Annotated in this window: 48 protein-coding genes; 11 read left to right on the plus strand and 37 right to left on the minus strand. The window is 70.8% G+C overall.

From position 1 onward, the window contains the following. On the minus strand, positions 1-277 hold a 277-nt coding region (locus tag ABTU92_RS10390), incomplete at its 3' end, for an alpha/beta hydrolase (protein ID WP_408090269.1). A 95-nt stretch (positions 278-372) separates the two neighbouring features. Then, a complete protein-coding gene (locus ABTU92_RS10395) occupies positions 373-1,311 on the minus strand; it encodes a ring-cleaving dioxygenase (RefSeq protein ID WP_408090271.1) in 939 nt (312 codons plus the stop codon). A 174-nt stretch (positions 1,312-1,485) separates the two neighbouring features. On the opposite strand from ABTU92_RS10395, the gene ABTU92_RS10400 reads away from it, so the two are divergent. Beyond that, positions 1,486-2,412 carry a LysR family transcriptional regulator gene (locus ABTU92_RS10400; protein WP_408090273.1) on the plus strand — a complete coding sequence of 309 codons (927 nt, stop codon included), beginning with the start codon at positions 1,486-1,488 and terminating at the stop codon, positions 2,410-2,412. Positions 2,413-2,434: 22 nt separating this feature from the next. Here the strand turns inward: ABTU92_RS10400 and ABTU92_RS10405 are convergent, their stop codons facing one another. The 10 genes from ABTU92_RS10405 to ABTU92_RS10450 form a co-directional block, all read right to left on the minus strand. After that, positions 2,435-3,070: a YceI family protein gene (locus ABTU92_RS10405; protein WP_408090275.1), complete on the minus strand. Its 636-nt coding sequence runs from the start codon at positions 3,068-3,070 to the stop codon at positions 2,435-2,437. A 125-nt stretch (positions 3,071-3,195) separates the two neighbouring features. After that, entirely contained in the window at positions 3,196-4,296 is a 1,101-nt protein-coding gene (locus ABTU92_RS10410; protein ID WP_408090277.1) for a ring-opening amidohydrolase, read from the minus strand. Positions 4,297-4,327: 31 nt separating this feature from the next. Further along, positions 4,328-5,776 (minus strand): amidohydrolase family protein, encoded by a 1,449-nt coding sequence (locus tag ABTU92_RS10415; protein ID WP_408090279.1) that lies wholly within the window; start codon positions 5,774-5,776, stop codon positions 4,328-4,330. 31 nt (positions 5,777-5,807) lie between these two features. Continuing rightward, positions 5,808-6,581: an ABC transporter permease gene (locus ABTU92_RS10420; protein ID WP_408090281.1), complete on the minus strand. Its 774-nt coding sequence runs from the start codon at positions 6,579-6,581 to the stop codon at positions 5,808-5,810. A gap of 276 nt (positions 6,582-6,857) precedes the next feature. Continuing rightward, positions 6,858-7,754 carry an ABC transporter ATP-binding protein gene (locus ABTU92_RS10425; RefSeq protein ID WP_408090283.1) on the minus strand — a complete coding sequence of 299 codons (897 nt, stop codon included), beginning with the start codon at positions 7,752-7,754 and terminating at the stop codon, positions 6,858-6,860. Further along, a complete protein-coding gene (gene allB / locus ABTU92_RS10430; protein WP_408090285.1) occupies positions 7,751-9,205 on the minus strand; it encodes an allantoinase AllB in 1,455 nt (484 codons plus the stop codon). Before allB ends, ABTU92_RS10425 begins: the two co-directional genes overlap by 4 nt. Before the next feature lie 187 nt (positions 9,206-9,392). Continuing rightward, on the minus strand, positions 9,393-10,184 hold the full coding sequence (locus tag ABTU92_RS10435; RefSeq protein WP_408090287.1) for an SDR family NAD(P)-dependent oxidoreductase: 792 nt from the start codon (positions 10,182-10,184) through the stop codon (positions 9,393-9,395). A 153-nt stretch (positions 10,185-10,337) separates the two neighbouring features. Continuing rightward, positions 10,338-11,369 carry an ABC transporter substrate-binding protein gene (locus ABTU92_RS10440; protein WP_408090289.1) on the minus strand — a complete coding sequence of 344 codons (1,032 nt, stop codon included), beginning with the start codon at positions 11,367-11,369 and terminating at the stop codon, positions 10,338-10,340. Further along, positions 11,366-12,181, minus strand: a complete 816-nt coding sequence (locus tag ABTU92_RS10445; protein ID WP_408090291.1) for an isochorismatase family cysteine hydrolase — start codon at positions 12,179-12,181, stop codon at positions 11,366-11,368. Before ABTU92_RS10445 ends, ABTU92_RS10440 begins: the two co-directional genes overlap by 4 nt. Positions 12,182-12,298: 117 nt before the next feature. Next, complete coding sequence (locus ABTU92_RS10450) at positions 12,299-12,478, minus strand: hypothetical protein (protein ID WP_408090293.1); 180 nt, start codon at positions 12,476-12,478, stop codon at positions 12,299-12,301. A 77-nt stretch (positions 12,479-12,555) separates the two neighbouring features. Between ABTU92_RS10450 and ABTU92_RS10455 the strand changes: the two genes are divergently transcribed. From ABTU92_RS10455 to mdoH, 3 genes are all read left to right on the plus strand, one after another. Next, positions 12,556-13,476 carry a LysR family transcriptional regulator gene (locus ABTU92_RS10455; protein ID WP_408090295.1) on the plus strand — a complete coding sequence of 307 codons (921 nt, stop codon included), beginning with the start codon at positions 12,556-12,558 and terminating at the stop codon, positions 13,474-13,476. Positions 13,477-13,887: 411 nt separating this feature from the next. Further along, positions 13,888-15,387 carry a glucan biosynthesis protein gene (locus ABTU92_RS10460; RefSeq protein ID WP_408090432.1) on the plus strand — a complete coding sequence of 500 codons (1,500 nt, stop codon included), beginning with the start codon at positions 13,888-13,890 and terminating at the stop codon, positions 15,385-15,387. A 2-nt stretch (positions 15,388-15,389) separates the two neighbouring features. Continuing rightward, positions 15,390-17,525: a glucans biosynthesis glucosyltransferase MdoH gene (gene mdoH / locus ABTU92_RS10465; protein ID WP_408090434.1), complete on the plus strand. Its 2,136-nt coding sequence runs from the start codon at positions 15,390-15,392 to the stop codon at positions 17,523-17,525. Between the two features lie 10 nt (positions 17,526-17,535). Here mdoH and ABTU92_RS10470 read toward each other — a convergent pair whose 3' ends face one another. From ABTU92_RS10470 to ABTU92_RS10485, 4 genes are all read right to left on the minus strand, one after another. Further along, positions 17,536-18,132, minus strand: coding sequence for a TetR/AcrR family transcriptional regulator (locus tag ABTU92_RS10470; protein ID WP_408090297.1), 597 nt, complete (start codon positions 18,130-18,132; stop codon positions 17,536-17,538). 74 nt (positions 18,133-18,206) lie between these two features. Next, positions 18,207-21,395, minus strand: a complete 3,189-nt coding sequence (locus ABTU92_RS10475) for an efflux RND transporter permease subunit (protein ID WP_408090299.1) — start codon at positions 21,393-21,395, stop codon at positions 18,207-18,209. Between the two features lie 12 nt (positions 21,396-21,407). Beyond that, the gene (locus ABTU92_RS10480) at positions 21,408-22,487 is read right to left on the minus strand and encodes an efflux RND transporter periplasmic adaptor subunit (protein WP_408090301.1); all 1,080 of its coding nucleotides are present in this window, start codon (positions 22,485-22,487) and stop codon (positions 21,408-21,410) included. Positions 22,488-22,801: 314 nt separating this feature from the next. Beyond that, positions 22,802-23,212: a tautomerase family protein gene (locus tag ABTU92_RS10485; RefSeq protein ID WP_408090303.1), complete on the minus strand. Its 411-nt coding sequence runs from the start codon at positions 23,210-23,212 to the stop codon at positions 22,802-22,804. 108 nt (positions 23,213-23,320) lie between these two features. On the opposite strand from ABTU92_RS10485, the gene ABTU92_RS10490 reads away from it, so the two are divergent. From ABTU92_RS10490 to ABTU92_RS10510, 5 genes are all read left to right on the plus strand, one after another. Next, positions 23,321-24,169, plus strand: coding sequence for a LysR substrate-binding domain-containing protein (locus ABTU92_RS10490; RefSeq protein WP_408090305.1), 849 nt, complete (start codon positions 23,321-23,323; stop codon positions 24,167-24,169). A gap of 556 nt (positions 24,170-24,725) precedes the next feature. Further along, a complete protein-coding gene (locus ABTU92_RS10495; protein ID WP_408090307.1) occupies positions 24,726-25,721 on the plus strand; it encodes an ABC transporter substrate-binding protein in 996 nt (331 codons plus the stop codon). Between the two features lie 104 nt (positions 25,722-25,825). Continuing rightward, positions 25,826-26,665 carry an ABC transporter ATP-binding protein gene (locus ABTU92_RS10500; RefSeq protein ID WP_408090309.1) on the plus strand — a complete coding sequence of 280 codons (840 nt, stop codon included), beginning with the start codon at positions 25,826-25,828 and terminating at the stop codon, positions 26,663-26,665. A gap of 165 nt (positions 26,666-26,830) precedes the next feature. After that, positions 26,831-27,628, plus strand: a complete 798-nt coding sequence (locus ABTU92_RS10505; RefSeq protein WP_408090311.1) for an ABC transporter permease — start codon at positions 26,831-26,833, stop codon at positions 27,626-27,628. Further along, a complete protein-coding gene (locus ABTU92_RS10510; RefSeq protein WP_408090313.1) occupies positions 27,628-28,989 on the plus strand; it encodes an amidohydrolase family protein in 1,362 nt (453 codons plus the stop codon). The genes ABTU92_RS10505 and ABTU92_RS10510 overlap by 1 nt, the downstream gene beginning before the upstream one ends. 630 nt (positions 28,990-29,619) lie before the next feature. Here the strand turns inward: ABTU92_RS10510 and ABTU92_RS10515 are convergent. The 14 genes from ABTU92_RS10515 to ABTU92_RS10580 form a co-directional block, all read right to left on the minus strand. Next, positions 29,620-30,249, minus strand: coding sequence for a helix-turn-helix transcriptional regulator (locus ABTU92_RS10515; RefSeq protein WP_111358236.1), 630 nt, complete (start codon positions 30,247-30,249; stop codon positions 29,620-29,622). 136 nt (positions 30,250-30,385) lie between these two features. Further along, on the minus strand, positions 30,386-30,664 hold the full coding sequence (locus ABTU92_RS10520; protein WP_408090436.1) for a DUF6460 domain-containing protein: 279 nt from the start codon (positions 30,662-30,664) through the stop codon (positions 30,386-30,388). 400 nt (positions 30,665-31,064) lie between these two features. After that, positions 31,065-31,487, minus strand: a complete 423-nt coding sequence (locus ABTU92_RS10525) for a VOC family protein (protein ID WP_408090315.1) — start codon at positions 31,485-31,487, stop codon at positions 31,065-31,067. 13 nt (positions 31,488-31,500) lie between these two features. Continuing rightward, entirely contained in the window at positions 31,501-32,604 is a 1,104-nt protein-coding gene (locus tag ABTU92_RS10530) for an exo-alpha-sialidase (RefSeq protein WP_408090317.1), read from the minus strand. Positions 32,605-32,608: 4 nt separating this feature from the next. Beyond that, on the minus strand, positions 32,609-32,878 hold the full coding sequence (locus ABTU92_RS10535; RefSeq protein WP_408090319.1) for a MoaD/ThiS family protein: 270 nt from the start codon (positions 32,876-32,878) through the stop codon (positions 32,609-32,611). A gap of 3 nt (positions 32,879-32,881) precedes the next feature. After that, entirely contained in the window at positions 32,882-33,313 is a 432-nt protein-coding gene (locus tag ABTU92_RS10540) for a VOC family protein (RefSeq protein WP_408090321.1), read from the minus strand. A gap of 223 nt (positions 33,314-33,536) precedes the next feature. Beyond that, positions 33,537-33,968 carry a YciI family protein gene (locus ABTU92_RS10545; protein WP_408090323.1) on the minus strand — a complete coding sequence of 144 codons (432 nt, stop codon included), beginning with the start codon at positions 33,966-33,968 and terminating at the stop codon, positions 33,537-33,539. A gap of 31 nt (positions 33,969-33,999) precedes the next feature. Continuing rightward, a complete protein-coding gene (locus ABTU92_RS10550) occupies positions 34,000-34,368 on the minus strand; it encodes a DUF1428 domain-containing protein (RefSeq protein WP_408090324.1) in 369 nt (122 codons plus the stop codon). Between the two features lie 254 nt (positions 34,369-34,622). Further along, positions 34,623-35,888, minus strand: coding sequence for an RNA polymerase sigma factor (locus tag ABTU92_RS10555; protein WP_408090438.1), 1,266 nt, complete (start codon positions 35,886-35,888; stop codon positions 34,623-34,625). Continuing rightward, positions 35,885-36,271 carry a YciI family protein gene (locus ABTU92_RS10560; RefSeq protein ID WP_408090326.1) on the minus strand — a complete coding sequence of 129 codons (387 nt, stop codon included), beginning with the start codon at positions 36,269-36,271 and terminating at the stop codon, positions 35,885-35,887. The genes ABTU92_RS10555 and ABTU92_RS10560 overlap by 4 nt, the downstream gene beginning before the upstream one ends. 303 nt (positions 36,272-36,574) lie before the next feature. Next, complete coding sequence (locus ABTU92_RS10565; protein WP_408090328.1) at positions 36,575-38,464, minus strand: cisplatin damage response ATP-dependent DNA ligase; 1,890 nt, start codon at positions 38,462-38,464, stop codon at positions 36,575-36,577. Further along, the gene (locus tag ABTU92_RS10570; RefSeq protein ID WP_408090330.1) at positions 38,461-39,567 is read right to left on the minus strand and encodes a ligase-associated DNA damage response exonuclease; all 1,107 of its coding nucleotides are present in this window, start codon (positions 39,565-39,567) and stop codon (positions 38,461-38,463) included. Before ABTU92_RS10570 ends, ABTU92_RS10565 begins: the two co-directional genes overlap by 4 nt. A 208-nt stretch (positions 39,568-39,775) precedes the next feature. Further along, positions 39,776-40,870 (minus strand): quinone-dependent dihydroorotate dehydrogenase, encoded by a 1,095-nt coding sequence (locus ABTU92_RS10575; RefSeq protein WP_408090332.1) that lies wholly within the window; start codon positions 40,868-40,870, stop codon positions 39,776-39,778. Between the two features lie 79 nt (positions 40,871-40,949). After that, the gene (locus ABTU92_RS10580) at positions 40,950-42,305 is read right to left on the minus strand and encodes a tetratricopeptide repeat protein (protein WP_408090334.1); all 1,356 of its coding nucleotides are present in this window, start codon (positions 42,303-42,305) and stop codon (positions 40,950-40,952) included. A 193-nt stretch (positions 42,306-42,498) separates the two neighbouring features. On the opposite strand from ABTU92_RS10580, the gene ABTU92_RS10585 reads away from it, so the two are divergent. After that, positions 42,499-45,285, plus strand: coding sequence for a ligase-associated DNA damage response DEXH box helicase (locus ABTU92_RS10585; protein ID WP_408090336.1), 2,787 nt, complete (start codon positions 42,499-42,501; stop codon positions 45,283-45,285). 104 nt (positions 45,286-45,389) lie between these two features. Next, the gene (gene pdeM / locus ABTU92_RS10590; RefSeq protein ID WP_408090440.1) at positions 45,390-46,058 is read left to right on the plus strand and encodes a ligase-associated DNA damage response endonuclease PdeM; all 669 of its coding nucleotides are present in this window, start codon (positions 45,390-45,392) and stop codon (positions 46,056-46,058) included. A 151-nt stretch (positions 46,059-46,209) separates the two neighbouring features. On the opposite strand, the gene ABTU92_RS10595 is transcribed toward pdeM, so the two are convergent. From ABTU92_RS10595 to ABTU92_RS10625, 7 genes are all read right to left on the minus strand, one after another. Then, a complete protein-coding gene (locus ABTU92_RS10595; protein ID WP_408090338.1) occupies positions 46,210-50,022 on the minus strand; it encodes an error-prone DNA polymerase in 3,813 nt (1,270 codons plus the stop codon). A 44-nt stretch (positions 50,023-50,066) separates the two neighbouring features. Next, on the minus strand, positions 50,067-51,827 hold the full coding sequence (locus ABTU92_RS10600; RefSeq protein WP_408090340.1) for a DNA polymerase Y family protein: 1,761 nt from the start codon (positions 51,825-51,827) through the stop codon (positions 50,067-50,069). Continuing rightward, positions 51,709-52,545, minus strand: coding sequence for an ImuA family protein (locus ABTU92_RS10605; RefSeq protein WP_408090342.1), 837 nt, complete (start codon positions 52,543-52,545; stop codon positions 51,709-51,711). The genes ABTU92_RS10600 and ABTU92_RS10605 overlap by 119 nt, the downstream gene beginning before the upstream one ends. A gap of 223 nt (positions 52,546-52,768) precedes the next feature. Continuing rightward, positions 52,769-53,527 (minus strand): DUF2865 domain-containing protein, encoded by a 759-nt coding sequence (locus ABTU92_RS10610; RefSeq protein WP_408090344.1) that lies wholly within the window; start codon positions 53,525-53,527, stop codon positions 52,769-52,771. Positions 53,528-53,674: 147 nt separating this feature from the next. Then, positions 53,675-54,394, minus strand: a complete 720-nt coding sequence (locus ABTU92_RS10615) for a L,D-transpeptidase (RefSeq protein WP_408090346.1) — start codon at positions 54,392-54,394, stop codon at positions 53,675-53,677. Positions 54,395-54,899: 505 nt separating this feature from the next. Then, positions 54,900-55,496, minus strand: a complete 597-nt coding sequence (locus ABTU92_RS10620; RefSeq protein WP_408090347.1) for a hypothetical protein — start codon at positions 55,494-55,496, stop codon at positions 54,900-54,902. Positions 55,497-55,711: 215 nt separating this feature from the next. Further along, positions 55,712-57,574: an HWE histidine kinase domain-containing protein gene (locus ABTU92_RS10625; RefSeq protein ID WP_408090349.1), complete on the minus strand. Its 1,863-nt coding sequence runs from the start codon at positions 57,572-57,574 to the stop codon at positions 55,712-55,714. Positions 57,575-57,671 lie beyond the last annotated feature (97 nt).

Consider the following 57,671-nt stretch of genomic DNA (forward strand, 5'->3'; position numbering starts at 1 on the left):
CGGCGAGGTCGGCGGCGCGACGGCGCACGTCGTCCTGGTCGAGCACGCCCTCGGCGAGCCGGCGGAAGAAGCGCGGCGCCGCACCCTCCAGCACGTTGCCGCGCGGCGACAGCAGCGCCGCACCGGCCGCCAGCGACTGGCCGAGCCCGATCAAGTCGGTTTCGTCGCCGCCGGTGCCGTGCAGCAGCAACAGCGGCGGCCGGCCCGGCACGGTCGCCGGGACGAAGCGGTGGACATGCAGATCGAGCGCTGAGGTCTTTGTCGTTGCGACGAACATCTGGTCCTCGGGGGTGAGGGGGAGAAGGGAGTTCTCGCGCCGGCGAGCCACCCTCTCCCCGCACGCGGGGAGAGGGAACAGCAGCGCCCGTGCTTTCACGCCACCTGGGGCAGGACGGCCTCGATGGCGGCGCGGCGGCCTTCGTACTGGGCCGGCAGCTTGAGCGCCGTGCCGAGCGCCGCGACCGGCTCGTCCACGGCGAAGCCGGGCACGTCGGTCGCGATCTCGAACAGCACGCCGCCTGGCTCGCGGAAGTAGACCGACCGGAAGTAGTTGCGGTCGCGCTGCTCGGTGGTGCGCAGCCCGTGCTCGGCCGATAGCCGCGTCACCATGTCGGCCTGCGCCGCGTCGTCGGCCGCCCGGAAGGCGACGTGGTGGACCGACCCGGCGCCGAGCCGGCCGCGGAACGGGGCGCCCGCCCGGTGCAGGTCGACGATGGCGCCCGGCGTGTCGTCAGCCGCGTCGGTCGCGCGGTAGCGCACCACGTCCTCGTCGCGGGCGATCTCCGCGAAGCCGAGCACGCCAGTCAGGATCGCACCCGTCGGCGCCGTGTCGGCGACCAGGAGGCCGACCGCGTGGACGCCGCGGATCGCCACCTCGGCCGGGATCTCGGCCGTGCTCCAGGCCGACTCGCGTTCGATGCCGGGCACGCCGACGAGCGCGAGGCGGGTGCCGTCCGGATCGCGGAAGCGGATCACGGTCTCGCCGAAGCGTTTTGCCGGCGCCTCGTGGCGCAGGCCCGCTTCGACCAGCCGGTGCGTCCAGAACGCGATCGCCGTCTCCGGGATGCGCAGCGCCGTCTCGATCGTCTCGCCGACGCCGGACTGGCCGGGGGATGCGTGCTCCCACGGGAAGAAGGTGACGATAGTGCCGGGCCGGCCGGTCTCGTCGCCATAATAGAAGTGATAGGTGCTCGGGTCGTCGAAGTTGACGGTCTTCTTGACCAGCCGCAGGCCCAGCGTCCGGGTGTAGACGTCGAGATTGCGGTGGGCGCGGCCGGCCATGATGGTCACATGATGGATGCCGTGGGCCATGGGGGGTTCTCCAGGTTCTCCGGGGGTGCCGGGATGTCCCGGCGCGGGTCTCGCCCGCTTCTGTCCCGCCCAAGATGGCAGCCCGATCGCTGCGGCGCCATTGCGACACTGCAATCCTTGAAGTGCGCAAAAGCCCGCTGTATTGCGGAGCGGAAAATACGAGACGCACCCCCGATGCCGGACTCCCAAAAACCCCTCGCCTGGGACGATTTTCGCCTGATCAAGGCGATCGCCGATGCCGGCACGCTGCCGGCGGCTGCCGGGCTGCTCGGCATCAACCACTCGACCGTCTTCAGAAGGCTGGGCCAGATCGAGGCGTCGCTCGGAACGCCGCTGTTCGAGCGGCATCGCGCCGGCTACGCCGCGACGGCGGCCGGCGAGGAGATGATCGGGCTCGCCCGGCGGATGGACGAGGACGTCGCCGCCGTGACCCGTCGGCTCGCCGGCCAGGCGGTGTCGCCCTCGGGCGAGCTGCGGGTGACGACCAACGACTCGCTGCTCGTCCACCTGCTGACGCCGCTGTTCGCCAAGTTCCGGCTCGCCTGCCCGGACGTGCGGCTCGACATCGTGCTGACCAACCAGGCCCTCAACCTCTCCAAGCGCGACGCCGACGTGGCGATCCGGGCGACCGACCAGCCGCCCGAGACGCTGGTCGGCCGTCGCGCCGCGACCATCGCCTGGGCGCTCTACGGCCGCGCCGTCGACTTTCCGGACGGTGCGCCCGCCGACGCCGAGGCGCTCCACGGGCGCGACTGGATCGCGCTCGGCGAGCACCTCGCTGCACTGCAGGCAGTGAAATACGTACGGGCGAACGTCGCGCCGGAGCGCGTCGCCTATCGGGTCAACTCGGTGCTGGGGCTCGCCGAGGCGGTGGAGAGCGGGCTCGGCATCGGCCACCTGCCCTGCCTGATCGGCGACGCGCGCCCGGCGCTGGTGCGCCTCGCGCCGCCCGACCCGGCGCTGGCGGCGGATCTCTGGCTCTTGACCCACCCGGATCTCCGCCACGCCGCCCGGGTCCGGGTGTTCCTCGACTTCCTCGCAGCCGAGATCGCCAAGCTGCGCCGCTTCATCGCCGGCGAGGAGCCGGTCGGGAGGGGGTAGCTCTCGGCGGAGCGGCGCCGCGTCACTCCGCCTTCTCGAACGCGGCGACGATGCGCAGATCGACCTGGTCGCTCACCACGGGCAGCGCGAACTTCATGCCGAACTCGCTGCGCTTGACCGAGGTGGTCGCCTCGAAGCCAATGGTGGCGGCCTTGTTCATCGGGTTGACGCCGGCGCCGGTGAAGCGGGCATCGAGCACGACCGGGCGGGTGACGCCGCGCAGCGTGAGGTCGCCGACGATGCGGGCGCGCTCGCCGTCGACCTCGACGCGGGTGGAGCGGAAGCTCGCCTTGGGGAATTTCGCCGTCTCGAAGAAGTCCGCCGCCTGCAGATGCGCGTCGAGCTCCTTGCTGGTGGTGACGGCGGCGGCGAGCGGGATCTCGATGGTCACCTGCGCCGCGCCGGGCCGCTTCGGGTCGAGCGTCAGCGTGCCGGTGCTGCCGCCGAGCAGGCCGAAATAGTCCGTGAAGCCGAAATGATTGACCGTGAAGGCCACCTGGGTGTGGTCCGGGTCGACCTTGTAGGTGCCGCCGGCGACGCGCGACACGTCGACCTTGCCGGGCAGCTCGGCCGGCGCCGTCTGGGCCGTGAGCGGCGTGGCGGCGAGCAGAGCGGCGACCAGGACGGCCGCGCCGGCGGCCCGTATCGATGTCGTCATGGGAGTCTCCAAATTCCTCGCCGCGTCCCTGTCGCAAGCGCGCGCGGCGAAGTTTGGGCGGCCAGGATGGCGGGCCGACGACGCGCTGCGGCGCGGGCCGCGGCCGGACGGCGCCGGACCGTCGCTCACCCCGCCCGCGTCGCGATGACGGCGACCGGGCCGCCGCCGTCGGGGCCCTGGTGCTCGGCGCCGCCCGAGACGTAGATCTCGGCGTGGCCGACGAGACCGGCGAGCGCGCCGCTCACGAAGGCGCGCGCGTGGCGGGTGGCGGAGATGTCGGAGTCGTCCAGCATGGTGTGACGGTGGCCGCGGATTTTTCCGTCGTGGCTCGCCTCGGCCTTGGAGAGCAGCGCGACGAGGCGGCCGCGCTCGGCGGGCGAGAGCTGGCCGTCGGCCGCGAAGCCGAGGCGGCGCAGCGCGGCGCGCACCGGCTCGACGTCGATGCCGTCGGCCATCACGGCGTGATCGATCACCAGCGGCCCGGCCCAGGCCGGCGACGAGCCGAGCACGACGATCTCGTGGTCGAGCAGCTCGATGCCGGACGAGCACGAGGCGCGGCCCGACCACAGCGACCAGTCGGTCGCGATCTTGTCGTCCGTGATCTGATCACGTGCGATCTCGCCGAGCGCGACGGCGACCCCCAGCGCACTGGCGGCGCGCGAAAGCCCCATCGACTTCAGCGTGTCGCGGGTCGCGACCGTCTCGCCTTTCGCCTCGGCCTCGCCGATGCGCTGGAGCGTGAGCAGCGGGCACTTGATCTGGACGAAATGCACGTCGGCCGGATCCGTGATGCCGGCGTCCGCCATCGCGGCGCGCACGCCCTCCGCCACCATGTCGACCTCGGCGACGCGGCCGAGATCGCCGAAGGGCAACACCGGCGTGCGGGTGCGGCCGATGGCGAGCGCGACCCCGTTCGGAGCTTCGGTGGTCTCGCGCCGCTCGAACACGGTCCAGTGCGGCGACATCCCGCCCTCGGTGCCGCCGGACATGACGAGACAAACGGCGTGCGCCTCCGCGGCCGACATGTGCCGTTGCAGCATCAACCCGAGGGACTGGGTCGCAAAGCCGCGGGCAAAATCGTTGACGCAGCCGTTGCCCTCGGTCTTGCCGAAGATGGCGACGATGCCGGCCGGGTCGATGCGGCCGTCGGCGATCGCCGCCTCGATGCCGGACACGTCGTCCGGGGCGGCGGCGGCGATGCGGTGGACAGAGGCGCGGCGGGTCATGACCAACTCTCGAAATGATCAGATGGACGGATCAGGAACAGATGAACGTCTCGGCGGCATAATGGCCGGCGAGCGCGGCGCGCAGCGCGGGCAGCACCGCACGGATCTCCGACGTCGTGCCGAAGCGGGCCTTCAGGGTCGCGAGCAGCTCGGCTTCCAGAGCCGGCAGGTCGACACCGGTGACGGTTCCGTCGCGGACCACCTGTCGCCCGCCGACGTAAAGGTCCTTGATGTGGCGTCGCCGTGCGCGCGCCAAAACCGTCTCCAGCGGCGGCACCGTGTCGTCGAGCCGGTCGGCCGTCAGCGCGTCCCAGTCGAGCACCAGGAGGTCGGCCTGCGCGCCGGGCGAGACCGTGCCACCGGCGTCCTCGCCCAACACGGCGAAACGGCCGGCCCGCAGCGCGAACCCCAAAAGATCGTCGCGCGACATCGCGGTGGCGAAGCCCTCGCCCTTGTGCAGCAGATAGGCGAGCTGCATCTCGGCGAGCGGATCCTCCTGCTCGTCGAGCGCGACACCGTCGAGCCCCATGGCGACCCGGCAGCCGCGCCTCAACATCTCGGCGACCGGCGCGACGCCGGAGCGCAACACCAGATTGGACGAGGTGTTGACCACGATGGTGGCGCCGCGCGCCGCGATCAGCTCCATCTCGTCGGGCCGCAGCCAGGTGCCGTGCGCGAACGAGACCCGTTCGTTGACGAGACCGAGTCCATCGAGATGGTTCAGCAAACCCTGCGGATAGGTCGCGTCGGCCCAGGCACGCTGGTAGTGGCTCTCCAGCAGATGCATGTGCACGCGCCGGCCGTGCGCCGCGGCGCTCTCGGCGACGCGGGCGAGCAGATCGTCGCTGCACCATTGCGGGCCCGCCGGGCCGTACTGAACCGTGACGCCGTCGCCCGCGATCGCCTCGGCCGTCGCCTCCACCAGCGCGATCTGCTCGGCCGCCGGCAGCGGCGCGCGTGTCAGCTTTTCGGTGACGCACGCGCAGGCGGCCGGGGACAGCCGGCGCAGCAGATCGCCGTGCGGCCCGTAGACCAGCGGATTCCGGTCACGGCATTGCACCGCGAACGCGATCCGGATCCCGACGTCGCGGGCCGCCTTCGCCACGGCGCGCGCCTCGTCGAGATACGCCGTCAGGCCCTGGACGCGTGTATAGTGCGCCATCTCGACCGCGATGCCGGCGCGCGCGCTGCGCCCGAACGCCACCGCCGCCGTGAGCCACGGATCGACCGCCGGGATGGCGGCGAGATGCGGCAGCCACGCCTCCAGCGCGACGTCGAAGTTGCCGATCTGGCTGGAGCGCACGACGCGGGCGTGATCATGCGCGTTGACCAGGGCCGGCATCACCAGGCGACCGCTGCGGGCCGCCGCCGCGGACGGCTCCATTGCCGCGACGCGACCGTTGCCGAGCGTGATCGCCCGATCGGACAGCGTCGCTCCGTCCGGCCCGGGGATCACAACGGCAGCGTCGAGGGTGGTCATGACGAAAGCTCCTGCGTGACGCTATCGCGCCTCACCCCATCGCGAACTCGGTCTTGCGGTGCGCCCAGCCGGTGATGCGGCCCTCGATCAGCGAGAAGATGCCATACAGAATGACGCCCAGCGCGGCCAGGATGAACAGGCCGGCGAAGACGAGCGGCACGTCGAAGGACGACGAGGCGATCATCATCATGTTGCCGATGCCGCGGTTCGACGCCACCGTCTCGGAGATCACCGAGCCGACGAAGGCGAGCGTCACAGCGACCTTCAGCGAGGCGAAGAAGTACGGCATCGCGCGCGGCAGCCCGACGTTCCAGAGAATGTCGAACTTGGTCGCCCGCAGCGTCTTCATCACATCCTCGAGCTCCGGCTCGGTGGTCGCGAGCCCGGTCGCGACGTTCACGACCACGGGGAAGATGCTCATGATCAGCGCGGTCAGCACGGCCGGAACGGTGCCGGCGCCGAAATAGAGGACGAAGATCGGCACCACGGCGACCTTCGGGATCGACGAGAAGCCGACGAGCAGCGGATAGGCGACGTCGTAGGCGAGCTTCGACCAGCCGATCAGCACGCCGATGACGATGCCGATGCCGACGCCCAGCACGAAGCCGAGCATCGTGGTGTACAGCGTCTGCAGCGTGTGCGGCCACAGCGCCGGGAAACGCTGCCACAGCGTCGCGAAGATCTGGCTCGGCCGTGGCAGCACCGTGTCGCTCACCCCGAAGGCGAGGCACAGCACCTCCCACACCACGAACAGCCCGACGATCAGAACGACGGAGGCGATTTTGCGTTGGAGGTTGGAGTTCATGTCAGCAACCTCCTGCGCCAACTGAGACGCGGGCTCGACTTTTGGGACGTCCCTCAGTCACGACCGATTGGGGTTCGGAACTGTGCGGCACGCCGCGACCTGCTCCCTCCCCCCTTGTGGGGGAGGGGTGGGGAGGGGGGTGAGCGGCAAACTCGGTGTACGTGGCGTACCCCCCTCCCTGTCCCTCCCCCACAAGGGGGGAGGGAACGCAAGAAGCACCGAAGTTTCCCAGAGGGGAGACGCGGAAGGCGGCCATGACGAAGGTCGCGGATTGGATCATGGCGCCGTCTCCGTCGGCTCGTCGGTGCGTGCCTCGACGATCAGCTCCCGCAGGCGCTGGGTCATGGCGACGAAGTCGGGCTCGTATGTCATCGCGAGGGTGCGCGGGCGCGGCGCCTCGAACACCTTGTCGTCGATGATGCGACCGGGGCGCGCGCTCATCACGCAGATGCGGTTGGCGAGATAGCCGGCCTCGCGCAGATCATGCGTCACCAAGAGCACGGTCGGCCGCCGGGTGATCCAGAGCTGCTGCATGATCGCCCACAGCTCCTCGCGGGTGAACTGGTCGAGCGCGCCGAACGGCTCGTCGAGCAGCAGGAGCTGCGGATCGTGCACCAGCGCCCGGCACAGCGAGGCGCGCTGCAGCATGCCGCCGGAGAGCTGCCAGGGATGCTTGTCGCCGAAGCCCTTGAGGCCGACCTGGGCGAGCAGCGCCTCGACGCGATCACGGAACTCGCCCTTGCGCTTCCTGCGGTACTCGGCCCGGAACGGCGGGACGATCTTCAGCGGCATCATCACATTGTCGCGGATCGTCAGCCACGGCAGCATGGTCGGGTTCTGGAACGCCATGCCGATGCGCACCGGCTCGGCCTCGACCTCGCGGCCCGCGACATACACGTAGCCGGACGACGCGCGCAGAATCCCGCCGACCAGCTTCAGGATGGTCGACTTGCCGCAGCCGCTCGGGCCGACCAGCGCGACGAAGTCGCCCTTGGCGATCCTCAGATTCGTCTCCGCCAGCGCATGCACGACATTCGGCGCGCGACCATACGTGACGGTGGTGCGCTCGAGCTCCACGTAGGAGTCGAGATGGATCGGCGCGACGGCGGGGCCGGACGCAGGCGACGCCGGCGAGATCGGCTGCGGGCCGAGCGGAACGACGGTGGCGCTCATGCGGCAGCTCCGGTGGCGGCGGGGCCGCGCGAAGAGGCCGGGACCTTCACGATCTCGGTCATGGCGGCGTCGGGGTTGGCGACGCATGGCGCCGGCATGTCCTGAACCGTGTGGACGGAGCGGCCGGTGCCGCGGGCGCTCTCGACCAGCGTGCGGTCCTTCATCACGAAGCGGCCGCGCACCAGCGTGTGGATCGGCAGGCCCGTGACGGCGCGCCCGTGCCACGGCGTGATTTTTGCGCGCGATTGGAGCTTCTGATCGTCGATCGTCCAGGCGCGCTTCAGATCGACGATCGCGATGTCGGCATGCGCGCCCGGCTGCAGGATGCCCTTGTGAGGATAGAGGCCCCACACCTTCGCAGGGTTGACGGCGCTCCACCGCACATAGTCGCTGATCGACATGCGGCCGGCGGCGACCTCGGTCAGCATCAGCGGCATCTGGGTCTCGACGCCGGGGAAGCCGCAGTCGACCGTGAAGATGTCGTCGCGCACCTTCTCGTCGGGGATGTGCGGGGCGTGGTCGGTGGCGATCATGTCGACCACGCCGCTCTTCAGCGCCGCCCACAGCGGCGCCTGGTTGCGGGCCTCGCGCACCGGCGGGTTGACTCGGATCACCGGGCCGATGCGGCCGTAGTCCTCGGCGCCGAGCAGCAGATATTGCGGGCAGGTCTCGCCCGTCACGTCGACGCCGCGCGCCTTCGCATCGGCGAGCGGGCGCAGCTCCTCCGCGGAGGAGATATGCAGGACATGGATGCGACAGCCCGTCCATTCGGACAGCACCGCCGCACGAGAGACCGCCTCGACCGCGACGACGGCGGGCCGCGCCGCGAGATGCGCCAGCGGATCCTTGCGCCCCGCCGCGCGCAGACGTGACTCACGTCGCGCCATGATCGACGCCGTCTCGGCGTGCAGCGACACGCGCTTGCCCGTCGGCGCGACCACCTCGAACGCCTCCAGCATGCCGCCCGTCGTGGGCGAGGGGATGTTGCCGAAGGTGTTGCCCATGTAGAGCTTGAAGCCGATCACGCCGCCGGCGACGAGGTCCGGCACATGCGCGATCGTGTCCTCGCCGAGCAGGCCATAGAGGCCGTAATCGACATAGGCCTTCTCGCTGGCGAGCTTTTGCTTCGCCGCCAACGCCTCGCCCGTGCCGGTCGGAGGGATCACGTTCGGCATGTCGAATACGGTCGTCACGCCGCCGAACGCGGCCGCCGCCGTGCCGGTGCCGAAGTCCTCCTTGTGGGTGTAGCCGGGCTCGCGGAAATGCACGTGCACGTCGATGGCGCCGGGCAGGATGTGCAGGCCGGTGGCGTCGAGCGTCTCGGCCGCATCCGGCATCGCCTCGCGGGCGCCGATCGAGAGGACGCGGCCGTCCTTGATGGCGACGCTCGCCGGAAACGTCGTCGTGTCGGTGACCACGGTGCCGCCGTGGATGACGAGATCGGCTGTCATGATGGTCTCCTTCAGGCGCCGCGCCGACGAATGTGTTTCACCTCGTCCTGAGGAGGCCGCGCAGCGGCCGTCTCGAAGGACGCGGCCCCCGCTCGGGTGGCCACATGGTTCGAGACGCGCTCCTGCGGAGCGCTCCTCACCATGAGGGGAAGGGTGGGCATACTGCTACCGTGACTCATGTGCGCGCTCACAGCATCGCCCAGCCGCCGTCGACCGGCAGGTCGACACCGGTGATCTGGCGGGACACGTCGCTCGCCAGGAACAGGCAGGCATTGGCGACGTCCTGGTCGGTCGAGACGCGCTTCAGCGCATAATCCTCCGCATGGCGCTTCGCCGCCTCCTCGACCGAGATGCCGAGTTTTTTTGCCATGTTGGCGCACACCTTGTCGCGGAAGCGCGGGCCTTCGACCATGCCGGGGGCGACGCAGTTGACGTTGATGTTGTGAGGACCGGCCTCCAGCGCGAAGCTCTTGGTGATGCCGCGCAGGCCCCATTTGGAGGCCGAGTAGGCGAGCCGGCCAGCCCTCCCCCGAAGCCCGAAGGTGCCGCCGACATTGACGATCTTGCCGAAGCGGCGCGCCATCATGCCGGGCAGCACGGCCCGGATGGTGTTGAAGCAGCCGCCCATGTTGAGCTTCACGATCTCGTCGAATTCTTCGGGCGTCGTCTGCGCACCGGTCTTGCCGATCGGGCCGGAGCCGCCGGCGACGTTCACCAGGATGTCGACTTGGCCGAAGGTCTCGGTCGCTTTCGCCACGGCCGCATTGCACTGCGCCGCGTCGGTGATGTCGCAGGCGATCACGATCGCGTCGGCGCCGCGCGCCTTCGCCTCGGTGGCGACCGGCGCGATCGCGGCGGTGTCACGGCCGACCAGCGCGAGCCGGCAGTTTTCGTCCGCGAAGGCGAGCGAGATGGCGGCGCCCATCCCCTTGGCGGGTCCGGTGACCAGGACGACACGGCCGGCGAGATCGAGATTCATCAGGGTTCTTCTTGTTTGGTTGGAATTGCCACCGCCGTCATTCCGGGCCGGCGCATCGCGCCGGACCCGGAATCCAGCGGCAATCAGAGTGTCGCGGCTGGATTCCGGGTTCGTCGCTTCGCGACGCCCCGGAATGACCAGCCTCGAAGGGCCTCAGAACAGCTTCTTCGGCAGATCGGACGCCGGCGGAAGGAACGACGGGTCGAAGATCTCGCTCGTCGCCGGCGTGCGCGGCAGGCCGTTGGCGTCGACCAGGATGTCGATCGCGGTCTTCAGCCGCGTCGGGTCGATGCTGCCGAGACCGATCTTGGCGATCTCCGGATGGTTCATCTCGTCCTTCACGGTGGCGTCGAAGCGCTCCAGCTCCACGTCGGTCTTGATCAGCGGCTCGCGCTTGGCGACGCTCGCGACCGATGCCTTCGGATCCTTCAGCGACTCGACCACCCCCTTGTTGAGGGCGCGCAGGAAGCCCTTCACGGCCTCCGGGTTCTCCTTCACCAGCTTCTTCGAGACGATGATGGCGTTGGAGTAGAGGTCCATGCCGTAGTCGCCGTAGTTGATGAAGCGGATCTGGTCGTCCTTCACGCCGATCAGCTTGGCGCTGAACCTGATCGTGTTGACGTAGCCGAACACGCCGTCGACCTGGCCGCGCATCAGCATCTGCTCGCGCAGGTTCGGCGCCATGTTGGTGATGTTCACCTTCGTGCAGTCGATCTTGGCCGACTTGCACAGCGCCGGGAACAGCTTGAGCGCGCCGTCGTTGGCGGCGCCGCCGAGCGTCTTGCCCTCGAAGTCCTTCGGGGTCTTGATCGGTGAGTCGGCCTTCACGGCGACCGTGAAGGGCGGCCGGTTGAACATTACGTAGACGGCGACCGGCGCCTCCTCGGGCTTCTTGGCGGCGAACTCGATCAACGCATTGAGGTCGCCGAAGCCGATGTCGTAGGCGCCGCTCGCCACCTTCGGCACGGCGGCGGCCGAGCCGTCGCCCTGGTCGATGGTCACGTCGAGGCCCTCGGCCTTGAAGTATCCCTTGTCCTGGGCGACGAAGAAGAAGCCCTGCGGCCCTTGGTACTTCCAGTTCAGCACCATCTTCAGCTTGGTCTCCGCCGAGGCGGCGGAGGGCAGCGCCGCGGCGGCGAGCGCGGCGGCCGCCATCAGGGCGGTGCGCAGGGAGGCGAGCCTCATCGAGAAGTCTCCTGTCGGGTGGGGGGAGCGGAGGGGGCGGGGGACGGCGAAGCAGACGGCGTGCCATCGAGCGCCGCGACCAGCGCGGCGCCGGTCGCGACCGTGCCGTAGAGCAGGTCGACGAGCTCGAGGATCGTGTCGCTGACGCCCGGCCGCGCCACGGTGGCGCACAGGTCGGCGAGCAGCACGCAGTCGTAGCCGCGGAAGCTCGCGTCGGTGAGCGTCGCGAACACGCAGCGGTCGGTGTTGATGCCGGCGATGAGCAACGTCGTCACGTCGCGCCCGCGCAGAATCGAGTCGAGCTCGTTGTCGTGGAAGCCCGAGTAGCGGTGCTTGTGGACCACGAGGTCGCCGGCCTCGACCGGCAGCGCGTCGATGGTCGCCGCGCCCCAGTCGCCCTGGACGAGAATTCGGCCCTGGCCGCTCGGCGCCGGCTCGGCATAGCCAGGGCGGGTGCCGCCGCGCCGGCCCTTGTCGAGCAGCGAAGCCGAGAGATTGGCGACGTCGGCCCGCACGCCCCAGTTGACGAAGATCACCGGCGCGCCGGCGCGGCGCAGCGCCGCCGCGAGCGCCACCATGCCGGGCACGATCGAGAGCGCCGGCGCCGTGTCGATGCCGGCCCGCGGGAACCAGCCGTCGGGGTGCAGGAAGTCGTTCTGCATGTCGACGACGACGAGCGCGGTGCGGCCGAGGTCGATCGCCACGGTGCCACCGGCCGAGGCCGGAAAGCGGACGATGCGCTCCGGCCGGCGCGGACGCACCAGGGAGGTGTGGGGAGCGCCGGAGGTCGGACCGGAGGCGGGGGACGGCATCGGCGGGGCACTCTCGGAGGTTCGGGAGAAGCTGTTTCGTGAGGCTTCGGAACGACTTGGAGGAGACATCCGGGCCCGCGACAGGACCGGAGGCGGCCCGGACGAGGTCCGGCGTGATCACGCTAGCCAAAGCAGGCGTTGACTTCTGCCGCTGATTTTTTGCTCTATCGTTGCCGAAAAGGCTTCACTCCGGTTCGTCACCTGCCCCGGCGTCCTCATGGCCGGGCTCGTCCCGGCCATCCACGCAGCAGCCGTCGCGGTGTCGAAGACGTGGATGCCCGGCACGAGGCCGGGCATGACGGGCTCGGGGCCAGGGGCTCGCCCGCGCTCCGAAGCGACAGGCGGCAGCACGTCGCACGCGAAGAAAGAACCCCATGCGCCATCTCCGCCTGCTGCGTTACGTCGACGAGGTCGCCCGCGCCGGGTCGATCCGGAAGGCGGCCGAGCGGCTCGCCGTCACGGCCTCGGCAGTCAACCGGCGGATCATGGATCTGGAGGAGGAGCTCGGCGCCGCGCTGTTCGAGCGCAAGCCGCGCGGCGTGCGGCTCACCGCGGCCGGCGAGGTGTTCGTGCGCTACGTGCGCGAGCAGGCCGCCGACGTCGAGCGGATGAAGTCGCAGATCGAGGATCTGCGCGGCCTCAAGCGCGGCGCCGTCAGCATCGCCTGCAGCCAGGCGCTCGCCTACGACTTCCTGCCGCGCGAGATCGCGACCTACCGGACCCGCCACCCCTATGTGACGTTCGACGTGCGGGTCGCCGACCACGACCAGGCGATGGCGCTGCTCGAGGCCTACGAGGTCGATCTCGTCGCGGTCTATCGCCCGTCGTTCCATGCGAGCTTCCGGCCGCTGATGACGGTGGAGCAACGCCTGGTCGTGCTGATGCCGGCCGATCATCCGCTCGCCACGCAGACGACGCTGCGGCTGCGCGACTGCGCCGGCCACCCGTGTGCGCTCGCCGACCGTTCGCTCGGCGGCCGCCAGCTCCTCGACACCGCCTGCGCCCGCACCGGCGTCGCTCTCCGCGTCGTCGCCGAGTCGAACTCGTTCGAGATGCTGCGCGGCCTGGTGCGGCGCGACCGCGTGCTCTCCTTCCAGGTGGAGATCGGCGCCGACCTCGACACCGACGGCGCCGATCCCGGCGCGACGCCCGGCGTCGTCGCCCGCCCGCTCGATCCGCGCGACGTGCCGACCGCGGCGCTGGTCGTCGGCCAGCTGCGCAACCGCAACCTGCCGATCCCGGCCGCCGTGTTCGTCGAGCAGCTCGTCCGCGCCATCGACGCCATGCGGACGTGAGGATCCGGACGTGAGATCGAGCCCGTCTGATCAGTTTCCGTCATTCCGGGGCGCGGCGAAGCCGCGAACCCGGAATCCAGCGGCAAACTCCGCGTCCTCGGCTGGATTCCGGGTTCGGCGCTGGCGCGCCGCCCCGGAATGACCCCCGAACGAACTGGGTGAATGCTGTATGCGAAAGCCGCCGCGCCGGCGGTCCTGAACGTCTGCTCATCTCTGCGGCGACGGCGTCACGCAAAGAGCGCGGCGGCACCATGGTCCGGTCATGCGTCCGCCCGCGGCCGGTGCGATGGAACCTGGATGCCGGCCGGAGATTGGTCCGGAAGGTTCGAAGCTTCACCGAGGGTGGCCACCATCACCACGCATCAGACGAGTCGCCGCGACCTCCTGGCCGGGTCGGTGGCGCTGCCGTTCGTGCTGGCCGGCGCCACATCGCCGCTGCTCGCACAGAATTCACGCGCCCAGGACAAGGGCCAGCCGAAAGCTCCCGAGACGCCGTTCGACGCCAATGTCGTGCGCCGGGCCGCGCGGGCGCTCGCCGAGAAGCCGTTCCAGGCGCCCGATACCGGCCTGCCGCCGAGCCTGACCGATCTCGACTATGACAAGTACCGCACCATCCGGTTCAAGCCGGACCGCGCGCTGTGGCGCGGCGAGGGCCTGCCCTTCGAGGCGCAGTTCTTCCATCGCGGCTTCCTGTTCACCGAGCGCGTCGCGCTCTCCGAGGTGGTGGACGGCAAGGCGCGGCCGATCGCCTACACGCCCGACCTGTTCGACTTCGGCGCCGTCCCGCCGCCGCCCGCCGACGCGCAGATCGGCTTCGCCGGCTTCCGCCTGCACGCGCCGATCAACCGGCCCGACTATTACGACGAGGTCGCCGTCTTCCTCGGCGCCAGCTACTTCCGCGCCGTCGCCAAGGGCCAGACCTACGGGCTGTCGGCACGCGGCCTGTCGATCGCCACGGCCGATCCGAAAGGCGAGGAGTTCCCGTCCTTTCGGGCCTTCTGGCTGGAGAAGCCACCGGCCCAGACCGGCTCGATGGTGGTCCACGCGCTGCTCGACTCGAAGAGCGCGGCGGCCGCCTACCGGTTCACCATCAGGCCCGGCGAGACGACCGTGTTCGACGTCGAGATGACGCTCTATCCGCGCGCCGAGATCGCGCTGCCCGGCATCGGCACCGGCACCAGCATGTTCTTCTTCGGCCCGAACGACCGCGTCGGCGTCGACGACTTCCGTCCCTCCGTGCACGATTCCGATGGGCTCGCGGTCCGCAACGGCCGCGGCGAGGAGATCTGGCGGCCGCTGCACAACCCGGCCGATCTGCAGGTCTCGACCTTCCAGGACACCAATCCGCGCGGCTTCGGGCTGCTGCAGCGGGCCCGCGACTTCCACGCCTACGAGGATCTGGAGTCGCGCTTCGAGACGCGGCCGAGCCTATGGGTCGAGCCGATCGGCGACTGGGGCGCGGGCGCCATCCAGCTCGTCGAGATCCCGACCAAGGAAGAGATTCACGACAACATCGTCGCGTTCTGGCGGCCGAAGGACCCGCTCGCCGCCAAGGGCGAGTACTGGTTCACGTACCGGCTGCACTGGGGCGCGAACAAGCCGGGCGCGCCGCCGCTCGCCGTGTTCGCCCGCACCCGCGCGGGCGCCGGCCCCGAGAGCACGCGCCTGTTCGTGCTCGACATCACGGGCGACAAGCTGAAAGGCCTCGATCCGGCGGCGGTGCGGGCCGTCGTCGAGGCCGACAAGGGCAAGGTGCGCAACGCCGTGGCGCGGCCGAACCCGATCGACGGCGGCTGGCGGCTCGCCTTCGAGCTCGCGCCCGAGCGCGAGACGGCGATCGAGCTGCGCGCCCTGCTGCTGCGCGGCGACGAGCCGCTGACCGAGACGTGGCTCTATCGCTGGACGGCCTGATCATGCACGAGGCCATCGCCCTCCGGCACGCGACGCCCGCGTCCGGCCTCCCGCCGGAGCGGCCGCTCGCGATGCCGGAGCAGTCGCTGTGGCGGCCGACCGGCACGACGGCGCCCGCGCCCGAAAGCCGCCCCCGCACCGGGCTGCGTCGGCTCCTGGTGTTCGGCGCGACGGCCGCGCTGACCGCCGGTGGCGCCTGGGAGATGTATCAGGTGCTGCAGGTGCAGGGCCTGACCGCGCCCGAGGCGGCCGTGCTCGGCCTGTTCGTGTCGCTGTTCGCCTGGATCGCCTTCTCGCTGGTGTCGAGCGTGATCGGCTTCGTCGCGATCCTCGGCGGCCCCGACCGCACCCTCGGCATCGACACCACGGCGCCGCTGCCGGAGCTCTCGACCCGCACCGCCGTGCTGCTGCCGACCTACAACGAGGATCCGCACCGGGTGATGTCCCGCCTGCAGGCGATCGTCGAATCGATCGCCGCGACCGGCCAGAGCGACCATTTCGATTTTTTCGTGCTCAGCGACACGACCGATCCCGAGGTGTGGATCCGTGAGGAGGCCGCCTATCTGGCGCTGCTCGAACGCACAGACTCGACAAGGATCTACTATCGCCATCGTCGTGAGAACGTCGCGCGAAAAGCCGGCAACATCGCCGAGTGGACGACGCGCTTCGGCGGCGCCTATGCGCACATGCTGGTGCTCGACGCCGACAGCCTGATGACCGGCGACACCGTGGTGCGGCTCGCCGGTGCGATGGAGAGCCATCCGGGCGCCGGCCTGATCCAGACCTTTCCGGTCGTGCTCGCCGGGACGACCCTGTTCGCCCGCATCCAGCAGTTCGCCGGCCGCGTCTACGGCCCGCTGATCGCCCGCGGCATCGCCTGGTGGCACGGCGCGGAGAGCAACTACTGGGGCCACAACGCCATCATCCGGGTCGAAGCTTTCGCCGGCCAAGCCGGCATGCCGCTGCTGCCCGGGCGAAAGCCGTTCGGCGGCCACATCCTCAGCCACGATTTCGTCGAGGCGGCGCTGATGCGGCGCGCCGGCTGGGGTGTCCACATGGCGCCCTCGCTCGGCGGCAGCTTCGAGGAATGCCCGCCCTCGCTCACCGAGTATGCGGTCCGTGACCGCCGCTGGTGCCAGGGCAACCTGCAGCATCTCGGCGTGCTGCCGGCGCGCGGCCTGCACTGGGTGTCGCGCCTGCACCTCCTCACCGGCATCGGCTCCTATGTCACGTCGCCCTTGTGGCTGGTGTTCCTCCTGGTCGGGCTGCTGATCTCCCTGCAGGCGCAGTTCGTGAAGCCGGAATACTTCCCCTCCGGCTTCTCGCTGTTCCCGCAATGGCCGGCCCAGGACCCGGTCCGCGCCGCCTGGGTTTTTGCGGGCACCATGGGGATTCTCGTCGTGCCGAAGCTTCTCGGCTGGATCGCCGCGATGACGCAAGCGTCCGAGCGCCGCGGCATCGGCGGCGTGATCAGATCGCTCGCCAGCCTGATCCTGGAGACGCTCGTCACCAGCCTGATCGCGCCGATCATGATGCTCCTGCAGTCGCGCGCCGTGGCCGAGATCCTCCTCGGGCGCGACGCCGGTTGGCAGGCCCAGCAGCGCGACGCCGGCCGCACCGACCTCCGGCTGCTGAGCCGGCTCTACGGCTCGCACGTGATGCTCGGCCTGCTACTCGGCGGCGGCGCCTATGCGGTGTCGGCGCCGCTGCTCCTGTGGATGACGCCCGTGGTCGCCGGCCTCGTGCTGGCCATCCCGACCGTCGCGGTCACGTCGAGCGAGCGGGTCGGCCACGCCCTGCGTCGCGCCGGCCTGCTGCTGATCCCGGAGGAGCGCGAGCCCCCCGCCGTGCTGCTCCGCGCCCAGGCGCTCGCCGCCGCCCCGGCCGGGCCGGAGACGCCGGCGCTGGTGCGTCTCGCCGAGGACGCGGGGTTACGCGACGCCCATCTCGCGATGCTCGACGAGAAGCCGGCCCGCCGGAAGGGCGACGTCGACGTCGCGCTGGTCGTCGCCCGCGCCCGCGCCGCCGAGGCCGACACGATCACCGAGGCCGCCGCGCTGCTGACCGCGAAGGAGACGTTCGCGATCCTGGCCGATCGCGACGCGCTCGCCGACGTGATCAGGAAGTCGCGCGGGTGACCGGCCGCCGCTACCGCAACGCACCGACCAGGAACTCGATCATCTGGGGGACCTTCGGGTCTTCGAACTCCGCGCATTCCACCATCAGGCGCGGATGCGAGTAGCGGATCATCGCGGTGTGCAGGCAGCGCGCCACCTGCTTGGGATCACCGGGCCGGAACTCGCCCCGCGCCATGCCGTCGGCGATGATTTGGGCGATCACGGCGTCCATGCGCTCGACATAGTCCAGCACGATCTGCCAGTTCTCGGTCAGCGCCACGGCGACGAGATCGTGCAGCTTCTTCTCGACCGTGAAGCGCTCGGTGTTCATCCGCTCGAGTGTCACGAAAAAATCGCGCAGCCGTTCCGTCGCCGGCAGGTCGCGCGCCGCGATCTCGCTCACGGCGGCCAGCACCTCGCCGAGGAGCTGGTGGCTCACCGCCTCGTTGATCTCGTCCTTCGAGCGGAAGAACCGGTAGACATTGGCCGGCGACATGCCGAGCTCGCGCGCGATGTCGGCCACCGTGGTCTTCTGATAACCGATCTGCCGGTACAGCCGGTCCGCCGTGGTGATGATGCGGGTGCGGGTGTCGGCCTCCCGCGCTTCGGCCCGCGTCGCGTCGCTCACCTTCACGCCTCCCTCGCGCGGCGGTTCGCCGCCTGCCTCGGGACACAGCTTATCGAAAACCTTGCGCAGATGTCTCATGGTTCTTGCGGATGTCCGCCCGGCACCGCGGGGGCGAGACGCGGTGTATCCGACATCATCGGCGCCGCGTCGGCCCCGGATTCCGCCTCCGCCTCGTCCGGCAGTCCCGGCCCGCGCTCGTCCAGCGAGCGACGGAACCACAGGGCGTAGAGGGCGGGCAGGAACAGGAGCGTCAGCGCGGTCGCGACCAAGAGGCCGCCCATGATGGTGACGGCCATCGGCCCCCAGAAGCCGGAGCGCGACAGCGGGATCATGGCGAGGACGGCGGCGAGCGCGGTGAGCACCACGGGCCGGGCGCGCCGCACCGTGGCGTCGACGATCGCCTCGCCGCGCGTGCTTCCGGCGGCGACGTCCTGCTCGATCTGGTCGACCAGAATCACGGTGTTGCGGATGATCATGCCGGCGAGCGCGATCAGGCCGAGCAGCGCCACGAAGCCGAACGGCATGCCCGACACCAGAAGCCCCAGCGTCGCGCCGATCAGCCCGAGCGGCGCCGTGAGCAGAACGAGCCACAACCGCGAGAAGCTCTGGAGCTGCACCATCAGGATGGTCAGCATGGCGACCAGCATGAACGGGAAGACGGCGAACAGCGAGGCGTTGGCCTTGGACGACTCCTCGATGGCGCCGCCCATCTCGATCCGATAGCCGGCCGGCAGGCCGCCGCGCAGATCGGCGAGCTTGCCCCAGATCGCGGTCGACACGTCGGGCGCCTGGACGCCGTCGCGGATGTCGGTGCGCACCGTGATCACCATGTCGCGGCTGCGCCGCCACAGGATCGCCTCCTCGTGCCCCTGCTCGATGCGGGCGACCTGGGAGAGCGGCACCGGCACGCCGTTCCGCGACATCACCGTGAGATCGCCGATGCCGCCGAGATCGCCGCGCTGTGGCGCGATGGCGCGCGCCACCACTGCGACCTTCTCGGTGCGGTCCCGCACCGTCGTCACGGTCAGGCCGGTGACCAGCGTCTGCAGGGTCTGGGCGACGGTCTGTGGATCGAGGCCGAGCGCGCGGGCGCGGTCCTGATCGAGCACCAGGCGTACCGACGGCATCTGCTCGTTCCAGTCGAGCTGCGGATCGAGCGCGTCCGGGTTCGTCCGCATGATGTCGCGGACCTGATAGGCGATGCCCCGCACCGTGTTCGGATCCGTGCCGATCACCCGGAACTGCACCGGGAAGCCGACCGGCGGGCCGAAGTCGAGCCGGCTCACGCGCACGCGGGCCGCGGCGAGCGCACCCTTGGCGAGGGCGTCGTCGAACTTCGCCTTCAGCCGCTCGCGGGCCGGTACGTCCTTGGCGATGACCACGAGCTCGGCATAGGCCTCGTTGGGCAGCGCCGGGCTGATGCCGAGCCAGAAGCGGGGCGGCCCCTGGCCCACATAGGTGGTGGCGGTCGCGACGTCCGGATCGCCGTCGATCAGGCGCTCCGCCTCGCGGGCGGCGTCGAGGGTCGCCGCGATCGCGGTGCCCTCCGGCATCCTGATCTCGACGAACAGCTCGGTGCGGTCGGACAGCGGGAAGAACTGCTGCGACACCTTGCCGAAGCCGAGCACCGCGGCGACGAACAGCATCGCCGTCACGGCGACGACGAGCCCGCGCCGGCGCACGCACCAGCCGACCACGGCGCGCAGCCGCCGATAGATCGGCCCCTGATAGACGGCGTTCAGGTCGCCGTCGTGATGCACGGGAATCGTCGGCAGCAGCTTGACGCCGAGATACGGCGTGAACAGCACCGCGACGACCCACGAGGCGAGCAGCGCGATCGACACGACCCAGAAGATGCCGCCCGCATACTCGCCGGTCGACGACGCGGCGAAGCCGACCGGCAGGAAGCCGGCCGCCGTGACCAGCGTGCCGGTCAGCATCGGGAACGCCGTCGAGGTCCAGGCGAACGACGCGGCGCGCGCGCGGTCCCAGCCCTGCTCCATCTTAACCACCATCATCTCGACCGCGATGATGGCGTCGTCGACCAGCAGGCCGAGCGCGATGATCAGGGCGCCGAGCGTGACGCGGTGCAGGTCGAGCCCCATCGTCAGCATGACGCCGAACACGATGGCGAGCACCAGCGGCACCGAGAGCGCCACGACGATGCCGGTGCGCCAGCCGAGCGACAGGAACGAGACGGCGAGCACGATGGCGAGGGCCTCGACGAAGGAGCGCATGAAGTCGCCGACCGCCTCCTCGACGATCTTCGGCTGGTTGGCGATGCGCTCGTAGACGAAGCCGACCGGCGTCGCGCGCTCGACCTCGGCCATCGCCGCGTCGACCGCCTCGCCGAGATGCAGGATGTTGGCGCCCTTCTGCATGACGACGCCGATGGCGAGCGCCGGCGCGCCGCGCTGGCGCACCAGATAGTCGGGCGGATCGACGTAGCCGCGGCTCACCGTGGCGATGTCGCCGAGCCGCACCACGGTGCCGTTCGACGCCGCGACCGGCGTCTCCTTGACGGTCTCGACGCCGTCGAAGGCGCCGGTGACGCGCAGCGGGATGCGGGACGTCGACTGCACGGTGCCGGCCGGCGCGAGGTCGTTCTGCTTGGCGAGACTGTCGAAGATCGCCTGCGCCGAGATGCCGAGATTGGCGAGCTTGACGTGGTCGAAGTCGACGAAGATGCGCTCCTCCTGGGTGCCGTAGATCGTCACCTTGGTGACGTCCTTCACCTTCAGGAGGCGCTGGCGCATCGATTCGGCGATGCGCTTCATCTGGGCGTAGTCGGCGCCGTCGGAGCGCAGCGTGTAGAGGATCGAGTCGACGTCGCCGTACTCGTCGTTGATGTTCGGGCCGATCACGCCGGACGGCAGGTCGGATTTCAGATCCGCCATCTTGCGGCGGACCAGATAGAACAGATACGGCACCTGCCCGGGCGGCGCGGTGTCGCGGAACTCCATCAGGGCGGCCGTGAAGCCCGGCTTCGAGTAGGTCGTCACCTTCTCGAACCAGGGCAGCTCCTGCAGCTTCTTTTCGATGCGGTCGGCGACCTGATACTGCATCTCCTCGGTGGTCGCGCCCGGCCACGCCGCCGTCACCACGGCGATCTTGATCGTGAAGGAGGGGTCCTCGTCGCGCCCGAGCTTCAGGTACGACATCACCCCGATCGCCCCGAGCATGAGGATCAGGAACAGGACGAGGGTCGGGTGGGCGACCGCCCAGGCCGAGACGTTGAAGGCCGAGACGTTGAAGCGGCGCATCGCAGCCTCCGGTCAGAACGCCAGCGAGGCGACCGGGCGGACGATCAGGCCGGGATCGAGCTTCTGGGCGCCGAGCGTCACGACGGTCTCGCCTTCGTTGACGCCGGCGGCGATCAGCACGTTCTTGCCCTCGTAGCGGGCGATCTCGACCGGGCGCGGCTCGAGCTTGCCGTCGCGGCCGACCACCCAGACGATCGGGCCGTGGCCCTGGTTGAGCAGCGCGGTGAGCGGCAGGCGGGCCGCCTGCGTGCCGGTGCCTTCGCGCAGCGTCAGCGTCGCGCTCATGCCGAGCCGGGTCGCCTCGTCGGCCTTCGGAATCGTGTAGCGCGCCGCATAGGTGCGGGTCGCCGCGTCCGCGGCCGGAGACAGCTCGCGCAGCCGCACCTCGTAGGCGCGATCGGGCAGCGACCACAGCGTCAAGGTTCCGGTCGCCTGGCGGGCGCGCTCGACGAAGGTCTCGGGCAGCGCGACGAGCGCCTCCACCTCGGCGAGCCGCGCGAGCCGCACCGCCGCCTGGCCGGAGGCGACGACCTGGCCGGGCTCGACCGGGGTCGCCGTGATCACGCCGTCGGCATCGGCTTCGAGGGTCGCATAGTCGAGCGAGTTCTTGGCGAGATCGAGCGAGCGCTGGGCGCGGGTCAGACGCCCGCGCGCCTCCTCGGCGGTGGCGCGCGACTTCTCGAGCGTCGCGGCCGCCGTCCAGCCCTTCTTCTGCAGCTCGGTGGCGCGCCCCTCGTCGGCCTCGGCCTGCATCAGGTTGGTGCGGGCCGCCCGCACCTCGGCCTCGGCCTGCTGGAACTGCAGCTCGAGATCGTTGGTGTCGAGCACCAGCAGCGGCTGGCCCTTGGAGACGCGGTCGCCGTTCTGCACGAGGCGCTTCGCCACCTTGCCGTTCACCCGGAAGCCGAGATCGCTCTCGATGCGCGGCTTGATGGTCGCCGCGAAGGTGCGGGTCTCGGTGAGGTCCTCGTAGTGGACCGTCTCGCTCAGCACCGGACGGTCGAGCACCTGGGGCGCCTTGCCGGTGCTGCCGTCGCTGGCGTCACAGCCGGCGAGCCCGAAGGCGCCGGCGAGCACGAGGAGGAGAGGCACCACCGCCGCCGCCCGCACGCCGCCCGTTGGGGACGGTTGGACGGCGGGAGCGACGGCGGCGGTCTCGACAGCACCCGTTCGGGCGCCGAGCAGCGATCCGACAGGTCCGGACGGCGGGGGGACGGGGGTTGCGAACCGGACCATGCGAGGACCACTGAAGAATGATGACTGACGAATATTGAAATTCGTCAGTTCTTGCCGAATGTCAAGCACCGCCTGCGGAACGCGCCGCGGCGGCGCCCTTGCCGGCCGGGTAAATCCTTGCGTGGTAAATGGTTTCTACACGGGATCGCGCGCGTTCGCGCGCGCCTGCGTCAGGCCGCCCGGTCGAGCCGCCCGGCGATGAAACGGTGCTCCTGGGTCTTGCCGCCGAACCCGTAGGCCGCCGCCGGCACCTCGTGAACCAGGATGTAGCTCTCCGGGTGCAGCGGCCCCAGCAGCCGCCCCATCGCCTCGAACACGGCCGCGAGATAGTCGGCCAGCTCGGTCTTGGTGTTGGTCCCGTCGACCACCTTGATGTCGAGCCAGAAGCTCGCCACGCCCTGGTCGGCGAGCGACCGTCCGCCGGCGAACCAGTGCTCCGGGGCGACATGGTGGATGGCGACGGCCGTGACGGCGGGATCCTTGCGCAGCCGCTCGGCCGTCAGGGTCGTGACGGTCTCGGCGAGCGCCTTCGAGCGGTCGGAATCGGGCGTGCCGCTGACCGTGAGGGTGATGATCGGCATCTCTTGGCTCCTCGGGTTGGAGAGTTGCTCTGACGTCCCGACGATGCCGCGCTCCTTTCGCCAATAAAATGGAATTGTATTGCACTCACGATTCGATAACTTCGAACAATGAATCTTTTGGATCCCGAGCTGCTGCGCACCTTCCTGGCCGTCGCCGACGGCGGATCGCTCGCCCGTGCGGCGACCATCGTCGGGCGCTCGCCGTCCGCCGTGACGGCCCAGATGCAGCGGCTGGAGCAGTCCGTCGGCCTGGCGCTGCTGGCGCCGGCCGGCCGCGGCCGCACCCTGACGCTCGCCGGCGAGGAGCTGGTCGGCCACGCCCGGCGCATCCTCGAGGCGCACCGCCACGCCGTGCTCAGCCTGCGCGGCGCGGCGGCCGGCGGTCGTCTCGCCATCGCGGCGACCCAGGACTTCGCGGCGCGCGGCCTGCCCGATCTCCTGCGCCTTTTCGCCCGCACCCATCCGCGCCTGCAGACGGAGCTGCGCATCGGCCGCACCGGCGAGCTCTCCGCCGCCTTCGCGGCCGGCGCGATCGATGTGATGGTGGCGATGCGGGGCGACCCCACCGCCGACGAGGTCGGCGTCATCCGCGAGCCGATGATCTGGCTCGCCGCCGCGGGCGGGCTGGCGACGGCGCCCGAGGCCGTGCCGCTGGCGCTGCTCGATCCGCCCTGCGGGTTCCGGGCCGCTGCGCTGGCGGCGCTCGACCGGGCGGGGCGTCCGTACCGGATCGCCGCGACCAGCCAGAGCCTCGCCGGCCTCGCGGCGGCGGTCGCCGCCGGCCTCGCCGTGACGCTGCGGACCGCGCGCTTCACCGACGGCGGCATCGGACCCGCCGATCCGGCGCTCGGGTTGCCGGACGCCGGCGAGGCGGTGTTTTCGGTGCGGCTCCGCCCGGACGCCGCGCCGGCGGCGGTCGACCTCGCCGCCCTCATGCACGAGACGCTCGCGGCCTGACGTTTCGTCGCCGACGACGCTGCGCCGCCGAGCCATGCAGGGCGGGCGTGTGCGACATGCCGATGCAGGCCGGAGCCGACGGCCGCGCAGGCCGGCTCCGCGCAGAACGGCGGACCGCGTGAAATGGCAACATGATACGGGAGCGCGGGCCGATCACCGGCGCGGCACGGCCGGGTCGGACCGAACATTTGCGCCGCAAAATCAGGCAGGTGCTTAGATTCTGGACGGGCCTCTCGATTGACAATGCTTCGGGCAGTGTCCCTAATCGTGTGCACTCGACAGCTTGCGAGCCTCGCAAGCCGCGTCATCCGGGGCATGCGGCACACCGCATGTCGGTCGCGCCCGGCCTTTCACGGCGAGCGGCGCTGGCGGGATGGCAAGGATGCGCGGATCGTCGAGCCGGGTGAAACGCACGTCCATACACGCCGCCAGATCCAGTCACGTCGTCACGTCGGAAACCCCGTCGCCGCAACGCCCGCAATTTGCCGATCGCCGTCGCCCGCCCTAATCGCCACCCGGTGTCGCCACCCGACATCCGCCAGAGGATGAGGTCTCCATGCTTGCTTTCGCGCGCCCGTATGCCGTTCTCGCCTGCCTCGCCGGCACGGCCGCCGTCGCGCTCGGCGCCGCCCCGGCGCGCGCCGAGGACAAGGTCACCATGCTCACGAGCTGGTATGCCCAGGCCGAGCACGGCGGCTTCTATCAGGCGGTCGCCACCGGCATCTACAAGAAGCACGGGCTCGACGTGACGATCCGGATGGGCGGACCGCAGGTCAACGGCATGCAGATCCTCGGCGCCGGCCAGACCGAGTTCCTGATGAGCTACGACTTCTCGGTCTACAAGGCGCTGGAGCAGGGCGTCCCGGCCGTCACGGTCGCGACCTCGTTCCAGTCCGACCTGCAGGGCCTGATGACCCATCCGGACGTGAAGAGCCTCGCCGACCTGAAGGGCAAGACCATCTACGTCGCCACCGCCGGCCGCTCCAACTGGTGGCCGTGGATGAAGACCAAGTTCGGCTACACGGACGACCAGACCCGCACCTACACGTTCAACCTGCAGCCCTTCCTGGCGGATCCGAACGCCGCCATGCAGGCCTACATGTCGTCGGAGCCGTTCGCCGCGCAGCAGAGCGGCGCCAAGGTCAACTTCTTCCTCTTCGCCAACGACGGCTATCCGCCCTACGGCACCACGATCGTCACGCTGAAGAAGATCGCCGACGAGAAGCCCGACATGGTGCAGCGCTTCGTCAAGGCGTCGATGGAGGGCTGGAAGAGCTATCTGTACGGCGATCCGTCGCCCGCGAACGCGCTCATCAAGAAGGACAACCCGAAGATGAGCGACGAGCAGATCGCCTATGCGATCGGCAAGCTGCGCGAGAGCAAGGTGCTGGTCGGCGGTGACGCCGCGACCCAGGGCATCGGCATCATGACCGACGCGCGCTGGAAGGCGACCTACGACTTCATGGTGAAGGAGAAGCTCCTGAAGCCCGAGGTCGACATGAAGTCCGCCTACACGCTGAACTTCGTGAAAGACCTCAAGATCATGCCGTGAGCCGACGGCGGGCGGCCGCACCGCTCGCACGGCCGATCTGCGAGGACACCTCGCGCGGGCGGGTCCGCGGCTCCCGCGGGCCCGTCGCAACCGGAAACCGCTTCATGACCACCGTTCAGGCCCTGCGAGCCGACGTGACCGACGCAACGCCCGCCCCCGCCGGCCCGCCCGCCATCGAGGTGCTGGGCGCCGACAAGGTGTTCAGCACCGGCGTGCGGGCGCTGACGCCGATCGACCTCACCGTGAACCAAGGCGAGTTCATCACGCTGCTCGGCCCGTCGGGTTGCGGAAAGTCGACGCTCCTGAAGATGGTCGCGAACCTGATCGAGCCGACCTCGGGCGGCCTGATGTGGTGGGGCCGCGACTACGATCACGTCGGCGAGCCGGGCAAGAAGCTCGTCTTCGTGTTCCAGGATCCGACCCTGATGCCGTGGTCGCGGGTGCGCGCCAATGTGCGCCTGCCGCTCGATCTCGCTGGCGTGCCGAAGGCGGAGGCGAACAGCCGCGTCGATCGCGCGCTCGCCATGGTGGGGCTGGAGAAATTCGACGCGAGCTATCCGCGCCAGCTCTCTGGTGGCATGCAGATGCGCGTCTCGATCGCCCGCGCGCTCGTCACCGAGCCGAACCTGCTGCTGATGGACGAGCCGTTCGGCGCGCTCGACGAGATCACCCGCAACAAGCTCGACCAGGATCTGCTCGACCTGTGGTTCGAGAAGAAGCTCACCGTGGTGTTCGTCACCCACTCGATCTACGAGTCGGTGTTCCTCTCCACCCGCGTCGTCGTGATGGCGGCGCGGCCCGGCCGCGTGCTGCGCGAGGTCGTCATCGACGAGCCCTATCCGCGCGACGACGCCTGGCGAGTGTCGCAGAAGTTCGCGGCCTATGCGCGCGACCTGCAGGTCCTGCTCGCCGAGGCGAGCCGCGCCGGCGCGTCGCATCCGTGAGACGCGTGACACCCAGTTCCGTCATGCCCGCGCTCGCCGCGGGCATCCACGTCTTGCACCCGACCCGAGGGGAAGAGCGTGGATGGCCGGGACGAGCCCGGCCATGACAAGCCTGTACGTTCGGCCCCCGTTTACGACGTGTTTTCATTTCGACTGAGGCCCACCATGGCACTCGATCCCAACAACAAGACCCTCGGCGTCGTCCTGCCCGTGCTGGTCGGCATCGTCATGCTCGTCGTCTGGCAGGGCGCCGTCTGGTGGTTCCAGGTGCCCAAGTATCTGGTTCCGTCGCCGATCCTGGTCGCCCAGACGCTGTGGGACCAGGGGCCGATGCTGCTCGCCTCGCTGCTCGTCACGCTCAAGGTGACGTTCATGGCGTTCTTCTTCGCCGTCGTGATCGGCACGCTGATCGCGTTCGCGTTCGCGCAGAGCAAGCTGATCGAGATGTCGTTCTTCCCCTACGCGGTGCTCCTCCAGGTCACGCCCGTCGTCGCCATCGCGCCGCTGATCATCATCTGGGTGAAGGAGCCGACCGCCGCGCTCGTCGTCTGCGCCACCATCGTGGCGCTGTTCCCGATCATCTCCAACACCATCTTGGGACTTCGCAGCGTCAACCCCGGTCTCCTCAATCTGTTCAGGATGAACAAGGCGACGCGGCTGCAGGAGCTAGTGCGGCTGCGCATCCCGAGCGCCGCGCCCTACTTCTTCGGCGGCCTGCGCATCTCCTCCGGCCTCGCACTGATCGGCGCCGTGGTCGCCGAGTTCGTCGCCGGCACGGGCGGCACCTCGGCCGGGCTCGCCTACCAGATCCTCCAGGCCGGCTTCCAGCTCGACATCCCGCTCCTGTTCGCGGCGCTGCTGCTGATCACGCTGACCGGCGTCGCGCTCTTCCTCCTCATGGTCACGCTCTCCAAGCTGGCGCTCGGCGACTGGCACGAGAGCGAGCTCGTTCCGGAGACCTGATGGACCTCGTCATCCGCAACGCCACCGCGATCATGACCGGTGGCGCCGGGGCGGCCGCCCGCGCGGCCGGTCCCGACATCCGCCTGCGCGGCAGCCGCATCGCGGCGATCGGCGCGCTCGCGCCGGAGCCCGGCGAGCGCGTGCTCGACGCCACCGACTGCGTGATCTATCCGGGCTGGATCAACACCCATCATCACCTGTTCCAGTCGCTGATGAAGGGGATTCCCGCCGGCATCGACCTGCAGCTCGCGCCGTGGCTCTCGGCCGTGCCGGTCGCCTATCGGCGCTTCGTCGACGCCGAGACGCTGCGCATCGCCGCGACGGTCGGGATCGCCGAGCTGGTGCTGTCGGGCTGCACCACGATCGCCGACCATCACTACGCCTACTGGCCCGGCATGGGCTTCGACGGCTCGGCCCTGCTGTTCGAGCTGGCGGAACAATTCGGCGTGCGCTTCGTGCTGATGCGCGGCGGCGCCACCAAGGTGCGCGAGATCGACCTGAACCCGCCGCCGGAGGCGCGGCCCGAGACGCTCGACGACATGCTGGCGAGCGTGTCGCACGACGTCGGCCGCTTCCATCAGGCCGGCGGCGACGCGATGCGCAAGGTGATCCTCGCGCCGACCACGCCGACCTGGTCCGTGCACGCGCACGAGCTCCCCGAGTTCGCGGCGGCGGCGCGAAAAATGGGAATCGGGCTGCACAGCCATCTCTCCGAGTCGCTCGACTACGTGCATTTCTGCCGCGACGTGCACGGCTGCACGCCGCTCGAGTTCGTCCAGCGGCACGACTGGCTCGGGCCCGACGTGTTCTTCGCCCATCTCTGCCACATGCAGCCGGAGGAGATCCGGCTGATGGCCGAGACCGGCACCGGCATGGCGCACTGCCCGCAGTCGAACTGCCGGCTCGGCTCCGGCATCGCGCCGGCCCCCGCGCTGGCGCGGCTCGGCGGCCGCGTCTCGCTCGGCGTCGACGGCGCAGGATCGAACGAAGCCGCCGACATGGTCAACGAGAGCCACATGGCGTGGCTCGTCCACCGCGCCCGCGACGGCGCCGCGAGCGTCACGGTCGAGGACGTGATCAGATGGGGCACGGCCGGCGGCGCGACCGTGCTCGGCCTCTCGCAGACCGGCACGCTGGCGCCCGGCATGGCGGCGGATCTCGTCGTCTACTCGCTCGACCACCCGCGCTACGCCGGCCTGCACGATCCCGCCATCGCACCCGTGGCCGGCGGCGGCCAGGCCCACGTGAAATGGGGGTTCTGCAACGGCCGCCTGATCGTCGAGGACGGCCGCATTCCCGGGCTCGATCTGCCGGGCCTGCTCGCCGAGGCGCGGCGGGCGGTGAGCCGGATGGTGATCTGACGACTTCGTCATGGCCGGGACAAGCCCACGGCTGTCCGGTTCATGTATAGGCCGGGTCGAGGGTGAGTCGACGGGAGTCGATCGGGGGAGATCGCTCTATCTGCTGCATGCGGGTCACGTCCTTGCGACGCATGAGGTTGGCGCGCAGAAGGAGAGCGAGCGTCTTTCTGGCCGTGCTCGACATTGGTCATCGTTGGCAGCAGGTGCAGAACCAGTCGCCGATCAAGCAAACCATGAGCCGGACAGCCGTGGGCTCGTCCCGGCCATGGTTTCCGCTGCCGTCGACCCACACTCCGCTCATTCCCGCGAAGGCGGGACTCCAGAGCCACACATCGGGGGCCCCCGGTGCGGCGCCGCGGTCACACTCGTTCGCCGGATTGTGAACGGAACGTAAAGACGGCTGGCGCGGCGGACGATGCCTCGCCTAGTCTTCCGGTGGGGACACGGATCTGGGTTCGCAGGGGTTTGCGAGGCTATGCGTACCGTGGCGATTCTGCTGGTGGTCGGCCTGGGCCTCGGGCTCGCCGGCTGCTCGAAATGCGATATTCCGACCTGGGGCTACGCTGCCTGCCGCAGTGGACCGCCGGTGCGATGATCGCAGCCGGCGCGGCCTAACGGCGCGCCCGGATGCTACTGGCTCGCCCAGACGATGCGGGCGACCCACAGCACCTCCTCGGCGGCGAGCACGCGGTCCTGGTGCTCGGGATTGAGCGAGCGCAGCTCGAGCGTCTTGGCCGTCTTGCGGCGCAGCTCCTTGGCCATCACCTCGCCCTCGCGGGTCTTCACCACCACGCGGTCGCCGCGCCGGATCGGCGCCAGCGGCGACACGATGATCACGGTGCCGTCCCGGTAGGCCGGCTGCATCGAGTCGCCCGAGATCTCCAGCGCGTAGGCGTGCTCGTCCTCGACGGCCGGGAACGGGATCTCGTCCCAGCCCTTGCCGACCGGAAAGCCGCCGTCGTCGAAATAGCCGCCCGTGCCGGCCTCGGCGAAGCCGATCAGCGGCACGGCCTGCTCGGCATTGCTGCCGTCGTCGGTGATCAGCTTGACGAAGTCGTCGATCGTCACGCCGGTCGCGGCGAGCGACTTCGCCACCGACTCGGTCGACGGCCAGCGGGCGCGGCCGTCCGGGGTGATGCGCTTCGACTTGTTGAAGGTGGTCGGATCGAGGCCGGCGCGCTTGGCGAGCCCGGACGCGGACAGGCCGGCGCGCGCCGCCAGCCGGTCGATCGCCGTCCAGATCTGGGCATGGGTCAGCATGGGACCTCCTGCGGAACGCCGGGGCCACGGTGGATTCGCGCCAGTATAGGAATTTTAGCCTGGGTCTGCCAAGCGGAATGCGCACGGGGCGCCGCAGGGCCGACCGGCGACGCCGGGTGGCGGCCCGGGAGCGGCCTCAGCGGCCGCCCTTGCCGAGCCGGATGATCAGCCAGATCGGGATCACCAGCACGGCGCCGAGCAGGAAGTAGCGCCACAGCCAGACCACGGCGTCGAAGCCCATGTCCCAGACGCTGCGCAAGAGCCGCTCGATCGAGTGGATGATGTTGAGCGGATCGAGGCCGACCGCGGACAGGACGACGCCGACCAGGATCGACAGGAGGACGAGCCGCACGGCGACCGCACCGGGCGAGCCGCCGAGAAACCGTTCGAGGTTGCCGGAAGAGCGTTGCTGCATGCCGTTCCCGTCGGTGCCGTTCGCGTAATGGATCGGCCGCCGTTCCGGATCCCGCATCGTCATGCCGTGCCCTCGGGTGCCGCTGTTCGGCCGGCACCATAGCACAGACGATGGCGGCAGCGGGGCGAGCTCGCCCGCGCCCCGCTGCCGGGGGCGCCGCCACCGCCGGGCGCCGCGGCTCGGCACTGCATGCTCGATACTCTTTCGTGGAGCCGTGCCCTACGTCGGGAGCTTGCGGTTCCAGCGTTCCCTCCCCCCCTGTGGGGGAGGGACAGGGAGGGGGGTACACCACGAACTCGGAGTTCGGGGCTCACCCCCCTCTCCACCTCTCCCCCACAAGGGGGGAGAGAGCAGGCCGTGCCGTGCTGACGGTTCGTCGCTCAGATCAACGCGTCCCGGTTCAGCTCGTCGCCCACGGATCGTAGGTGCCGACGTTCCACAGATGCCCTTCGGGATCGCGGAACGAGACGCCGCGGCCGCCGTGGCTCTCGTCGCGCAGCGGCATCACGATCTCGGCCCCATGCGCGACCGCGCGGGCATGCACGGCGTCCGCGTCGGCGACCACCACATAGGGGCTCTGGCTGCACCCGCCGAGCGCCGCCGGCGTCGACTGCAGCTTTCCGAAGTCGTCGTCGCGGGCGGTGCCGAGCATCACCATGCCGCCGCCGAGCGTGAGCTGGGCATGGGCGATGCCGCCCGCTCCGTCCTCGTAGACGGCGTGGCGCGTGAAGCCGAGGACGGCGCACAGCCAGTCGATCATGGCGGGCGCGTCGCGATAGCGCAGCGCCGGGACGACGGTGCTCGGGGTGGTCGGACGGGTCATCGCATCTCTCCGATCAGCCGAACCGCACCGCATAGACGGGCGGCAGCGTGTGGCTGACGCAGGTCCAGCGGTCCCCCTGGTCCTCGCTCACCCACAGGCCGCCCGTGGTCGAGCCGAAGGCGAGGCGCTCGCCCGCATCGTCGAGCGCCAGGGCATGGCGGTAGACGACGTCGTAGGCGTGCTGTTGCGGGAGGCCCTCGGTCAGCACGTCGAACGAGCGGCCGCCGTCGCGGGTGCGGGTGACGACCAGGCGGCCGTCGCAGGGGATCCGCTTCTCGTCCTTGATCTCCGGCACGAACCACGCGGTGTCCGGCTCCTGCGGATGCACCGCGACCGCAAATCCGAAAGTCGACGGGCCGGCTTTCTCGATCTCGGAGAAGCGGCGGCCGCCGTCGGAGGAGACGAAGATGCCGTTGTGATGCTGCACCCACATGCGCTCCGGCGCGGCCCGGCACTGCACCAGGCAATGGACGTCCTGGCCGAGCGGCTCGTGCGCCTGCTCGGGCGGGGCGTACTCGGCCCGCATGCCCTCGCCGCGCAGCGTCCAGGTGTCGCCGCCGTCCTCGGTCGCCCACACCCCGCCTGTCGACACCGCGATCGAGACGTGGCGGGAGTTGCGCGGATCGACGCAGATCGAATGCAGGCCGGGAAGATCCGCGCCGCCGCCCATCCATTTCTGCCGCAGCGGATGATCCCACAGCGACCGCACCAGCGACCAGCTGGCGCCGTGGTCGGTCGACTTGAACAGGCCTCCCGGCAGGGTGCCGCACCACAGCGTGCCGGGCTCGTCGGCGCCGCCCGGCGCCAGCGCCCAGATCCGCACCGTGCTCCACGGCAGCGGCCGGCCCCACATGTCCAGCTCCTCGTGGCCCTCCGGCTTCTCCGGATAGGTCGGCGTCGCGATCTCGGTGTAGCCACCACCCGGGAGCGCGGCGTGCAGCTTGACGCCGAAATGACCGTGATCGAGCGCCGCGTAGCGGCGGCCGTCGCGCGGATCCGTCATCGCGAGCGTCACGTTGTCGCCGAGGAACGCCACGTCGGCGATCTCCCACCCGCCGCCGTTCCGGGTCACCGTGAACAGGCCTTTTCGCGTGGACACGAGAATCACGTCGTTCATCTGATCAGCCTCCGGAGAGCGCCTGGAAGACATGGATGGTGCTCGCCGGGCCGACCGGCTCGGCGAGCCGCGCGCGGTCGCGCACCAAGGTGCCGTCGACGAACACGCTCATGTGGCGACGCAGCGCGCCCTGATCGTCGAGCACGTAGCCGCGCGCCTGCGGGTTCTCCGCGAACACCGCCTCCAGCGCCTCGCGGACCGTGGACCCGGAGACCTCGATCTCCGGGCAGGCGACGTGGCGCTGGATGTTCTGCGTGAAGACGACGCGGGGCATGGCCTAGGCAGCCGCACCCGCTTCGGCCGGCGCCGTCTGCACATGCGCCGGGTCCATCCACATGATCTCCCAGGTGTGGCCGTCGAGATCGTCGAACGCCCGGTAGTACATGAAGCCGTAGTCGCTCGCCGGACGCGGCTCGGCGGCGCCGGCCTTGACGGCGGTGTCGACCAGGGCGTCGACCTTCTCGCGGCTCTCCGTCGACAGCGCGATCAGCACCTCCTTGGTCCGGTGTCCATCGGCGATCGCCTTGTCGGTGAACTGCCGGAACTTGTCGTGAGTCAGCAGCATCGCGTAAATGGTGTCGGAGATGACCAGGCAGGCCGCCGTGTCGTCGGTGAACTGCGGGTTGAACGTCCAGCCGAGCGTCTCGAAAAACCGCATCGACCGCGGCAGATCGGCGACCGGGAGATTGAGGAAGACCATGGTGCTCATCGGGGGGTCCTTTGCGAGATTATGATCAGGTCCGGCGGGGTGCCTCGCTCGTGCCCCGGACAAGGCGCGTCGGGCCAACGGCCCGCTGCACCGCAGAGCCGGAGCCCAGGAGCCGCACGACGGACGGTTCGCCGAGCGCATCGTCCCGTCGCCCCTGGGTCCCGGGTCACGGCGCGGTGCGCCGCGCCCGGGACACGGACGCCGTCCGCTGCGAAGCCTGCCCTCACCCGCCGGTCTGCTCGCGGATGCGCTCCTGCATGCGCGCCTCGCGGTCACGCAGCTCGGGCGTGAAGGCCTCGCCGAAATCCTCCATCTCGTAGACCTGGCGGATCTCGACCTCGCTCACCTCGTCGTGCGGGTTGGGGCAGCGCTTCAACCACGCGACCGCCTCCTCCATCGAGGCGACGTTCCACAGCCAGTACCCGGCGACCAGCTCCTTGGTCTCGGCGAAGGGGCCGTCGATGACGGTGCGGCTCGCGCCGTCGAAGCGCACGCGCTTGCCCTTCGAGGTCGGATGCAGGCCCTCGCCGGCCAGCATGATGCCGGCCTCGACCAGCGCCTCGTTGTACTTGCCCATCGCCTCGAACAGCGCGGTGGACGGCATCTCGCCGGCTTCCGACGCCTTGCTGGCCTTGACCAGAACCATGACCTTCATGATGATCTTCCCTCTTTGTTTGGATGTCGGATCAGGCGTCGACCAGCACGTCGAAGCCGCCCCAGAACATCCGCTTGCCGTCGAACACCGGCTCGCGCTCGTGCCACTGCTTGATGCGCTCGTCCTCCATCACGGCCGCGTTGATGCGGTCGCGCTCGGCCCGCGAGGCGAAGACGATCCACGAGAAGATCACGGTCTCGTCCGGCTCGAGCTTGACGGCCTGCGGGAACGACGTGTGGGTGCCGGGCTTCACGTCCTCGGCGACGCATTCGACGAAGGCGAGCGCGCCGTGATCGCGCCACACCTCGCCGGCTGCGCGCGCCATCGCGCGATAGGCGTCGAGCTTCGCGGTCGGCACCGGCAGCACATAGCCGTCGACATACTTGCCCACCATCTCCATCGGGGGTCCTCCTCCTGTCTCGTCTCTCCGTCACGCCCTGAAGACGGACGGCGGAGTGCACCCCCGACAGTGACGCGAATCTTTTTTCGGTGGAGGTAATTTTCAGGACGACGTGGCAGTCGCCGGCTTCCCTCTTCGTCATGGCCGGGCTCGTCCCGGCCATCCACGATCTCGTCGCCGCGGTGCATAAAGGTCGTGGATGCCCGCGACGAGCGCGGGCATGACGGGCCGAGGGTCTGAAGGCGAGCGCGACGTCACGGCGTCGCGACGGTCTTCGCCGGCGCCGCGGCGAGGCGGTCGAGCTGGCGGCGAATGTGCGCGGCCTCGGCCGGCGAGTGGGCGAGCGCGATGGCGCGGTCGAAGGCGGTGCGCGCCTCGCCGGTGCGCCCGAGCGCGTCGAGCAGCGCGCCCTTCAGGCCGAAGAAGTAGAAGTAGCCGGCGAGATCCGCTTCCAGCGGCCCGATCACGGCGAGCGCCGCTTCGGCACCGCGCAGCTTCCAGGTCGCCACGGCGCGGTTCAGCGACACCACCGGCGAGGGCGTCAGCCGCTCGAGCACGCCGTAGAGAATCTCGATCTGAGCCCAGTCGGTCTCCTGCGGCCGCGCGGCGCGCGCGTGCAGGGCCGCGATCGCCGCCTGGATCTGATACGGGCCCGGAGCGCGATGCCGCATCGCCTTGTCGAGCAGCGCGAGCCCCTCGTCGATCAGCCGCCGGTCCCAGCGGCTGCGGTCCTGATCGTCGAGCAGCACGATGTCACCATCGGCGTCGAGCCGTGCCGCGGCGCGCGAATGCTGGAGCAGCATCAGCGCCGTCAGGCCCATGATCTCGGGCTCGGTCGGGAACAGGCGGAGCAGCAGGCGCGCCAGCCGGATCGCCTCGTCGCACAGGCCGTGGCGCACATGCGCCTCGCCGCCGCTCGCCGCATAGCCCTCGTTGAACAGGAGATAGAGGGTCGCCGCGACGGTCGCGACGCGGGCGGCGCGCTCCGGCGGGCTCGGCGCCTCGAACGGCACGTTCGCGCTCGCCACCCGTCGCTTGGCGCGGGTGATGCGCTGCTCCATGGCGGCCTCGCTGACGAGGAACGCCCGCGCGATCTCGCCGACCGACAGGCCCGAGACGATGCGCAGCGCCAGCGCGATCTGCTGGGTGGCCGGCAGGTCGGGATGGCAGCAGACGAACAGCAGTCTCAGAATGTCGTCGCGATAGTGGCTCTCGTCGAGCTCCTCGGCGAGCGCCGCCTCGGCGTCGTCGCGCTCGGACAAGACCTCCTCGTCGGGCAGCGGCGCCTCACGGCGCTTGCGCCGCACCGCATCGATCGCGGCGTTGCGGCCGACCATGATCAGCCACGCCGCGGCGTCGCGCGGCGGGCCGTTCCTCGGCCAGGTCTTGAGCGCGCGAAGCGACGCCTCCTGCAGCGCCTCCTCGGCGAGGTCGAGGTCCCGGAAGGCGCGGGTCAGCGCGGCGAGCGCCTGCGGCCGCGCCGCATGAAGGGTCGCGCCGATCCAGTCGACATCCATCAGGCGGTCGCCTTCTCGGGCGGCGCCGTGGCGGGATTGAACAGCGCGACGGGGCGCAGCTCGTAGGCGCCGCCCGGATTGGCCGCGCCGAGCTCGCGCGCGATCTCCAGCGCCTCGTCGAGCGACGCGCAATCGACGATGTAGAAGCCGAGGAGCTGCTCCTTCGTTTCGGCGAACGGGCCGTCGATCACGAGCGGCGGATCGCGATCCTTGCGCAGCGTCGTCGCCGCCGTGGTCGGCATCAGCCGCGCGACGGGGCCGAGCTTGCCCTGGCGGGCGAGCCGCTCCTGGATCGGCGCGAGGCGCGCCATCACGGCGTCGTCCTCCTCCTTGCTCCAGGAGCAGACGACGTCTTCCTGATGGTAGCAGAGAATGGCGTACAGCATCCGGGGGCTCCCTCCGTGATCCGAGGACGGCCGAGCCTAGCCGATCCCGACACGGGGACGGAAATTTCGGGAGTCCCTCGGGTGCGGCTCACCCCCCTCCCTGTCCCTCCCCCACAAGGGGGGAGGGAACGAAGGAGCCGAACCGCCCGGGAAAGAGCGGAGTGGCCTGACTAGAGCGACCTGGATTGCAGATTGATCAGATCTGCCGGCAACACGACGGGCATGCTCCCTCCCGCCTTGTGGGGGAGGGTTGGGGAGGGGGGTGAGCGGCGCTGCGACGTCGTGACGAACCAGCGATCGTCCTCACCCGCCCTTGCGCTTGCCGGTGCGCGCGGCGGCGGGGTCGAGGACACGGCCGCTGGAGGACGGCGTGGCCTCGGCGGCGTCGAGCATCGCCAGCAGCGTGTCGAGCCGGTCGGCCTCGCCGGGCGGCTTGTCGAAGCGCAGCCGGCTGATGCGCGGGAACCGCATCGCAATGCCGGAGCGGTGGCGGGTCGAGCGCTGCAGCCCCTCGAACGCCACCTCGAAGACGAGGCCCGTGTCCTGGTCGTGCACCACCTCGCGCACCGGGCCGAAGCGATCGACCGTGTTCGCCCGCACGAACCGGTCGATCGTCAGGAGCTCCTCGTCCGTGAAGCCGAAATAGGCCTTGCCGACGGGCACCAGCTCGTCGCCGGCCTCGCCCTCGCGCCACAGGCCGAACGTGTAGTCGGAGTAATAGGACGAGCGCCTGCCGTGGCCGCGCTGCGCGTACATCAGCACCGCGTCGACGATGAACGGGTCGCGCTTCCACTTCCACCAGAAGCCCTTGGGGCGGCCGGGCAGATAGGGCGCGTCGCGGCGCTTGAGCATCACGCCCTCGATCGCCTCGGCATCCGGCCCGGCGCCGACGTCTTGCGGAGCGGCACGCGCTCGCGCGAGTGCGTCCCAGTCGGCGAACGGGATCTCGGGCGAGAGATCGATGCGCGGCTCGGCGAGGCGTGAAATCAGATCGGCGAGGCGGGCACGCCGTTCGAGGAGCGGCTCGTCACGAAGATCCTCCTCGCCCTCGACCAGCAGATCGTAGGCGCGAAAATGCGCCGGAAACTCGCTGATCAGCTTGGCCGTGACGGCCTTGCGGTTCAGCCGCTGCTGCAGCACGTTGAACGACTGCACGCGCCCCGCGCGCACGATCAGCAGCTCGCCGTCGAGCGCGCCGGCGAAGTTCAAGACCTCGACCAGATCGGGAAACGACGCCGAGATATCCTCGCCGGTGCGCGAGAACAGGCGGGCGACGCGTCGTCCGTCCGGGCCGATGCCGGCGGCGGCCTGAACCCGGATGCCGTCCCATTTCCATTCGGCGACGAAGTCGCTCGGATCCAGGCTCTTGAAATCGTCTGCGCCGATGGGATGCGACAGCATCGGCGGACGGAAGCTCGCCGGGTCGTCGACCGCCGGCCGGTCTCCCCGCCCCTCCACCCAGGCGAACAGCTCCTCGTAAGGAGGCGCGAGGCCGGGCCAGAGAATCTCGATCTCGTCGGCCTCCTTGTCGCCGAGCGCCGCCACCGCGGTCTTGGCGAGCCGCGCCGACACGCCGATGCGCAAGCCACCGGTGACCAGCTTGAGGAGCGCCCAGCGCCCCGTCTCGTCGAGCCCGTCGAGCCAGTGTGCCAGCGTCCGCGGCAACTCCGCCTTGCCGAGTGTTTGGAGCGTCGTGATCACGTCGGCGAGCGAGGGGGTGGCGTTATCCTCACCTCTCCCGGATTGCGGCCGATATTCACCTCTCCCCGCGTGCGGGGAGAGGTCGACGTTCGCGCGATCAGCGCGGACGTCGGATGAGGGGGCGTCTCCGTATCCACGAGAGGCCCCCTCACCCGACTCGGACCTTCGGTCCGAGCCACCCTCTCCCTGCACGCGGGGAGAGGGAAGAGACGCGCTCGGCGGAGACGGCCACATCAGCGCGACCGTTTCTGACAGATCCCCCACGTAGTCGTAGGACATCTCGAACAGCACCGGGTCGGTGCGCTCGGCGATCAGGGTCCTGATCAGGCCAGGCTTGGCGTGCGGGAACGACAGCGCGCCGGTGAGGGCGGCGAGCGCGAAGCCGCGCTCGGGATCGGGCACGGTGCGGAAGTAGTCGGTCATCTGCCGCAGCTTGGCGGTGCGGCCCGGTTCGTAGGCGAGGCGGTCGATCAGGGCGGCAAAGCGGTTCATGCGGAGCCGCCCGCAGGCTCGCCCGCCGCCGTAGCGTTCTGATCAGAAACAGCGGCCGTCCCGTCCTGATCAGGAGCGGCGGTCGCCGATTCGATGATCTCCACCTCCTCCTCGTCGCCGTAGCCGACGAGATGCAGCGGCCGCGCGCGAAGCCCCTGCGTGCCGCACCAGTGCACCAGCGCCTCTTCGGCCCCGTGAGTGAGCCAGATTTCTTCAGCGCCGGTCGCCGGGATGACGCGGGTGAGGCCGTCCCAGTCGCAGTGGTCCGACACGACCAACGGCAGCTCGACGCCGCGCTGGCGCGCCCGCGCGCGGATGCGCATCCAGCCCGAGGCGAAGCAGGCGATCGGATCGGGGAATCGCCGCGACCAGCGGTCGCCGAGCGCCGAGGGCGGGCACAGCACGACGGCGCCGGCGAAGTCGCCCTTCGCCGCATCGCGCACGGGACGCAGATCGCCGAGATCCATGCGGCCCGCATAATAGGACGTGATCGCCTCGGCGGCGCCGTGCAGGTAGATCGGCCGTTCCCAGCCGGCGGCGCGCAGCAGCGCGATCAGCCGCTGCGCTTTTCCCAGCGTGTAGGCGCCGAGGAGATGCGTGCGCTCCGGAAACAGTCTCGTCGATCTGATCAGCTTTTCGACTTCGGCCGCGGCGCCGCCGTGGCGGAACACCGGCAGCCCGAACGTCGCCTCGCTGATGAAGACGTGACACGGCACCAGCGCGAACGGCGCACAGGTCGGGTCGTGAACATCCTTGTAGTCGCCGGAGGCGACGATCACGAGCCCGTCCTTCTCGACCCGGACTTGCGCGGAGCCCAGCACGTGGCCGGCCGGATGCAGGCTCACCGTCACGCCGTCGATCGTCAGGCCCTCGCCATACGGCACCGCCTGAACGGTCCCGGCGAAGTTTTCGCCGTAGCGCAGCCGCATCAGGTCGAGCGTCTCGGCCGTCGCCAGCACGGCGCCGTGGCCCGCACGCGCGTGATCGGAATGCGCGTGCGTGATCACGGCGCGCGCCACCGGCCGCAGCGGATCGATGTGGAAGCCGCCCGCCGGACAGCACAGCCCGGCCGGCGTCGGGACGAGCAGGCTCTCCGGACGCATTCTTGCAAGATAGGCATCTTGGGCGGCGATGCGAGGGGGCGGTGAACCATCTGGCCGCGTGTCCCGGGCGCGGCGCGACGCGCCGCGAACCGGGACCCAGGGCGACACGACCAGGCGCCCGCCAGAGCCGCCCCTGGGCCCCGGCTCTGCGGCACATCAGGCCTGCAGCCTGATGTGCCTTGTCCGGGCACGCGGCCGATCCGGAACCTCACCTCACATCCGCACCCACCACCTCGGACACATGCTTCACGCCGTCGCGCGCCAGCAGCTCTGCGAGGCCGCGGGTGATGCGCCGCACCACGCCGGGCCCCTGGTAGACGAGCGCGGTGAGGAGCGCGACCAGCGAGGCACCTTTTCGGATCTTGGCGTAGACGTCTTCTGCCGACGACACGCCGCCGGAGGCGAACAGCGCGTAGCGGCCGCGGTCCATGCGGCGGAAGCACTCGACCAGGCAGTCGTCGAGCAGCGCCGCCGACGGCGGACCCGAGACGGCGCCGGGCCAGCCTCTCCACACCGCCTCGGGCGTGACGAGGCCGTCGCGCCGTCCGCTCGGCAAGTTGAACATGAAGCCGGAGATCTTCCGGTGCCGGCCCGTGACCTCCAGCAGCCGCTCGATCATGGCGACGCCGCCGAGCGGCGACACCTTCAGGAACGACGGGCGGACCGCATAGGGGGTCTCGTCGAGCGCCGTCAGCCAGGCGTCGAGCCGGCCCGGATCGGCGAAGAAGTCGCAGCCGTCGGTGGTGTTCGGACAGCTCAGGTTGAACATCAGGTAGTCGGCGGCCGGCGCCAGCACCCGTGCGGCGTGCATGTACTCGGCGATCAGCGAGTCGTCGGCGATCGGCGGCGCGCCGTGCCCCCGGTTGGTGGCGACGATGTTGATGCCGAGCGGCACCGGCAGCCGCGTTCCGGCGAGCCGGTGCGCCACCGCCGCGGCACCCTCGTTCGGCACCCCGTAGGCGACGACCAGCGCCCGATCGGCCGGCAGGCGAAACAGCCGCGGCGGCGGGTTGCCGGCCGACGGCTCGGCCGACACCGAGCCGATCTCGACGAAGCCGAAGCCGAGCCCGGCGAGCGCCGCCACGGCCTCGCCGTTTTTGTCGAAGCCGGCCGAGAGGCCGACGGGGCTCGGAAACCGCAAGCCACCGACATCGACCGCGAGCCGCGGATCGTCGACGGCCGTCACGGCCCGCATCAGCGGGGCGACGACGCCGGCGCGGGCGCCGGCCGCCATGGCGAGATGGTGGGCGCGCTCCGGATCGAGACGGAACAGCGCGGGACGCAGGAGCGTGTAGAGGGACATGACGGGTCGCCCGGCCAGGAGGAGCGACCGTAGCGCCGCGGCCGGCGGCGGGGAATGCGCCCGGCCGCAGGGCTGCCGCTCAGCCCTCGCGCGGCCGGCGGCGCAGCCCGAGGACGAGCGCCGTGCGGGCCCGCCCGGCCTGGGTCTCGTGCACGGCCTCCTCGGCGATCTCCACGGCGAAGCCGGCCGCCGCGGCGGCACGCTCGACATAGGCGCGGCCGTGCACGAAGCAGCCGCCCTGGGCGAGGCCGTCGAGGCTGCCGACCGCGATGCCGTCCGCATCGTCGGGATTGGGGAACAGCGTCGCGACGAAGACGCCGCCGTCGCGCAGCGCCGCCGCGGCGGCCGCGAGCGGCGGGCCGAGATCACCGAAATGGATCAGCGTCGCGGCGCAGGCGATCGCGTCGTAGCGGGCCGGCCGCTCGGCCAGGGCCGCGACGAGATCGCCGCGCGCGAGCGTGTCGTAGAGGTCCTTCTCGCGCGCCCGCTCGAGCATCGGGGCGGAGAGGTCGATGCCGTCGAGCCGGCGCGCCCGGGATTTGACGAGCGCTCCGACCAGGCCGGTGCCGCAGCCGGCGTCGGCGATGTCGAGGGCGCCGTCCGGGACCATGCGCAGCAGCGCGTCGGCGACGAGGTCGGCGCCGCGATAGGCCTGCGGACCGGCGCCGGCGTCCCAGCGCGCCGCGCGGGCCGCGTAGATCGCCGCGATCTGGCCGTCGCCGGCGCGGGCCGGAAGCGGCGCGGCGCCGAGCCGGGCGAGCAGCAGGCCGATGCCGTCGCGATCCTCCGGATCCTGCGCCAGCACGGCCTCGAGGCAGGCGCGGGCCGGCTCCACGGCGCCGCAGCGGGCGAGCAGCACGCCGAGCAGGCGCAGCGGAAAACCGGGCTCCTGCGCGGCCCGCGCCGCGATCTCGGCGCAGCCGAGCGCGAGCGCGATCTCGCCGGCATCGACCAGCGCGAGGCCGAGCTGGATGCGGGTCTCGGCATGCGACGAGCGCAACACCGCGGCCTGCTGCAGATGGGCGATCGCCGCCGCGGTGTCGCCGAGCGTCGTCAGCGTCGAGCCGAGATTGAGATGCGCCTCGGCGAAGTCCGGCTTGGCGGCGATCGCCTGGCGGTAATGCGCGACCGCGGCCGCCGTGTCGCCCTGGCGCTTCAGCGCATTGCCGAGATTGTTGTGCACCTGAAAGGCGGTCGGCGCCGCGGCCAGCGCCGCGCGCAGATGCGTCACCGCCTCGTCGGTGCGGCCGAGCTCGGTCAGGACATTGGCGAGGTTGTTGTGGGCGATCGCCGAGTTCGGCGCGATCTCCAGCGCCTCGCGGTAGCGCTTCACCGCGGCCTCCAGCCGGCCCTGCTGCTTGAGCGCCGCGGCGGCGGCGCAGATCGCATCGGCGTTGCCCTGCTTGGCCGCCGCCCGGCGGTCGCGACGATTCATGGGCCGATTCATGGACGGACTCATGGGCCGATTCATGGAGGCCGGCTCCGCTCTCCGGGTTGCTGCCGCAGCCGTATCGGAAATTCGTTTACCCGCCGTTAACCATGATTTTCCCGGCGGGGGCGCGCCTACCCGAGAATGAACCGCGAACATCGGGCTTGGAAGCCCCGCCCGGCCGCGCTACGACGATCGGGTGAGCGAGCCCGTGCCCCGAGACACCGACGCCGCGACCGCGCCCGATCTGCCGTCGCCGTTCGCCCGCTGGTTCGCCGATCGCGGCTGGACGCCGCGGCCGCACCAGCTCGCCCTCCTGGCCGCCGCCCGGGCCGGCCGCTCGGCCCTGCTGATCGCCCCCACCGGCGCCGGCAAGACGCTCGCCGGCTTCCTGCCGACGCTTGTGGAGATTGTCGAGGGACGGACGGGTCCGGGTATGGGGAAGCGCCGTATGCCCCCCACCCCCGACCCCTCCCCGCCACGCCCTGCGGGCGCGGGGGGAGGGGAGCCGCAGCGCCGCGTTCGGATCAGTTCGGGCACGGCCCATCAACTCCCCTCCCCCCGCTCGCGAAGCGAGTGGCGGGGAGGGGTCGGGGGTGGGGGGCTCTTCGCTTCGCCAGACGGAGGCGGAGGGCGCTTTGTTTCGTCGAACGACCGTCTCGGCGGTCTCCACACGCTCTACATCTCGCCTTTGAAAGCGCTCGCCGTCGACATCGCCCGCAATCTCGAGCGGCCGGTCGCCGAGATGGGGCTGCCGGTGCGCATCGAGACGCGCACCGGCGACACGCCGCAGAGCCGGCGCGCCCGACAGCGCCGCGATCCGCCCGACATCCTGCTCACCACGCCCGAGCAGCTCGCGCTGCTGCTCGCCAGCGCCGACGCGCCCTATCTGTTCGGCTCGCTGCGCCGCGTCGTGCTCGACGAGCTTCACGCGCTCGTCACCTCGAAGCGCGGCGACCTGCTCTCGCTCGGGCTCTCGCGACTGTTCGCGACGGCCCCCGGTCTCACGACCGTCGGCCTCTCGGCGACCGTGGCGGACCCGCAGGAGCTTTCGCGATTTCTGGTCCCGCAGCGCGGCGGCGATGCCACGCAAGCTGACATCGTTCGGCCCGAGACCATGCAAGCCGAGATCGTGCAGGCGGCCGGCGGCGCCGCGCCGATCGTGACGATGCTCGACACCGCCGAGCATCTGCCGTGGTCGGGCCACTCGGCCGCCCACGCACTCGCCGAGATCTACGATCTGATCGGCCGCCACCGGACCACGCTGGTGTTCGTGAACACGCGCAGCCAGGCCGAGTTCCTGTTCCAGGCGCTGTGGCGCATCAACGAGGACGGCCACGCCATCGCACTCCATCACGGCTCGCTCGACGTGACCCAGCGGCGCAAGGTCGAGGCCGCGATGGCCGAGGGGCGCCTGCGCGCCATCGTGTGCACGTCGTCGCTCGATCTCGGCATCGACTGGGGTGACGTCGACCTGGTGATCAATGTCGGCGCCCCGAAGGGCGCGTCGCGGCTGACCCAGCGCATCGGCCGCGCCAACCATCGCCTGGACGAGCCGTCGCGCGCCGTGCTGGTGCCGGCGAACCGGTTCGAAGTGCTCGAATGCCGCGCCGCCATCGACGCGGTGGCCGAGAATGCGCAGGACACGCCGCCCTTGCGCACCGGGGCGCTCGACGTGCTGGCCCAGCACGTGCTCGGCTGCGCCTGCGCAGCGCCGTTCGCGTCCGACGATCTGTTCGCCGAGGTGCGCGCCGCCGCGCCTTACGCCAATCTCGATCGTGAGGACTTCGACGCCGTGGTCGACTTCGTCGCCACCGGCGGCTACGCGCTCAAGGCCTACGAGCGCTTCGCCAAGATCAGGAAGGGCGTCGACGGCCGCTGGCGCGTCACCCATCCGCGCGTGGCGCAACGTTACAGGCTCAATGTCGGCACCATCGTCGAGGAGCCGATGATCAAGATCAGGCTGGTGCGGACGCGCGGCGCGGCGACGCGCGGCCATGCCGGCGTGATCGGACGCGCCGGCAAGCTTTTGGGCGAGGTGGAGGAGTATTTCATCGAGGGGCTGGTGCCGGGCGACACCTTCCTGTTCGCCGGCGAGGTGCTGCGCTACGAGGCGCTCGCCGAGGACTCGGCCTACGTGACGCGCGCGCACGCGGAGGATCCGAAGGTCCCGGTCTATGCGGGCGGCAAGTTCCCGCTCTCCACGTATCTCGCTGAACGGGTGCGCGACATGCTGGCGGCGCCTGCGATGTGGCGACGGCTTCCTGATCAGGTCCACGACTGGCTCGACCTGCAACGGCTGCGGTCGCGCCTGCCGAAGCCGGGCGAGCTGCTGGTCGAGACGTTCCCGCGCGCCGACAAGAACTACCTCGTCTGCTACCCGTTCGAGGGCCGGCTCGCCCATCAGACGCTCGGCATGCTGCTCACGCGTCGTCTAGAGCGGGCGCGCCAAAGACCGCTCGGCTTCGTCGCCAGCGAGTACGCGCTCGCCGTGTGGGGGCTCGGCGACCTGTCCTTCGCGGTGAAGCGCGGCGCGCTCTCGCTGGACGCGCTGTTCGACGAGGACATGTTGGGCGACGATCTCGACGCGTGGCTCGCCGAATCGGCGCTGATGAAGCGCACCTTCCGCCAGTGCGCCGTGATCGCCGGCCTGATCGAGCGGCGCACCGGCGGCGAGGACAAGAGCCGCCGGCAGGTGACGATCTCGACCGATCTGGTCTACGACGTTCTCCGCAAGCACCAGCCCGATCACATGTTGTTGCGTGCCGCCCGCGCCGAGGCCGCGACCGGGCTGCTTGACATCCGTCGGCTCGGTTTGCTGCTCTCTCGGGTGAGGGGGCGAATCGTCCACGTGCCGCTGCCACGCGTGTCTCCGCTCGCCGTTCCGGTGATGCTGGAGATCGGCCGCGAGTCCGTCCACGGCGAAGCGTCCGAAGCGCTGCTGATGGAAGCCGAGGCGGATCTGGTCAGGGAGGCGATGGGGTGAGGGCACGAACCGCCGCGACGGCGGATGTGATCACGTTCGGCACGGACACGCGGGACCGCGTCGCGAGCGATCGGGACGGGTTCGCCCGCGAGGCCGGCGGCACCGTGCTGTCGGTCGCCGGCGTGTCGCTGGTCGCCGATCTCTCCGGCGCGCTCTACTGGCCGGAGCGGCGCATGCTGCTGGTCGCCGACCTGCATCTGGAGAAGGGCTCGGCCTGTGCGCTGCGCGGCGCGCTGCTGCCGCCCTTCGACACCGCCGAGACGCTGGAGCGGCTCGCCTGGGTGGTCGCCTATTACGATCCGGCCGTCGTCGTCGCGCTCGGCGACAGCTTTCACGATTCCGACGGCGCCGAGCGGCTGACCCCGGAGGACCGCGCGCATCTCGCGTCGCTCCAGCGCGGGCGCGACTGGGTGTGGATCGCCGGCAATCACGATCCCGCGCCGGCCCGCGACCTCGGCGGCACGTTCACGCGCGAGGTGCGGGACGGGCCGCTGGTGCTGCGCCACGAGCCGGGCGGCCCCGGCACCACGGGCGAGATCGCCGGCCACCTGCACCCCTGCGCGCGCGTCGTCCAGCGCGGCCGCAGCCTGACGCGGCGCTGCTTCGCGACCGACGGCCGCCGCCTGGTGATGCCGGCCTTCGGGGCGTTCACGGGCGGCCTCAACATCCGCCACGCCGCGTTCGACACCGTGTTCGACGGCCTCGGCTTCACGGCGCATCTGATCGGCGACAGCCGGCTGTTCACGTTCCCGGCGAGCCGCTGCGTGGGGTGAGAAGCGTTTCTGAGCTCTCGATCATCTGTCATGGCCGGGCTCGTCCCGGCCATCCACGTCTTTGGACGCGGCCGAGCAGAAAGAGCGTGGATGCCCGGGACGAGCCCGGGCATGACGGGCGAGAGGGCTGGCTCGCGCGCCACACGTGGTCTCACCGAAAATTCCGTCCCTTCGGCATGGCGCTGCGCACCCGCGCCACGGGAGCGAGGTCGTCGCCGAGATCGGGCGCCTCGCGCAACAGCACGGCGAGCGACGCGCCGGCGCGCTGCGGCTGACGGTGCTCCGGGATCGGCCGCTTGAACTCGTCGCAGCGCGCCAGCGTCTCGATGCAGCCGGCGTCCTCGGCGAGCTTTCTCAACAGCGGCGTGAGATCGTCGAGCCGCTCCGCGACGACGTGAATCACGCCCTGCTCGTTCTGCAGCCGCCCCGTGACGGCGACCAGCCGCGCGCCGAGCACGATCGGCCTGAACGTCTCGAACACCTGCGGCCAGACGATCACGTTGGCGACCGCGGTCTCGTCCTCCAGGGTCGCGAAGATCACGCCCTTGGCGGTGCCGGGGCGCTGGCGCACCAGCACCAGGCCGGCGACGGCGACGCGTCGGCCCGAGGGCAGCGCCGCCAGGCGCTCGTTCTGAAGAATGCGGCGGCGATCGAGTTCGGCGCGCAGGAACGACACCGGATGCGCCTTGAGCGACAGATGCAGGTGGCGATAGTCGGCGACGACGTGCTCGCCGAGCCGCATCGGCGGCAGCGCGACGTCGGGCTCCTGCTCGGGCGTCGTGACGCGGGCGAACAGCGGCAGGTCGTCCTTGTCGCCGGCGCGACGCAGCGCCCGCACGGCCCACAGCGCCTGCCGGCGATCGAGCCCGAGCGAGCGGAACGCATCCGCCTCGGCGAGCCTTTCGAGCACGGCGGGCGAGAGCTTCGTGCGCAACCACAGATCACGAATGGAGTCGTAGCCGTCGCCGCGGGCCGCGGCGATCTTTCGCCCGTCCTCCTCCTTCAGCCCGGAGATCTGACGAAAGCCGAGCCGCACCGCATGGGTGGAGCAAATGTCGCCCGCCATCGCGGCATGGCGGGGGTGGAGGGGAAGCGTCGTGCTCGTCGCCACACCCTCTGTCCCGTCATGCCCGGGCTTGTCCCGGGCATCCACGTCTTGGGGCGCTTCCGAAAGCAAACGCGTGGATGGCCGGGACGAGCCCGGCCATGACGAGGCTGCATGATCTGAAACGGACTCCAGCCCGTTGTCCCACTCGGAAAAGCTCACGTCGATCGGCAGCACCGTGATGCCGTGCTCCTGGGCGTCGCGGACGATCTGGGCGGGCGCATAAAAGCCCATCGGCTGGCTGTTCAACAAGGCCGCGGCGAACACGTCGGGATAGCGGCATTTGATCCAGGCCGAAGCATAGACGAGAAGAGCGAAGCTCGCCGCGTGGCTTTCCGGAAAGCCGTACTCGCCGAACCCTTCGATCTGATTGAAGCAGCGCTCGGCGAAGTCGCGCGGATAGCCGCGCGCCGCCATGCCGTCGATCAGCTTCGCCCGGAAGTATTTGATCGTGCCGACGCGCCGGAACGTCGCCATGGCGCGCCGGAGCTGATCGGCCTCGCTCGGGGTGAAGCCGGCCGCCACGATGGCGATGCGCATCGCCTGCTCCTGGAACAGCGGCACGCCGAGCGTCTTGCCCAGCACTTGCGCGAGCTCGTCGGCCGGACCGTGCTCCGGGGCGGGCGACGGGAACGTCACCGGCTCGCGCCCCTGCCGCCGGCGCAGATAGGGATGCACCATGTCGCCCTGGATCGGGCCGGGCCGCACGATCGCCACCTCGATGACGAGATCGTAGAACGCCTGCGGCTTCAGCCGCGGCAGCATGGTCATCTGGGCGCGGCTCTCGACCTGGAACACCCCGACCGAATCGGCCCGCGACAGCATCCGGTACACGGCGGAGTCTTCGGGAGGGATGACGGAGAGGTCGAGGGGGGCAACCTCGCTCTCTCCGTCATGGCCGGGCTTGTCCCGGCCATCCACGTCTTGCCTGCCGCCCGGTCGTGAAGACGTGGATGCCCGGGACAAGCCCGGGCATGACGGACCGAGAAAGCCTCTGCTGTCTCCGAAACTGTAATGCCGCTGCAGAAAATCCAGCGCCCGTCTGAGACACGTCAGCATGCCGAGCGCCAGCACGTCGATCTTGAGGATCTTCAGCGTGTCGAGATCGTCCTTGTCCCATTCGATGACGGTGCGGTCCTCCATGGCGGCGTTCTCGATCGGCACGAGGTCGTCGAGACGGCCGCGCGTGATCACGAAGCCGCCGACATGCTGGGAGAGATGGCGGGGGACGCCGGTCAGCTCGCGCGCCAGCGCGAGCGCTTTTGCCAGTCGCGGGTCGGCCGGATCGCAGCCGGCGCGCGCCGCGTGCTCGCTCGACAGCGCCTCGCGTGAGAATCCCCACAGCGTGCCGGCGAGCGAGCCGATCACGTCCTCGGTGAGGCCGAACACCTTGCCGACGTCGCGCATCGCGCTGCGGCCCCGATAGCAGATCACGGTCGCGGCGAGGCCGGCGCGGGCGCGGCCATAGCGGTTGTATATATACTGGATCACCTCCTCGCGCCGCTCGTGCTCGAAGTCGACGTCGATGTCGGGCGGCTCGCGCCGCTCGGCCGAGACGAAGCGCTCGAACAGGAGGTCGCTGCGCGCCGGGTCCACCTCGGTGATGCCGAGGCAGTAGCAGACCGCCGAGTTCGCCGCCGAGCCGCGACCCTGGCAGAGGATGCCGCGCGACCGCGCGAAGCGCACGATATCGTGCACGGTGAGGAAATACGGCGCGTAGGAGAGCGTGCCGATCAGCGCATATTCGTGATCGAGCGCGTTCCGCACCTTTGGCGGCACGCCGTCGGGATAACGCCGCGCCGCGCCCGCCTCGGTGAAGGCGACCAGCGCATCCTGCGGCGTTTCAAATCCCTCGCGCACCTCGTCCGGATAATCGTAGGCGAGCGCGTCGAGCGAGAAGCGGCAGCTCTCGAGAAAGACCAGCGTCTGCGCCACCACCTCGGGCGCGGCGCGGAACAGGCGGGCCGTCTCGGCGGGCGATTTGAGATGCCGCTCGGCGTTCGGCGCGAGCAGACGGCCGGCGGCGTCGAGCGTCGTGTGGGCGCCCACGCAGGTGATCACGTCGTGCAGCTCCCGCCGCTCGGGGACGTGATAGAGCACGTCTCCGACCGCGATCAGCGGCGTTCTCGTCTCGGCGCCGAGCGCGGCGAGCCGGGCGAGCCTTCGCGCGTCGTCGCCATGCCGGCGCATGCAGGCGCCGAGCCAGACACGGGCGCCGGCGTCACGGAGGAGGAGCGGGATGGTTTTCCGTAGCTCCGAGGCCGTGCCGACCCTCTCCCCTCGTGGGAGAGGGTGCCGAGCGAAGCGAGGCGGGTGAGGGGGCGTCCCGCGAATTCGGAGATCGTGGAGGGCCCCCTCACCCGTCTCGGACCTTCGGTCCGAGCCACCCTCTCCCACGAGGGGAGAGGGTGAGGGCCGTGCTTGGCGTGCGCGTCTTTCCTCTTTGGAGACGGCGGGTGGAGCCATCCCGCGCCGTCCCTCCGCCAAGACGATCAGATTGAAGCCCTCCGCCGACGTGATCAGATCGTCGAGATGCAGCGTGCACTCCCCTTTTTCGGCGCGGCGTTTTCCCAGCGTCAGGAGCCGGGTCAGCCGGCTCCAGGCGGCGCGGTCACGCGGGTAGGCGAGGATGTCGGGCGTGCCGTCGGCGAAGACGAGCCGCGCGCCGACGGCGAGCCGCAGCCCGTGCTCCTTGGCCGCCTCGTGGGCCCGCACCACGCCGGCGACCGAGTTGCGGTCGGCGATGCCGAGCCCCGCGAGGCCGAGCGCCTTCGCCTGCACGACCAGCTCCTCCGGATGCGAGGCGCCGCGCAGGAACGAGAAGTTGGTGGTGACGGCGAGCTCGGCATAGGCGGTCATGGCACGCCCCCGATTGGCTCATCCGATTGGCTCATCCGATCACCTCACCCGAACAGGCCGTGCAGGAACCAGCGCGGGCGCGGCGTCTCGCGGTCGAACAGGCCTTCGCGATAGAGCCAGGCGCGAAAGCCGGCGCGGCACTCGACCCGGAAATAATCGCGGGTGAGGGGGCGGTCGTCGGCGTCGCGCCACCAGGGCAGCGCGATGCGCTCCGGCCCTTCGGCGACGGCGACCTCGTGCAGCACGCGCCGCCAGCGGAAGCGCAGCGGCGGCCCGTCCGGCACCTCGGCGATGGTCTCGATCGGCTCCGGCTTTTCCAAGAGCCGCAGCGGACGGGCCGACGCGAGGGTGTCGGGATCGTCGCAGGCGACGGCCTCGAAGAGCCTCTCCCCGCGGGCGGGGGCGCGGGGAGAGGTGAACAGCCCGGGCCGTCCCGCTCCCGCCACGCGAAGAAACTGGGCCGGCCGGGCGACGGCGGCGTGCTCGGGCACGTGCGCGTCGCGCAGCACCGGGCGGGTGACGCGGCGGGCGCCGAAGCGGGCCGACAGGCGGTCGACCAGATGGGCGAGCTCGGCGGCGGGGTCGCCGACCGCGCCCTCGGCGTCGAGCCCGGCCTGGCGGGCCTCGCTGCGCTCGGTGGCGAGCGCGCCGAGCCGCACCAGATCGAAGCCGAAGCCCGGATCCCACGGGTCGCCGACGGCGAGCCGGTCGGCGAACAGCCGCGCCATGCGGACGGGATCGCGCAGCGGCGTGCCGGTGCCGACCGCGATGCGCACCACCCGGCCGTCGGTGCGGAACAGCGCCGCCTCGAGGATGCGGGCGCCCTCGCCGCGCGTCTCCAGCACGCGGGCGAGCCGGCCGCCGAGGGTCTCCAGCGTGGCGAGCACGTCGCGCTCCAGCAGCACGGGCTCGGCGAAGGCCTGCTCGGCGACGCAGGCGGGCACCGGCCGGCGCGGCGAGATCGGCACCTCGGCGAGGCCGCGCGCCGCGTCGAGCGCGTCCAGGAGCCCGTCGAACCGCGCCGCCAGATTGGGGCGCGGCAGCGCCAGGACATCGGCGACGCGCTTCAGTCCGACCTCGGCGAGCGACGCCACCATGTTTTGCGACAGCCGCAGCGCGGCGAGGGGCAACGGCGCCAGGGCCGCGTCCTGGCCGCCGGAGGGGACGAGGAGGATGTGATCACGTCTGTCCGGAGATTCGGGCCAGGCAGCCGAAGAGCCTCCCACCCCCGGCGCAACGCGCGCCGGGGGTGGGGGGTGCCGCGTGGCACAGACGCCGTAATGGGCAACGGCAAAGGCGCAGCCCGGCGTGTCGGCGACGGCGATGCGGGCGGACAGGCGGCCGGCGGCGAGGCGGGCGTGAAGCGCGGCGGCGAGCGCCGCCTCGCCGCCGAACAGATGGGCGCAGCCGGTGATGTCGAGCACCAGCCCGTCGGGCGGATCGAGCGCGACGAGCGGCGTGAAGCGGTCGCAGGCCTCGGCGACGGCGTCGAGCAGCGCGGCGTCGGCGACCGGATCGTGCGGCACGACGGCGAGGCCGGGATGGCGGGCGCGGGCGTCGGCGACCGTGGTGCCGACCGTCAGCCCGAGCTTTTGCGCGGCGTCGTTCAGGGCAGCGATGCGCTGCGCCGACTTTATCGTCTCGGCCGTGACCAGCGCGGCGTCGTAGCCGGCCGCCTTCCCGACCTCACCCGGTCCGGCGGGCCGGATCGTGGTGCGAAGAATCCGGTCGGTCGACAGGCGCCTCAGCCACAGGGAGAGGAACCGGCGCGTCGCGCCGGGCGGGCTCGCGGAAGACATGCTCATGATGATCCCAGACGACGGGCCAGCGGCCGGTCGGGCCGCGGCGGTTCCGCAGGACGGAGAGGAGGACGGCGGGCTGGCCGAGGCCGCCGAAGCCGTCGGGCAGGCCGGGTGCGGCGGCGATTTCGAGCCGGGTCGCGGCCGGGCTCGCCAGCGCCGCGGCGCGGTGGCGCAGCAGCAGCCCGAGCCCGCCGCCGGCCGCGGCGGCCAGCGACAGGCGGCGCAGCGCGACGAGATCGAGGGCGCGGTCGTCGAGGAACTCGCCGATCACCACGGCGAGGCCGCGGCAGGCCAGCGCCTCCTCCATGGCAAAGGCGGCGTCGCGCTCGCTGGCCACCGCCACCTCGACCAGCCGGGCCGGCGACAGGCCGAGCGCCGCGACGCCGGGACCGTAGAGCCGCCCCGCCTCGCGTCCGGCGAGGTCGGCCTGGATCCACAGGACCTCGCGGCGGGCGAAGCGGCGCACCGTTCCGAGCGCGTGGACGGCGAGCGCCAGCACGGTGCCGGCCGCGGCGGCGAGATCCCGCGGCGCCGCCGGCACGATTTCATGCAGAGCACCGAGCGCGATCCCGCCGCCGAGCGCCCGGTCGAGCTCCGGCACGCCAAAGGCGAGCACCGAATCGGCGGCCTCCGCGGGCGCCGGCCGGTGCGCCTCGAGGGCGGCCACCCGGCTGCGGAGCGCACGCAAGATCTCGCCCGCATCGCGGGGCGGCATGGTCACGATCAGCCCTCTTTGTTCCTGATATGTTCTTATGGATTCCGGAAAGCCCGGCGCGAGTCAAGGACGGTCGGGCACGGATTCCGGGAAGGCCGGAGAGGGTTGATGGATCTTTAAAAAACGACGTCGAGGGCCCGCCTGACGGCGGGCCGCATGGTTCGAGACGCGCGACTGCGTCGCGCTCCTCACCATGAGGCGAGAATGCCGTGTGGGCGCCGCGACGCCCTCACAGCCCGCGCTTGGGCGTGCCCAGATCCTTGGCGACGCGGAGATTGCGCAGCTTGCTGCGGATGTCGGCGGAGATCAGCGTCGAGCGCCGCAGCGGCGTGAAATCCGTCGCGCGGTGCCGCGTCCCGCCGGCACCCTGAAAAACCTTCAGGCCGTCGCGCGTCGCGACCACGTCGCCGGCCCGCAGCGTCGGGTCGGCAGTGATTTCGACCTTGGCGAGGCCGAAGGCGTCGCGGCCGTTGCAGGTGCAGCCGTCGACCAGCTCCTTGCGATAACGGTGCGCGGTCGACAGCCCGGCGTAGCGGCTGCCGTCGGGGGCGACCGCCAGGTCGATCCCGGCACCCTCGAACACCTTGGTGCGGCTCGCCGGGCAGAAGGCGCTGCACAGCTTGGCCGGCGATATCGCGGCGGGCGCGGTCAGCGGGAAGAAGCGGCCGTCGCACAGGCGCACGCAATACGCCGTGACGGCCGGCGCGGCCTCGGGAACGGTGACGCCCGGCGGCAGCGCGCCCGCCCCGCCCGGCCCGCCTGCCGGCGGCGCATAGGCCATCACCGGAGGGGCGCGCGACGGGCTGCGCCCGAACGGGGCGCCGGCACCAAAAATGCTCTCGAACACACCGCCGGGCGCGGCCGGCGCCCAAGTGGGTGTCGAAGTGGGTGTCGAAGTGGGTGTCCAAGCGGGCGCTCGGGACTGGGCGGTCGCGGGTAGCGGCGCGGCGACGCAGAGCAGCACGACGGCGGCCGGAAGCAGACGCATCCAGAGGGCTGTCTTGAGTCGAGAGGGCATCGCGGTCGCCGAAAGCCCACGCGGGTCGCGCGGGCGACAAGCAATCATCGAAAAGGACGAGGAGTCGGACAGGCGAGCGGCGGGGCCCGAGGATCCCGCCGCGCCGTCGTGAAATGATCAGTTGATGCGGGCGCCGGCCCGGGTGTCGGCCGTGCGGGCCGCCGGAGCCGAGATGCCGGCGACGCCGCGCGACGACATCGGCAGCACGACCACCTTGGCGCCCGTCCTCACCCGGCCGTAGAGGTCGATCACGTCCTCGTTGGCGAGCCGGATGCAGCCCGACGACACGCGCTGGCCGATGGTGTCGGGGGCGTTGGTGCCGTGGATGCGATAGACCGACGAGCCGAGATACATGGCGCGGGCGCCGAGCGGGTTCGACGGGCCACCGGCCATGAAGCGCGGCAGGTAGGGCTGACGGGCGATCATCTCCGCCGGCGGGTGCCAGTCCGGCCACTCGGCCATGCGGGTGATGTGCTCGACGCCCGACCAGGTGAAGCCCTCGCGGCCGACGCCGATGCCGTAGCGCATCGCCTTGCCGCCCGGCATCACCAGGTAGAGATAGGTGTTCGGGGTGTCGATGATGATGGTGCCGGGCGCCTCGGAGCCCGCATAGGACACGACCTGGCGGCGCAGATGCGCCGGCGCGCTGGCCCGCGGCGCGACCGTATCGACGCGGTCGTCTCGGATGTAGCGGTCGATCGACGAGGAGCGATAGCCGTCGGGCGCGAACAGCGACAGCGGATCGGCCTTGGCCGGCACCGTGGCGAGGCCGGCGATCCCGAGAACGAGCGAACCGACCGCACCGATGACGAGAGAGAGCTTCGCGGAGCGAGCCATGTCCATCCCCCTGTTGTTCCCCGGCATTGACTGCCGCCGAGACAACCGGCGAGGCGCGAAAGAGTTCCCGGCCGTTAAGGAAGAAAATTAAGCATCCGTTAAAGCGACCGCAGAAAGTCGGGAACCACGACGTGATCAGATGCAGGAGATGCGACATGACGAAGGCCGGGCGCATGTGATGAGTGTCGAGGCCGCCCCCCGGTCCGGACACTCACCTCTCACCTCGTCCTGAGGAGCCCGCGCAGCGGGCGTCTCGAAGGACGCGGCCACCGACCCGAACCCGTGCTCTTCCGCACTCTCCTCCGTCCCTCCTCCGTCCCTCCTCCGGACCATCCGGCCGTGGCCACATGGTTCGAGACGCGCTCCTGCGGAGCGCTCCTCACCATGAGGAGCTTCATCTCGTGCACCGGCCAGCGCTCGAATGAAAAGCAGAACGGCCGGGCGTCGGCCCGGCCGTTCTGATCAGGTCTCGTGCCTGCCGCGCGCCGTCGGCGCGGGACGATTCTCACATCAGCGCGGCGAGCTTGATGTTGGTCTGGCTCGGCGCCTCGACCAGGCACTTGCTGAGGATGTGGGCGAGCTGCGGCGCGGCGATCGGGCTGGCGGCCGGGTCGCAACCCTCCGGGATGCGCGGGCGACCGGTCGGCGCGGCGGCGGGTTTGGCCGGATCGCGCGACGAGGCGGCCGGGCCGGGCGCCGGGCGCGGCGGGATGGCGTCGGTCGCCACCGGGCGCACCGGGCTCTGCTGGGTCTCGCGCACCGTCACCTCCGGCAGCACGACGCCCTTGGTCACCACGGTGGCGTTGGTCAGCGGGTCGCTCTTGTAGAGGACGCGGCCGTCGCGGTCGCGGTAGACGATGGCGGCGTCACGCACGCCCACCACCTCGACGGTCGAGATGATCTTCGGCTCCTGGCGCGTCGCCGCGGCCGTCGGCAGCCGATCACTTTTCCGTGTGCGATCGATCGGCGCCGCCAGCGCGGCCGTGCGGGCCTGCGCCTCGGCGCTGTTGCCACCGAACACCGGCTCCCCGCCGACCGCCAGAGCGGCCCAGGCGACGATGGCGGAAACACCCAAAGCAGAGAGAATCTTGGTCTTGCACATGGGTTTGCCCCATTATGCCGAGATCGCCCCGTGCGACAGACCGCCCCCGTGAACGGTCCAACGTGATAACGGCTTCTTAACCTCTTGGTTCCTTCACGGGCGCGTGAGGTTCAACCAGGGCGATTCGTGATCAGGTCGCGCACAGCCTCGAACGCCGCCGGCTGCGGCGCCGACTGGTGCCCGGGCTCGTTCGAACGGGCGATACCGCAGGACCGTCAGCGCGCCGCCAGCAGATGCGACGCCGGGATCACCATGCGGCAGCGCACACCACCGGGGTCGAAGGCGAGCTCCACCTCGGCGTCGAGTGCGCGGGCGAGGTTCTTCTCGACCACCAGGGTGCCGAAGCCGCGGCTCGCCGGCGCCGTCACGTCCGGCCCGCCGCTCTCGGCCCACAGGATCTCGACCGCCTCCTCGGCGTCTTCGGTCGCCGGCTTGATGTGCCATTCGACGTCGACCCGGCCGGCCGGCACCGAGAGGGCGCCGTAACGCTCGGCATTGCTGGCGAGCTCGTGCAGGGCGAGGCCGTAGCTCTGGGCAGCGGCCGGCTTGAGGTGGATGGCCGGCCCCTGGACCGAGACCCGGGCGGCGGCGCCGTCGAGGTATTTCGACAACTGCCGGCGGGTGAGATCGCCCAGCGAGGCGCCGTACCAACCCTCCTGGACGAGGAGGTCGTGCGAGGTGGCGAGCGCCTGCAGGCGCGCCCCGAAGGCCTCCAGGAAGGTCTCGACATTGCCGGCGGAGTGGCGGGCGGTCTGCCGCGCCATCGCCTGGATGACGGCGAGCAGGTTCTTCGACCGGTGGGTCAGCTCGCGCATCAGCAGGCGCAGATGGCTCTCGCCGGTCTTGCGCTCGGTGATGTCGAACAGCGCGCAGGCAACCCCCGTGATGGCGCCGTCGGCGTCGGGCAGCGGCTCGACATGCAGCTCGTACCAGCGGGTGTCGGCGCCCGCCTTGACGCTGACCTCGCCGCCCTGCGCCTTGCCGGTGGCGAGCGCGTTGCGGGCCAGGGCGCCGAACTGGGCGAGGCTCTCGGGCGGCAGGATCTCCTCGTCGGTGCGCCCGACGATCGCCGAAACGTCGCGCCCGAACAAGGGGTTGGAGATCGAGGTGAAGCGCAGCTCGCGGTCCTGGGTGAACAGCGTCATGTGCGAGCCGCGCAGCGCGATCTCGTAGCGCTGGAGCGCGGTGCGCAGCTCGTCGGCGAGGCGGCGCTGCTCGCTCTCCAGCGAACGCAGCCGCGAGATGTCGATCGCCGCGCCGGTCAGGCCGTCGATGCGGCCGTCGCGCCCGACCGTCGGCTCCAGGTGGAGGGCATAGAGGGCGCGCTCGTGCGGCGTCACGGCGGTCAGCTCGCAGGTCTCGGCCGTGCCGGTGTCGAGCACCCGCCGCTTCACCGCGACGAGCGCCTCGCGCTCGCCGGCCGGAAAGATCTCCTCGTCGCTGCGGCCGATCATGTCGTCGGCCCCCCGCCCGGCCGGGTCGTAGACCCAGGTGTAGCGGAGCGCACCGTCCTGCGAGAACGCATGCACATAGGCGCCGCGCAGCGCCGTCTCCAGCCGCGCCTTGACGGTCGAGAGCTCGCGGGTGCGGTCCTCGACCCGGCTTTCCAGCTCGCGCTGCACGGTCTCCAGCTCGCGCAGCGTCACCTCGTGGCCGGCGACCTCGCGCCTCAGGCTGTCGTTGGCCTGCGCGAGCTGGGCCGTGGAGGGCGCGCGGGCGAGCTGCGGCAGCAGCGGCAGCAGCAGCACGACGGTCGCCGAGGCGAGCACCGCGACCACGGCCCCGGCGACGCCGGCCGGCCAGTCGAGCGGCGCCACGGCGGCGACGGCCGCCAGGATGTGCGCCACGGCGGACGCGAGCAGGAACAGCCCGCCGGCCCAGATCAGCGCCCGATACTCCTGCGCGATGTCCGGACGGCGCCGGACGATCCACAGGAGGCCGAACAAAATCCCGAGAAAGCTGAAGGCGATGAAGGCCTCGGACGCGAGCTGCAGGGCGCTCAGGACCGGGCTTCCGCCGGCCGCGACCGTCGACAGCCCTTCCGGCCCGACGCCGAGCCGATCGACGATCCCGCTCATGTCCTGCACTCCATGCGCCGCTTCGGGCCGGTGCGATCCTGCCCCTGTGCGGCTGCCGGTCCTTGATATCGGGCAAGCCTCGGGCGGCCGCCGGCCC

The sequence above is a fragment of the Rhodoplanes sp. SY1 genome (assembly GCF_046000175.1).
Classification (GTDB): Bacteria; Pseudomonadota; Alphaproteobacteria; order Rhizobiales; family Xanthobacteraceae; genus Rhodoplanes.

What these genes read in the sequence shown, in the direction of transcription:
- ABTU92_RS10400 (WP_408090273.1), top strand. Translation starts at nt 1,486, where the DNA reads ATGCCGGACTCCCAAAAACCCCTCGCCTGGGACGATTTTCGCCTGATC.
- ABTU92_RS10510 (WP_408090313.1), top strand. Translation starts at nt 27,628, where the DNA reads ATGGACCTCGTCATCCGCAACGCCACCGCGATCATGACCGGTGGCGCC.
- ABTU92_RS10545 (WP_408090323.1), bottom strand. Translation starts at nt 33,968, where the DNA reads ATGAAGGTCATGGTTCTGGTCAAGGCCAGCAAGGCGTCGGAAGCCGGC.
- ABTU92_RS10625 (WP_408090349.1), bottom strand. Translation starts at nt 57,574, where the DNA reads ATGAGCGGGATCGTCGATCGGCTCGGCGTCGGGCCGGAAGGGCTGTCG.
- ABTU92_RS10620 (WP_408090347.1), bottom strand. Translation starts at nt 55,496, where the DNA reads ATGTGCAAGACCAAGATTCTCTCTGCTTTGGGTGTTTCCGCCATCGTC.
- ABTU92_RS10565 (WP_408090328.1), bottom strand. Translation starts at nt 38,464, where the DNA reads ATGAACCGCTTTGCCGCCCTGATCGACCGCCTCGCCTACGAACCGGGC.
- ABTU92_RS10435 (WP_408090287.1), bottom strand. Translation starts at nt 10,184, where the DNA reads ATGAATCTCGATCTCGCCGGCCGTGTCGTCCTGGTCACCGGACCCGCC.
- mdoH (WP_408090434.1), top strand. Translation starts at nt 15,390, where the DNA reads ATGCACGAGGCCATCGCCCTCCGGCACGCGACGCCCGCGTCCGGCCTC.
- ABTU92_RS10415 (WP_408090279.1), bottom strand. Translation starts at nt 5,776, where the DNA reads ATGACCACCCTCGACGCTGCCGTTGTGATCCCCGGGCCGGACGGAGCG.
- ABTU92_RS10515 (WP_111358236.1), bottom strand. Translation starts at nt 30,249, where the DNA reads ATGCTGACCCATGCCCAGATCTGGACGGCGATCGACCGGCTGGCGGCG.
- ABTU92_RS10450 (WP_408090293.1), bottom strand. Translation starts at nt 12,478, where the DNA reads ATGCCCGGCCTCGTGCCGGGCATCCACGTCTTCGACACCGCGACGGCT.
- ABTU92_RS10550 (WP_408090324.1), bottom strand. Translation starts at nt 34,368, where the DNA reads ATGGAGATGGTGGGCAAGTATGTCGACGGCTATGTGCTGCCGGTGCCG.
- ABTU92_RS10485 (WP_408090303.1), bottom strand. Translation starts at nt 23,212, where the DNA reads ATGCCGATCATCACCCTCACGGTCAGCGGCACGCCCGATTCCGACCGC.
- ABTU92_RS10445 (WP_408090291.1), bottom strand. Translation starts at nt 12,181, where the DNA reads ATGCCGTCCCCCGCCTCCGGTCCGACCTCCGGCGCTCCCCACACCTCC.
- ABTU92_RS10615 (WP_408090346.1), bottom strand. Translation starts at nt 54,394, where the DNA reads ATGGCTCGCTCCGCGAAGCTCTCTCTCGTCATCGGTGCGGTCGGTTCG.
- ABTU92_RS10500 (WP_408090309.1), top strand. Translation starts at nt 25,826, where the DNA reads ATGACCACCGTTCAGGCCCTGCGAGCCGACGTGACCGACGCAACGCCC.
- ABTU92_RS10570 (WP_408090330.1), bottom strand. Translation starts at nt 39,567, where the DNA reads ATGCGTCCGGAGAGCCTGCTCGTCCCGACGCCGGCCGGGCTGTGCTGT.
- allB (WP_408090285.1), bottom strand. Translation starts at nt 9,205, where the DNA reads ATGACAGCCGATCTCGTCATCCACGGCGGCACCGTGGTCACCGACACG.
- ABTU92_RS10440 (WP_408090289.1), bottom strand. Translation starts at nt 11,369, where the DNA reads ATGAGGCTCGCCTCCCTGCGCACCGCCCTGATGGCGGCCGCCGCGCTC.
- ABTU92_RS10535 (WP_408090319.1), bottom strand. Translation starts at nt 32,878, where the DNA reads ATGCCCCGCGTCGTCTTCACGCAGAACATCCAGCGCCACGTCGCCTGC.
- ABTU92_RS10575 (WP_408090332.1), bottom strand. Translation starts at nt 40,870, where the DNA reads ATGTCCCTCTACACGCTCCTGCGTCCCGCGCTGTTCCGTCTCGATCCG.
- ABTU92_RS10395 (WP_408090271.1), bottom strand. Translation starts at nt 1,311, where the DNA reads ATGGCCCACGGCATCCATCATGTGACCATCATGGCCGGCCGCGCCCAC.
- ABTU92_RS10595 (WP_408090338.1), bottom strand. Translation starts at nt 50,022, where the DNA reads ATGACCGCCTATGCCGAGCTCGCCGTCACCACCAACTTCTCGTTCCTG.
- ABTU92_RS10560 (WP_408090326.1), bottom strand. Translation starts at nt 36,271, where the DNA reads ATGCTGTACGCCATTCTCTGCTACCATCAGGAAGACGTCGTCTGCTCC.
- ABTU92_RS10425 (WP_408090283.1), bottom strand. Translation starts at nt 7,754, where the DNA reads ATGAGCGCCACCGTCGTTCCGCTCGGCCCGCAGCCGATCTCGCCGGCG.
- ABTU92_RS10520 (WP_408090436.1), bottom strand. Translation starts at nt 30,664, where the DNA reads ATGCAGCAACGCTCTTCCGGCAACCTCGAACGGTTTCTCGGCGGCTCG.
- ABTU92_RS10490 (WP_408090305.1), top strand. Translation starts at nt 23,321, where the DNA reads ATGAATCTTTTGGATCCCGAGCTGCTGCGCACCTTCCTGGCCGTCGCC.
- ABTU92_RS10525 (WP_408090315.1), bottom strand. Translation starts at nt 31,487, where the DNA reads ATGACCCGTCCGACCACCCCGAGCACCGTCGTCCCGGCGCTGCGCTAT.
- ABTU92_RS10530 (WP_408090317.1), bottom strand. Translation starts at nt 32,604, where the DNA reads ATGAACGACGTGATTCTCGTGTCCACGCGAAAAGGCCTGTTCACGGTG.
- ABTU92_RS10405 (WP_408090275.1), bottom strand. Translation starts at nt 3,070, where the DNA reads ATGACGACATCGATACGGGCCGCCGGCGCGGCCGTCCTGGTCGCCGCT.
- ABTU92_RS10455 (WP_408090295.1), top strand. Translation starts at nt 12,556, where the DNA reads ATGCGCCATCTCCGCCTGCTGCGTTACGTCGACGAGGTCGCCCGCGCC.
- ABTU92_RS10580 (WP_408090334.1), bottom strand. Translation starts at nt 42,305, where the DNA reads ATGAATCGTCGCGACCGCCGGGCGGCGGCCAAGCAGGGCAACGCCGAT.
- ABTU92_RS10540 (WP_408090321.1), bottom strand. Translation starts at nt 33,313, where the DNA reads ATGAGCACCATGGTCTTCCTCAATCTCCCGGTCGCCGATCTGCCGCGG.
- ABTU92_RS10420 (WP_408090281.1), bottom strand. Translation starts at nt 6,581, where the DNA reads ATGAACTCCAACCTCCAACGCAAAATCGCCTCCGTCGTTCTGATCGTC.
- ABTU92_RS10410 (WP_408090277.1), bottom strand. Translation starts at nt 4,296, where the DNA reads ATGACCCGCCGCGCCTCTGTCCACCGCATCGCCGCCGCCGCCCCGGAC.
- ABTU92_RS10475 (WP_408090299.1), bottom strand. Translation starts at nt 21,395, where the DNA reads ATGCGCCGCTTCAACGTCTCGGCCTTCAACGTCTCGGCCTGGGCGGTC.
- ABTU92_RS10495 (WP_408090307.1), top strand. Translation starts at nt 24,726, where the DNA reads ATGCTTGCTTTCGCGCGCCCGTATGCCGTTCTCGCCTGCCTCGCCGGC.
- ABTU92_RS10600 (WP_408090340.1), bottom strand. Translation starts at nt 51,827, where the DNA reads ATGAGCATGTCTTCCGCGAGCCCGCCCGGCGCGACGCGCCGGTTCCTC.
- ABTU92_RS10610 (WP_408090344.1), bottom strand. Translation starts at nt 53,527, where the DNA reads ATGCGTCTGCTTCCGGCCGCCGTCGTGCTGCTCTGCGTCGCCGCGCCG.
- ABTU92_RS10505 (WP_408090311.1), top strand. Translation starts at nt 26,831, where the DNA reads ATGGCACTCGATCCCAACAACAAGACCCTCGGCGTCGTCCTGCCCGTG.